The sequence below is a fragment of the Mesorhizobium sp. M7D.F.Ca.US.005.01.1.1 genome, assembly GCF_003952545.1.
GTDB classification, from domain to species: Bacteria; Pseudomonadota; Alphaproteobacteria; order Rhizobiales; family Rhizobiaceae; genus Mesorhizobium; species Mesorhizobium loti.
The window spans coordinates 1-55,095 of sequence record NZ_CP034453.1; the positions used below are offsets into that span (position 1 = coordinate 1).

At 62.6% G+C, this 55,095-nt stretch carries 61 protein-coding genes (1 of these 61 only partly in view); 32 read left to right on the forward strand and 29 right to left on the reverse strand.

Translation table 11 applies throughout. The features are described from left to right. Window positions 1–1,563 precede the first annotated feature (1,563 nt). From EJ076_RS00005 to EJ076_RS00070, 15 genes are all read left to right on the forward strand, one after another. Window positions 1,564–1,752 carry a hypothetical protein gene (locus EJ076_RS00005; RefSeq protein WP_126066703.1) on the forward strand — a complete coding sequence of 63 codons (189 nt, stop codon included), beginning with the start codon at window positions 1,564–1,566 and terminating at the stop codon, window positions 1,750–1,752. Next, a complete protein-coding gene (locus tag EJ076_RS00010) occupies window positions 1,749–2,063 on the forward strand; it encodes a hypothetical protein (RefSeq protein WP_126066704.1) in 315 nt (104 codons plus the stop codon). The genes EJ076_RS00005 and EJ076_RS00010 overlap by 4 nt, the downstream gene beginning before the upstream one ends. Before the next feature lie 100 nt (window positions 2,064–2,163). Next, window positions 2,164–2,637 (forward strand): hypothetical protein, encoded by a 474-nt coding sequence (locus EJ076_RS00015; protein ID WP_126066705.1) that lies wholly within the window; start codon window positions 2,164–2,166, stop codon window positions 2,635–2,637. Continuing rightward, complete coding sequence (locus EJ076_RS35035; protein ID WP_164548516.1) at window positions 2,637–2,810, forward strand: hypothetical protein; 174 nt, start codon at window positions 2,637–2,639, stop codon at window positions 2,808–2,810. Before EJ076_RS00015 ends, EJ076_RS35035 begins: the two co-directional genes overlap by 1 nt. A gap of 148 nt (window positions 2,811–2,958) precedes the next feature. Continuing rightward, window positions 2,959–3,687: an ERF family protein gene (locus EJ076_RS00020; protein ID WP_126066706.1), complete on the forward strand. Its 729-nt coding sequence runs from the start codon at window positions 2,959–2,961 to the stop codon at window positions 3,685–3,687. A 2-nt stretch (window positions 3,688–3,689) separates the two neighbouring features. Beyond that, window positions 3,690–3,878, forward strand: coding sequence for a hypothetical protein (locus EJ076_RS00025; RefSeq protein ID WP_126066707.1), 189 nt, complete (start codon window positions 3,690–3,692; stop codon window positions 3,876–3,878). 38 nt (window positions 3,879–3,916) lie between these two features. Continuing rightward, entirely contained in the window at window positions 3,917–4,348 is a 432-nt protein-coding gene (locus tag EJ076_RS00030) for a hypothetical protein (protein ID WP_245462941.1), read from the forward strand. Between the two features lie 166 nt (window positions 4,349–4,514). Continuing rightward, window positions 4,515–4,901 (forward strand): DUF968 domain-containing protein, encoded by a 387-nt coding sequence (locus EJ076_RS00035; protein ID WP_126066709.1) that lies wholly within the window; start codon window positions 4,515–4,517, stop codon window positions 4,899–4,901. Beyond that, a complete protein-coding gene (locus EJ076_RS00040) occupies window positions 4,898–5,374 on the forward strand; it encodes a hypothetical protein (RefSeq protein WP_126066710.1) in 477 nt (158 codons plus the stop codon). The genes EJ076_RS00035 and EJ076_RS00040 overlap by 4 nt, the downstream gene beginning before the upstream one ends. A 52-nt stretch (window positions 5,375–5,426) precedes the next feature. Next, window positions 5,427–5,639 (forward strand): hypothetical protein, encoded by a 213-nt coding sequence (locus tag EJ076_RS00045; RefSeq protein ID WP_126066711.1) that lies wholly within the window; start codon window positions 5,427–5,429, stop codon window positions 5,637–5,639. Between the two features lie 163 nt (window positions 5,640–5,802). Beyond that, entirely contained in the window at window positions 5,803–6,501 is a 699-nt protein-coding gene (locus EJ076_RS00050) for a hypothetical protein (RefSeq protein WP_126066712.1), read from the forward strand. Beyond that, a complete protein-coding gene (locus EJ076_RS00055; protein ID WP_126066713.1) occupies window positions 6,489–6,833 on the forward strand; it encodes a hypothetical protein in 345 nt (114 codons plus the stop codon). Before EJ076_RS00050 ends, EJ076_RS00055 begins: the two co-directional genes overlap by 13 nt. Then, window positions 6,830–7,207 (forward strand): DUF4326 domain-containing protein, encoded by a 378-nt coding sequence (locus EJ076_RS00060; protein ID WP_206438763.1) that lies wholly within the window; start codon window positions 6,830–6,832, stop codon window positions 7,205–7,207. The genes EJ076_RS00055 and EJ076_RS00060 overlap by 4 nt, the downstream gene beginning before the upstream one ends. Before the next feature lie 173 nt (window positions 7,208–7,380). Continuing rightward, complete coding sequence (locus EJ076_RS00065) at window positions 7,381–8,370, forward strand: site-specific integrase (RefSeq protein WP_126066714.1); 990 nt, start codon at window positions 7,381–7,383, stop codon at window positions 8,368–8,370. 8 nt (window positions 8,371–8,378) lie between these two features. Beyond that, complete coding sequence (locus tag EJ076_RS00070) at window positions 8,379–9,011, forward strand: hypothetical protein (protein ID WP_126066715.1); 633 nt, start codon at window positions 8,379–8,381, stop codon at window positions 9,009–9,011. A 243-nt stretch (window positions 9,012–9,254) separates the two neighbouring features. Here EJ076_RS00070 and EJ076_RS00075 read toward each other — a convergent pair whose 3' ends face one another. Further along, window positions 9,255–12,374 (reverse strand): autotransporter outer membrane beta-barrel domain-containing protein, encoded by a 3,120-nt coding sequence (locus EJ076_RS00075; RefSeq protein WP_164548517.1) that lies wholly within the window; start codon window positions 12,372–12,374, stop codon window positions 9,255–9,257. A gap of 697 nt (window positions 12,375–13,071) precedes the next feature. On the opposite strand from EJ076_RS00075, the gene EJ076_RS00080 reads away from it, so the two are divergent. Next, window positions 13,072–14,091 carry a helix-turn-helix domain-containing protein gene (locus tag EJ076_RS00080; RefSeq protein WP_126066717.1) on the forward strand — a complete coding sequence of 340 codons (1,020 nt, stop codon included), beginning with the start codon at window positions 13,072–13,074 and terminating at the stop codon, window positions 14,089–14,091. A gap of 135 nt (window positions 14,092–14,226) precedes the next feature. On the opposite strand, the gene EJ076_RS00085 is transcribed toward EJ076_RS00080, so the two are convergent. The 3 genes from EJ076_RS00085 to glmM form a co-directional block, all read right to left on the reverse strand. Next, window positions 14,227–15,084 (reverse strand): outer membrane beta-barrel protein, encoded by an 858-nt coding sequence (locus tag EJ076_RS00085; protein WP_245462942.1) that lies wholly within the window; start codon window positions 15,082–15,084, stop codon window positions 14,227–14,229. 222 nt (window positions 15,085–15,306) lie between these two features. Beyond that, on the reverse strand, window positions 15,307–16,167 hold the full coding sequence (locus EJ076_RS00090) for an outer membrane protein (RefSeq protein ID WP_126066719.1): 861 nt from the start codon (window positions 16,165–16,167) through the stop codon (window positions 15,307–15,309). 254 nt (window positions 16,168–16,421) lie between these two features. Next, complete coding sequence (gene glmM / locus EJ076_RS00095) at window positions 16,422–17,774, reverse strand: phosphoglucosamine mutase (protein WP_109664793.1); 1,353 nt, start codon at window positions 17,772–17,774, stop codon at window positions 16,422–16,424. Window positions 17,775–18,142: 368 nt separating this feature from the next. Between glmM and EJ076_RS00100 the strand changes: the two genes are divergently transcribed. Beyond that, a complete protein-coding gene (locus EJ076_RS00100) occupies window positions 18,143–19,003 on the forward strand; it encodes a hypothetical protein (RefSeq protein WP_126066720.1) in 861 nt (286 codons plus the stop codon). 561 nt (window positions 19,004–19,564) lie between these two features. Here the strand turns inward: EJ076_RS00100 and ftsH are convergent. The 9 genes from ftsH to ybgC all read right to left on the reverse strand — a co-directional run bounded on the left by ftsH (window position 19,565) and on the right by ybgC (window position 29,718). Further along, window positions 19,565–21,493, reverse strand: a complete 1,929-nt coding sequence (ftsH, locus tag EJ076_RS00105) for an ATP-dependent zinc metalloprotease FtsH (protein ID WP_109664787.1) — start codon at window positions 21,491–21,493, stop codon at window positions 19,565–19,567. Window positions 21,494–21,618: 125 nt separating this feature from the next. Next, window positions 21,619–23,010 (reverse strand): tRNA lysidine(34) synthetase TilS, encoded by a 1,392-nt coding sequence (gene tilS, locus EJ076_RS00110; protein WP_126066721.1) that lies wholly within the window; start codon window positions 23,008–23,010, stop codon window positions 21,619–21,621. Between the two features lie 57 nt (window positions 23,011–23,067). Beyond that, window positions 23,068–24,177, reverse strand: a complete 1,110-nt coding sequence (gene ybgF, locus EJ076_RS00115; protein ID WP_126066722.1) for a tol-pal system protein YbgF — start codon at window positions 24,175–24,177, stop codon at window positions 23,068–23,070. Between the two features lie 226 nt (window positions 24,178–24,403). Next, window positions 24,404–24,910, reverse strand: a complete 507-nt coding sequence (gene pal, locus EJ076_RS00120; RefSeq protein ID WP_109664780.1) for a peptidoglycan-associated lipoprotein Pal — start codon at window positions 24,908–24,910, stop codon at window positions 24,404–24,406. Between the two features lie 249 nt (window positions 24,911–25,159). Then, entirely contained in the window at window positions 25,160–26,470 is a 1,311-nt protein-coding gene (tolB, locus tag EJ076_RS00125) for a Tol-Pal system beta propeller repeat protein TolB (RefSeq protein ID WP_109664778.1), read from the reverse strand. Between the two features lie 40 nt (window positions 26,471–26,510). Beyond that, window positions 26,511–27,668, reverse strand: coding sequence for an energy transducer TonB (locus EJ076_RS00130; protein WP_126066723.1), 1,158 nt, complete (start codon window positions 27,666–27,668; stop codon window positions 26,511–26,513). 8 nt (window positions 27,669–27,676) lie between these two features. After that, on the reverse strand, window positions 27,677–28,129 hold the full coding sequence (gene tolR / locus EJ076_RS00135) for a protein TolR (protein WP_126066724.1): 453 nt from the start codon (window positions 28,127–28,129) through the stop codon (window positions 27,677–27,679). 10 nt (window positions 28,130–28,139) lie between these two features. After that, window positions 28,140–28,850, reverse strand: a complete 711-nt coding sequence (tolQ, locus tag EJ076_RS00140) for a protein TolQ (RefSeq protein WP_023811854.1) — start codon at window positions 28,848–28,850, stop codon at window positions 28,140–28,142. 397 nt (window positions 28,851–29,247) lie between these two features. Further along, complete coding sequence (ybgC, locus tag EJ076_RS00145) at window positions 29,248–29,718, reverse strand: tol-pal system-associated acyl-CoA thioesterase (RefSeq protein ID WP_126066725.1); 471 nt, start codon at window positions 29,716–29,718, stop codon at window positions 29,248–29,250. A 56-nt stretch (window positions 29,719–29,774) separates the two neighbouring features. Between ybgC and EJ076_RS00150 the strand changes: the two genes are divergently transcribed. After that, entirely contained in the window at window positions 29,775–31,025 is a 1,251-nt protein-coding gene (locus tag EJ076_RS00150) for a cellulase family glycosylhydrolase (RefSeq protein WP_126066726.1), read from the forward strand. Window positions 31,026–31,037: 12 nt separating this feature from the next. Here the strand turns inward: EJ076_RS00150 and EJ076_RS00155 are convergent, their stop codons facing one another. The 8 genes from EJ076_RS00155 to EJ076_RS00190 form a co-directional block, all read right to left on the reverse strand. Further along, window positions 31,038–31,934: a metallophosphoesterase gene (locus tag EJ076_RS00155; protein WP_126066727.1), complete on the reverse strand. Its 897-nt coding sequence runs from the start codon at window positions 31,932–31,934 to the stop codon at window positions 31,038–31,040. 153 nt (window positions 31,935–32,087) lie between these two features. Then, entirely contained in the window at window positions 32,088–33,125 is a 1,038-nt protein-coding gene (gene ruvB, locus EJ076_RS00160) for a Holliday junction branch migration DNA helicase RuvB (RefSeq protein ID WP_023811851.1), read from the reverse strand. 43 nt (window positions 33,126–33,168) lie between these two features. Then, window positions 33,169–33,789: a Holliday junction branch migration protein RuvA gene (ruvA, locus tag EJ076_RS00165; protein ID WP_027037190.1), complete on the reverse strand. Its 621-nt coding sequence runs from the start codon at window positions 33,787–33,789 to the stop codon at window positions 33,169–33,171. A 15-nt stretch (window positions 33,790–33,804) separates the two neighbouring features. Continuing rightward, the gene (locus tag EJ076_RS00170; RefSeq protein WP_109664762.1) at window positions 33,805–34,218 is read right to left on the reverse strand and encodes a type II toxin-antitoxin system VapC family toxin; all 414 of its coding nucleotides are present in this window, start codon (window positions 34,216–34,218) and stop codon (window positions 33,805–33,807) included. Window positions 34,219–34,220: 2 nt separating this feature from the next. Next, window positions 34,221–34,544, reverse strand: a complete 324-nt coding sequence (locus tag EJ076_RS00175) for an AbrB/MazE/SpoVT family DNA-binding domain-containing protein (RefSeq protein WP_245462943.1) — start codon at window positions 34,542–34,544, stop codon at window positions 34,221–34,223. Beyond that, the gene (gene ruvC / locus EJ076_RS00180) at window positions 34,534–35,043 is read right to left on the reverse strand and encodes a crossover junction endodeoxyribonuclease RuvC (RefSeq protein ID WP_109664759.1); all 510 of its coding nucleotides are present in this window, start codon (window positions 35,041–35,043) and stop codon (window positions 34,534–34,536) included. Before ruvC ends, EJ076_RS00175 begins: the two co-directional genes overlap by 11 nt. A gap of 219 nt (window positions 35,044–35,262) precedes the next feature. Continuing rightward, window positions 35,263–35,796, reverse strand: a complete 534-nt coding sequence (locus EJ076_RS00185; protein WP_109664757.1) for a DUF1465 family protein — start codon at window positions 35,794–35,796, stop codon at window positions 35,263–35,265. A gap of 397 nt (window positions 35,797–36,193) precedes the next feature. Continuing rightward, the gene (locus EJ076_RS00190) at window positions 36,194–36,574 is read right to left on the reverse strand and encodes a hypothetical protein (protein ID WP_126066728.1); all 381 of its coding nucleotides are present in this window, start codon (window positions 36,572–36,574) and stop codon (window positions 36,194–36,196) included. Between the two features lie 327 nt (window positions 36,575–36,901). On the opposite strand from EJ076_RS00190, the gene EJ076_RS00195 reads away from it, so the two are divergent. Further along, the gene (locus EJ076_RS00195; RefSeq protein WP_126066729.1) at window positions 36,902–37,453 is read left to right on the forward strand and encodes a DUF2269 family protein; all 552 of its coding nucleotides are present in this window, start codon (window positions 36,902–36,904) and stop codon (window positions 37,451–37,453) included. Between the two features lie 36 nt (window positions 37,454–37,489). Here the strand turns inward: EJ076_RS00195 and EJ076_RS00200 are convergent, their stop codons facing one another. The 3 genes from EJ076_RS00200 to EJ076_RS00210 form a co-directional block, all read right to left on the reverse strand. Next, window positions 37,490–38,260 carry a sulfite exporter TauE/SafE family protein gene (locus EJ076_RS00200; RefSeq protein ID WP_126066730.1) on the reverse strand — a complete coding sequence of 257 codons (771 nt, stop codon included), beginning with the start codon at window positions 38,258–38,260 and terminating at the stop codon, window positions 37,490–37,492. Window positions 38,261–38,377: 117 nt separating this feature from the next. Beyond that, window positions 38,378–39,106 carry a class I SAM-dependent methyltransferase gene (locus EJ076_RS00205; protein ID WP_126066731.1) on the reverse strand — a complete coding sequence of 243 codons (729 nt, stop codon included), beginning with the start codon at window positions 39,104–39,106 and terminating at the stop codon, window positions 38,378–38,380. Between the two features lie 102 nt (window positions 39,107–39,208). Further along, window positions 39,209–39,688 (reverse strand): Lrp/AsnC family transcriptional regulator, encoded by a 480-nt coding sequence (locus tag EJ076_RS00210; RefSeq protein ID WP_126066732.1) that lies wholly within the window; start codon window positions 39,686–39,688, stop codon window positions 39,209–39,211. Window positions 39,689–39,820: 132 nt separating this feature from the next. Here EJ076_RS00210 and EJ076_RS00215 point away from each other — a divergent pair, with 132 nt between their 5' ends. The 9 genes from EJ076_RS00215 (at window position 39,821) to EJ076_RS00255 (ending at window position 47,800) form a co-directional block, all read left to right on the forward strand. Then, complete coding sequence (locus EJ076_RS00215; RefSeq protein WP_126066733.1) at window positions 39,821–40,726, forward strand: DMT family transporter; 906 nt, start codon at window positions 39,821–39,823, stop codon at window positions 40,724–40,726. A 135-nt stretch (window positions 40,727–40,861) separates the two neighbouring features. Further along, on the forward strand, window positions 40,862–41,509 hold the full coding sequence (locus EJ076_RS00220) for a thiamine phosphate synthase (protein WP_126066734.1): 648 nt from the start codon (window positions 40,862–40,864) through the stop codon (window positions 41,507–41,509). A gap of 1 nt (window position 41,510) precedes the next feature. Then, window positions 41,511–42,551: a tetratricopeptide repeat protein gene (locus tag EJ076_RS00225; RefSeq protein WP_126066735.1), complete on the forward strand. Its 1,041-nt coding sequence runs from the start codon at window positions 41,511–41,513 to the stop codon at window positions 42,549–42,551. Window positions 42,552–42,692: 141 nt separating this feature from the next. Further along, window positions 42,693–43,259: an elongation factor P gene (gene efp, locus EJ076_RS00230; RefSeq protein WP_013529127.1), complete on the forward strand. Its 567-nt coding sequence runs from the start codon at window positions 42,693–42,695 to the stop codon at window positions 43,257–43,259. Window positions 43,260–43,344: 85 nt separating this feature from the next. After that, window positions 43,345–44,145 (forward strand): inositol monophosphatase family protein, encoded by an 801-nt coding sequence (locus EJ076_RS00235; protein ID WP_109664729.1) that lies wholly within the window; start codon window positions 43,345–43,347, stop codon window positions 44,143–44,145. A 116-nt stretch (window positions 44,146–44,261) separates the two neighbouring features. Further along, window positions 44,262–44,948, forward strand: a complete 687-nt coding sequence (locus EJ076_RS00240) for a hemolysin III family protein (protein ID WP_164548518.1) — start codon at window positions 44,262–44,264, stop codon at window positions 44,946–44,948. A gap of 108 nt (window positions 44,949–45,056) precedes the next feature. Continuing rightward, window positions 45,057–46,082 carry a MotA/TolQ/ExbB proton channel family protein gene (locus EJ076_RS00245; protein WP_126066737.1) on the forward strand — a complete coding sequence of 342 codons (1,026 nt, stop codon included), beginning with the start codon at window positions 45,057–45,059 and terminating at the stop codon, window positions 46,080–46,082. A 1-nt stretch (window position 46,083) separates the two neighbouring features. Continuing rightward, on the forward strand, window positions 46,084–47,115 hold the full coding sequence (locus EJ076_RS00250) for a peptidoglycan -binding protein (RefSeq protein WP_109664719.1): 1,032 nt from the start codon (window positions 46,084–46,086) through the stop codon (window positions 47,113–47,115). 250 nt (window positions 47,116–47,365) lie between these two features. Next, entirely contained in the window at window positions 47,366–47,800 is a 435-nt protein-coding gene (locus EJ076_RS00255) for a hypothetical protein (protein ID WP_126066738.1), read from the forward strand. A gap of 76 nt (window positions 47,801–47,876) precedes the next feature. On the opposite strand, the gene EJ076_RS00260 is transcribed toward EJ076_RS00255, so the two are convergent. Beyond that, on the reverse strand, window positions 47,877–48,230 hold the full coding sequence (locus tag EJ076_RS00260) for a DUF1304 domain-containing protein (protein WP_109664711.1): 354 nt from the start codon (window positions 48,228–48,230) through the stop codon (window positions 47,877–47,879). Between the two features lie 141 nt (window positions 48,231–48,371). On the opposite strand from EJ076_RS00260, the gene EJ076_RS00265 reads away from it, so the two are divergent. Continuing rightward, window positions 48,372–49,859, forward strand: a complete 1,488-nt coding sequence (locus EJ076_RS00265) for a carboxypeptidase M32 (protein ID WP_126066739.1) — start codon at window positions 48,372–48,374, stop codon at window positions 49,857–49,859. A gap of 31 nt (window positions 49,860–49,890) precedes the next feature. Here the strand turns inward: EJ076_RS00265 and EJ076_RS00270 are convergent, their stop codons facing one another. Continuing rightward, complete coding sequence (locus tag EJ076_RS00270) at window positions 49,891–51,690, reverse strand: ABC transporter transmembrane domain-containing protein (protein WP_126066740.1); 1,800 nt, start codon at window positions 51,688–51,690, stop codon at window positions 49,891–49,893. A gap of 207 nt (window positions 51,691–51,897) precedes the next feature. On the opposite strand from EJ076_RS00270, the gene rpmE reads away from it, so the two are divergent. After that, window positions 51,898–52,119, forward strand: a complete 222-nt coding sequence (gene rpmE, locus EJ076_RS00275; protein ID WP_006327661.1) for a 50S ribosomal protein L31 — start codon at window positions 51,898–51,900, stop codon at window positions 52,117–52,119. Window positions 52,120–52,326: 207 nt separating this feature from the next. Here rpmE and EJ076_RS00280 read toward each other — a convergent pair whose 3' ends face one another. Continuing rightward, window positions 52,327–52,968, reverse strand: coding sequence for a TetR/AcrR family transcriptional regulator (locus tag EJ076_RS00280; RefSeq protein WP_126066741.1), 642 nt, complete (start codon window positions 52,966–52,968; stop codon window positions 52,327–52,329). A gap of 106 nt (window positions 52,969–53,074) precedes the next feature. Here EJ076_RS00280 and EJ076_RS00285 point away from each other — a divergent pair, with 106 nt between their 5' ends. Then, on the forward strand, window positions 53,075–53,908 hold the full coding sequence (locus EJ076_RS00285) for an NAD(P)H-binding protein (protein ID WP_126066742.1): 834 nt from the start codon (window positions 53,075–53,077) through the stop codon (window positions 53,906–53,908). Window position 53,909: 1 nt separating this feature from the next. Then, on the forward strand, window positions 53,910–54,386 hold the full coding sequence (locus EJ076_RS00290) for a DUF1772 domain-containing protein (protein WP_126066743.1): 477 nt from the start codon (window positions 53,910–53,912) through the stop codon (window positions 54,384–54,386). A 29-nt stretch (window positions 54,387–54,415) separates the two neighbouring features. Here EJ076_RS00290 and EJ076_RS00295 read toward each other — a convergent pair whose 3' ends face one another. Together EJ076_RS00295 and EJ076_RS00300 are read right to left on the reverse strand one after the other, a co-directional pair. Beyond that, entirely contained in the window at window positions 54,416–54,742 is a 327-nt protein-coding gene (locus EJ076_RS00295; protein WP_109664683.1) for a SelT/SelW/SelH family protein, read from the reverse strand. Continuing rightward, window positions 54,739–55,095 carry the 3' portion of a YebC/PmpR family DNA-binding transcriptional regulator gene (locus tag EJ076_RS00300; protein WP_023758620.1) on the reverse strand. Its footprint extends 393 nt past the window's final position, so the window shows 357 of its 750 coding nt (coding positions 394–750); its start codon lies beyond the right edge, outside the window — the gene reads right to left on this strand; the stop codon is at window positions 54,739–54,741. Before EJ076_RS00300 ends, EJ076_RS00295 begins: the two co-directional genes overlap by 4 nt.

Consider the following 55,095-nt stretch of genomic DNA (forward strand, 5'->3'; position numbering starts at 1 on the left):
ACACGAGGGCGAGATAGCAGGCAGGCGCCTCCCGTGCTGCCGCTCGCTTTGCAGGATGGCCTGATTTACGGAAGAGACGCGCCAGAAAGTCGGCTCCTACGACAACTGGCGGAACGCAAGATGGCTGGCAGAGGCTGCAGGAAATCGCCAAAGCGCATTGCAGAGAATGAAATGATGGAACCACCAATCGGATTCACCTGCGAGACGGTGCGGCACGACGGGCCTGATTGACCAGTGCTACCTCGCTGTGGCGCTCCGCCAATCTGCCACGCGCGCTGCTGTGTCGTAGCTGACAGCTTCAACCATGTCGAGCCTACTCCGACACGTTGCATTGATGGTCTCCAACCCGTGCGAGACTGTGCGGCAATTATGCGACGCCTCTAAACCTCTCGACGCAACCAAGAACAACACTGTCAGACGCCGAGGAGTCAACCAGATGTGACATACGACCAGTGGGGAAGACCGGACAGGTGCGGTTACGCGGAGTAGAGGTCTACAAAGGAGCAAGAAAATTCGAAGGACCGCGGACTGTCCTGTGTGCGGTTGGGCGACTGCTGCCGGTGCTAACCGCCTCTGTCTAGGGTCACTGCCGGATGCAGAGAGCCGCCTATTTCAGGCATCCTGCCTGTCGCAACGCAATAGCGCCATCCGCGAAATATTGCGGTTCGTTTCGAAATGCCGGATGTGGCGTTCCAACTCGCCAATGAGGGTGAGCGCGCGGACATGGGTGGACCGAGATCGAATGTCAATTGTGTAGAAGATCTACGGATCCCTCCTCCCCCTCCCACCGCCCGGGCCGGTCCCCCGGAATGAAGAGACACACAAGCAGCAGAGTCCGCAGCCTCATAACGGGCGCAGACAATCGCTAGCTAACCGCTATAGCGCTGCTCGGGGCAAGGTGCCTGCAACTGGAGCATATACCAAAATCGCCCGACGTCATATGCGACTTGTGACCAGCCGTTAACCTGCAGAGGCGAATGGAACTTGCCCGATGGAGGTTCAAGAAACACACGACAGACCGGAACGGAGATTGAAGGATGAATCTGCCAGCCGCAACACCAAGAATTGATGAATACGAGGATAGCGATACCAGTAGCCAGGGGTTGTCGCCTCATCTCGCTGACGTCTTTCTTGTGTCTACGGCATGCGCACGACTGACTACGAACGAATGTTTACCTCGTGAGTCTCGGAAGGCGGCGAAAGACCATCGCCGACATAGTGGAAAGCGCACACGGCCAACATGGAAACCCTCGGCGACATCCCACAACCGGCAAGTGGATGCGTGATACCGAAGAGGATGGACTTGGACGCATACCGATTTTCCGGGAAGCGAATCCTCGTCTTCTGGCTGGCTTCCCGCCGCCTGACATCCTCTCCTTCGCCAACGACATCCGCAGAGCGCGGAAAGGAACGCGAGTGACAACGAAGATTTGAAAGGCCAGATTGGTCTAGCTGCTGGTCGCGAGCGCTACGGAGACGAAACGCATCTCTGGAGGTTCAATGCCCGTCTTGCGGACACGTCGCCAGCGTTAAGGACTGGCAGGACGCTGGAGCGCCAGAAAGGTGCCGTCGCCTTCTCATGGTGCGGTCGCTACGGAAGGGCGATATTGGCCAGTATGGGGCGACAAGCAGCCCTGCGACTATGCCGGTGGTGGCCTGTTCAAACTCAACCCGATCCATGTCGATGACGGCCAGCCGGAGCCGCACACAGTGTTCGATTTTGCCGACGATCCGCTTCAGGTGCAATCGTGAACGCCTTCCACCGTACCTATCACTTAATGGCAGAGACACTTGCGCCGGACTGGCGCGTCATCACCAAGATTTTCGGTGGTCTGCTTGGCCCGGACTTCATCGTCTCGACTGGCGGCAAATCCTACCGCGTCGGATCTCTCACAGTTGGCCAACTCAAGCGCGGTATCCCCGCTGAAGACCTCGACATGCTTGAGGTCGATCCTGACACCTATGAGCAATCTGATGGCTACGATTACCACGAAATACTCAGTCGGCGATACAGTTTACCGGGCTGGCACCGTTTCGACACGCAAGAAACATCCGTGTCCTGATTGCCTTGGGACGCGGAAGTGGAAGGCCACGTCTCCTGCCGGCACAGAGTACGAATTCGGCTGTCCGCGCTGCTCTGCGTCCTACAATTCCCGAGACGAATTGACGCTCGACTATACGGCCCATGTTCCAGCCGTCGAGCGCCTGACCATCGGCAGCATCCAAGTCAACACCGCGCCGGATTCCTACGACACCGGCAACCGGTACATGTGCTGGGAAACTGGCGTCGGAAGCGGAAGCGTATACCGCGAGAGCGACCTTTTCGACAATGAGGCATCTGCCAAGCTATCCGCCGAGTTCAAGGCAAACGAAGTCAACACTACGTCCGAACGGATCACCACGCTCTACAACAAGAGCCTCGCCATAAGCGACTACGAACTTGATAGCGCCGCTCTGAAAGAGGCCAAAGAATCCGAGAGCCGAGCCCAGCGCATGCTTTGGAGCCTTGGCGACTTGTTCGGTGCGATCGATGAGGCAGGCGACAAGGAAGCTATCCTCGAAGCCGTCAAGGACTACCGAGAATACAATTGGGAGAACGACAAGAAGCGCACGGCCAAAGAGACTGAGGCCGCGTGATGGACCTCCTCGAAGCCGCCCGACTGCTCCGCTTTTCGACCGATTGGGAGAGGCGCTTTCACGAATACGACCTGCTCCTGACTGCCGGCGTCCATCCCGACGAAGCCGAGCGGATCGTCAGGCGCGTAGCAGCAGACAGACAAGCACTCCAGCCGAAGGAATTGGCAGCATGAGCGATTACGCGAAAGCTTGCCGGTCGTGTGCTCTTGGGCTCTTGAACACAGCGCGCGACGTGAAGCGCGATGGGAATCTCCGTGAAGTCAACCGCCTCGTTAGGACCGCTCGCTGGTACTGGCAGCGCTACATTTGGGAGTTACAGCAATGATCGAAACTAGCGAACAGATTGTAGCCCTGACCGCTGCGATTATCAAGGTTCAGGGCGGCATCAGCGGCGTGCACAAGAACGCCAAGAACCCGCATTTCAAGAGCAGTTACGCCACGCTGGAGAATGTCATCGACACCGCGCGCCCGGCTCTTCAAGAGGCTGGCATTGCCTTTGTGCAGGCGCCTGGAATGGTGATCGACGGTTCGGTGGAAGTGACCACGATGCTTGTCCATTCGTCTGGCGAGTGGATGAAGGCCACGCTGCATGTTCCTCTCGGCAAGCGCGATCCGCAAGGCGTCGGCTCTGCGATCACCTATGGCTGCCGATATTCCCTCATGGCCATGCTTGGCCTGCCGCCGACCGACGATGACGGCGAAGCAGCGATGGAGCGGCCTGGCAGCAGCACGCCCAACACTGTCACAGGCCCGGCGACGCGCACGTCAAGCGCAGCTTTGAAGCGCGACGATATCTGGCCGCAGATGGAGCACGACATCAGCGAATGCCGCTCTGTCGCCTCGCTCATGACACTGCGTGGTGTGTGGGCAAAAACCTCCGGTCGCGACAAGTGGCCCCCGGCATGGTGCGACGCCGCCGCCGAGACCTTCGACAAGGCGGAAGCTGTCTTGCGGAAACTGGCCGCGAGCGAGCCGGATGACGATGACACATTCCCCGGCGATCGGCCAACTCGTCGCGACCTTTCCCAGCATCCTCTCAATGCAGGCTGACCATGGCTTACGAGCAAAAAGACAACAGCGGGACGCTCTTCAAGAATGACAAGCGGGAGAAGGATTCTCACCCGCACGCGAAGGGGACCGCGCTCATTGATGGCGTCGAGTATTGGGTATCCGCGTGGACCAAGGAAGGTGCCAAGGGAAGGTTTCAGAGCCTTGCCTTTCAGAAAAAGGAACAGCGGTGATGTCAGATAGGTTTGTAGACACTGAGCAGGCCCGCCAGATGCTGATCCTGTTCATTCAGGCTCAGAAACTGCCGTTCACGGCTACGCTCGCCCCAGGCAAGCACCGCACGACGGCACAGAACCGTCTCCAGCGCAAATGGATGACGGAGATTGCCGAGCAGATGCCAGACGAGAAAGCCGAATACTGGCGCGGCTATTGCAAACTGCGGTTTGGCGTTCCGATGCTCCGTGCCGAGAACGAGGAATTCCGCGCGAAGTATGACGCCGTGGTCAAGCCGCTCTCCTACGAGCAGAAGATTGCCATCATGTCGGAACCGTTGGACCTCCCTGTCACGAGGATCATGACGACCAAGCAGAAGACCGCCTACCTCGATGAGATATTCCGGCACTTCTCAGAGCAGGGCGTGATCCTGACCATCCCAGACGATCCTTCGCTGATCGGCCAGCCCGAGCGGAGGAAAGTAGCATGACCCGCCTCATCCCCGTCCAAGCCTATTGGCGCCGTCAACCCAACAAAGTCGATACTCCACCTCACCTTGAATTGGTCCAGGCTTTCGAGAGGGATCAATACATGGCTTGGGTGGAAGAGCAGGTTGCGTCTGAGTTTGACCGAGAGTTTCGGGAAGGGGTGAGGTGATGGCCGGGCGCTTCGCATATCACCCCGAGGCCTTCAGCAAGGATAAATCCGGCAAGGCAACCAAGTCGTTCAAGGACGAAGCGCACCTTGCCTTCATCCGCAAACTGCCTTCGGCCATCTCAGGGGCTTTCGGCTGTGACCCTGCACATATCTCGGCAGGAAGCCCGATCCACAACAAGAAGCGCACAGGCGGCGGGCAGAAGGCTTCGGACTGCTGGACGGTACCTCTGACGCGCGCTGAACACGACGCGCAGCACGATCACGGTGACGAACTCGGCTGGTGGCGCTCCCACGGCATCGACCCGTTCGAACTCGCCATCAAGCTATACGAAAACACCGGGGATGCAGCGAAGTGCATCGAGATTTTGAGGAAGGCACGGGCATGAACAGGGAGACGCTGACCCAAACCGTTATCGAGCGGCTGGCGAAGGAAGCCGGTGGCATGGAGTACGGCCCGCGCACCTGGAACATCACGTTCAAGCGTGACGCGCTCCACCGCTTCGCGGATCTCATTGCCAGCTTCTGCGAGGAATTCAGCACCCCTATAGCAGCGGGGGGCGGAGAGGCGAGGCTTGCCGCATTAGCCAAGGAATACCGCCCTTCGATGGATGCGGAAGTCCTTCATTCGTGGGCGGCAGAAATAGCCGACACAATCCGCGCGGATACCCCTGATGCCACTAAGCCCTTCATGTTCGGCGTTCGTGATCGAAAGACTGGCGAGGCCGTGTTTGATGAGCATTGCGTGGCCGCCGAGTCTGAACAGCTTATTGACGATTGGGACGCAAACTTATTCGAGGTAGTCCCCCTCTTCGCCTCCCCACCTTCCGATACCGAGGAGAAGGCACCCCGGACGCTGTGACGAAAGCAGCATCTGTAATGCTGGCCGCTTCTCCCCAGCAAGGAGAAAAGCTATGAAGCTGACAGAGCGTTCCGTGAAGGATATCACTAGGCGCGTGGCGGCCGACTGCGCCCGCATTGCACGAACATGCGGACCCGAAATCCGCCAGCCTGACGGCACTACCGTTCTTGGCGAAGCCGACGCGGAATTCATCGCGTCGGCTATCGAGAAAGAGTACCACATTCGCGGCCGTCTTGCTCTCTCTTCCGGGAGCGAGAAGCCATGATTGGGCCAACCAAGAAGGTCACCTACGAAATCTGCCAATACACTGGCGACAAATCGTGGACAATCCGGCGCACGGTCTCTCAGGACTATTGTCACGCCCTCACCAAGCACGACGCAGAGCAGCTTAAGGCTATGTTCGAGCGCGACCAAGAGGATGTGCGCCCATGAGCATCGACACTGCATGTAGCGTTGAAGGGTGTGCAAAACAGTCGCGCAAGGAGGGTATGTGCGAAAAGCACCATTGGCGCATGAGGCTCTCGATTCCCCGCCCCGCGGTTAAGCCTCCCTGCTCCGTTGCTGGATGCGACAAGTTGGAGAAAGCCAAGGGCCTCTGCTCAGTCCACTACGATAAGCTGAGAAGGCACGGCAATCCCTTACTAGGAGGTCGGGTCGGGATAGCGCCAGGAACAGCTGAACTGTATTTTCGCGAAGTCGTATTGGCCTACGAAGGTGACGAATGCCTGATCTGGCCATATCTTCGAGTGAAGAATGGGTATGGGTACTTTCGCTATGGCGGTCGCCAACAGATCGTCTCCCGCCTAGTCTGCCAAGAACAGAATGGGCCTCCTCCAACGCCTAAACATGAGGCCGCTCACTCCTGCGGTAACGGGCATTTGGCGTGTGTGACCAAACGACATCTGTCATGGAAGACGCGAACTGAAAATCAGGCCGACAGGCTGATCCACGGCACAAGCAACCGTGGCGAACGAAGCGGCTCCGCCAAACTAAGCGAAGGTCAAGTGCGCGAAATTCGCGCGATGCGTGGGCAGATGCTGCAGCGCGATATCGGGAAGCTCTTTGGCGTCGGCAGCCGCACGATCTGCAATATTCAAGCCGGAAGGATATGGAAATGGCTCAAATGAGTTCCGCCCCTTCCATACAATCCCTGATCGAACGGCTGCGCATTAAAGCCGGCATGATCGAGATGGGTGAGAAAATCGCATGGGGCAGCGATAGCGCCTTGATGTACGAAGCCGCCGACGCCCTCGCCTCCACCCAGGCTGCGCTGGAGCCGTTCGCAGAAGAGGTAGCGCGCGTCGAAAAGTCATATGCCGAATTCAACAGCGGGAATCGCTCGCCGCTTCTGCTGGACGACGACAGCCATTACCTCGGGAACCGCATCAGATGGCGCCATCTCCGCGCCGCCGCTGAAGCCCTCGCCGCGCTATCTCAAGATGGGGAGGAAGGAGCTTGAGCCAGCCTGTCAGAATTCAATTGTCTCGCAAGGCCGGCTGGCGGATGCCGTCCAATACCGTAAGCGTCGCGAGGCCTGGTAAGTTCGGCAACCCGTTCACGATCGCCACCGCGATTGAAAGCGGATATGCAAACGCCACGACCGCTCAGGCATTTGTCGTTGAGTGCTTCCGGGACTGGCTTGGCCCCACGCAATCCGGCCGCGACTGGTGGCAGGGCAAGGAAAGCGACCGGCGCAAGGCGCAGATATTCGAATGCCTCCCGGCGTTGCGCGGCAAGAGCCTTGCGTGTTGGTGCCGGCCCGGCGATTCCTGCCACGCTGACGTTCTGCTCGAACTGGCCAACGCCCCTCCCCCTATCGATGGGGGAGACTAGATGACGAGGGCCGCCATTCAATTCACAACACCGGAAGAGCTTGCCGAGCAGGCTGGCTGGTCACCGCGTCGAGTGCGCGAAATCGCAAGAGGGCTTGGCGCTTGCCGAATTATGGGCAATCGTATGGTTCTCACCGATGAAGACGTTGCCGCAATTTTGGAAGCGAGCCGACCATGCCCCTCAAAATCTACCGTAGAGGCGAAATCTGGCATTACCGTGGCACCGTTGCCGGTCGGCGGGTACGAGGCTCTACGCAAACTTCGATCAAAGCAAGAGCTCTCGAAATCGCAGCCGAGCGAGAAACGCGGGAGTGGAAAAGTTCTCACCATGGCCCCGAATCGGTCCTGACGTTCGCGGACGCAGCCATGCTTTACAGGCAAGCCGACCGGTCAACTCGCTTTCTGGAGCCGATCGAGGATTACTGGAAAGACACGCCGGTCAAGCAGATCAATGCCGGCGCCGTCCGCCAGTCGGCTATCGTGCTTCACCCGAAAACGTCAGGAGCAACCCGCAACCGCCAGGTCATCGTGCCCACGCAGGCTATCATCAATCACGCTGCTGGCATGGACCTTTGCCACCATCTCAAGATCGAGCGCTTCAATGTGGCGACCAAGAGCAAGGAGCCGGTAACTTGGGACTGGGTGCAGAAGTTCATGGCCGTCTCGTCGCCGCACTTGGGCGCGTTGGCCTGCTTCATGTTCCTGACCGGTGCGCGGATATCGGAAGCGCTCGACCTTCGCTGGGGCGACGTGAGCCTCGCTGAGAGGCGCGCGCTCATCCGGCAGACGAAGATCGGGGCAGAACGTCGCCCGCACCTCCCGCAAGCCCTTGTGGCAGCGATAGCCAATATCCCGAGCAACCGGGAGACGAGCGCCAAGGTGTTCCAGTACTCATCTCGCGACACGGCCAAGCCTCTGTGGCGGGCCGCGATCAGGCGGGCGAAGATCAAGCCGCTGACCTACCATGCCTGCCGCCACGGCTTTGCTACGGCCATGCTGCATGCTGGCGTCGACCCGATCACCGTTGCGAAGCTGGGCGGCTGGAAAGACGCGAAGCATGTCTTCACGACCTATGGCCACGCGATGACCGACGAAACGCTTGCCGATCGCATAACGGGTCAGTTCAGCGGCCAAATCATTGTAAAGAAAGCCGAATTGGGCTAGTATCGAGCATGAAGAAATCAACCTCTGCTTACCGCGTTGGACCGCTCTACCTCGTAGAACGAGGCGGATATTATCATGTCAACGGGACGCACGATGGAAAGCGCATTCGGGCAGCTACGAAAAGCAGTGACCTGCGAAGCGCGAAAAGATTTCTGGACGACATGTGCCACGGTCTTACGAGCGGCTGGCGGCAAAACGCCTTGGACGGCACGACGGACTGGTACACGGTTGCGACCGTCATTTGCCAGCGTCATCGCACGCATTCCAAGGCGCGCGGCATCCCCTTCGGGATCACCAAGGCCGATGTTTACAAGGTAATGCAGGCGGCGAATTTCAGATGCGCTGTGTCTGGCGTGGCTTTTTCCAAGAGACTGCCAGGCGAGACCGGCCCCGATCCGTGGTCTCCGAGCATCGACCGGATCGACAATCACCACGGATATGTCCGGGGCAACATCCGTGTCGTGTCCACCATTGCCAACATGGCGATGAACCGTTGGGGCTATGACACCCTGCTTCGCCTGTCCCACGCTGTCGTTCTGAATGCCTCAAGGCCGACTCCTGAAAAACTGACACACCAGTTAATCAGCGACAACGATCACGACACTCAAGTAATTGAAAACAAAGAGGAATTGGCCTCGTGACCCAACTCTCGTTGGGGAGGGGTGGCCCACTCCGGGAAATACAGAAACGGCCGGAAAAGCGCAATAGGGAAATGGATTTGTCAGCGACATCGCGGCCGGAACGAGTGGGCACACCGCCAGGATATGTCCGCAAGGGAGAGGCGAAAAGAAGGGGATTTCCCCGAAAAACGCGACAGCCCGAATGCAAAGTGCCCGCCACCTTTCGGCAACGAGCACTTTGTTGGAAGAGCGTTTGCGGCGAAGCTAGAACCTTACGATGATCCCCGCAGTGCCCTTCAGCGCATGGCTGCCTTCGAAGCTGGACGAGGCCAGCGCCTCGCCAAACAGGGTATATTTGCCGCCGGCCCATTTGTAGGTGCCACCCAGGCCGAGTTCGCCGCCGAAGCGCTGCGGCTCGAACGAAAGGTCGACCCCTGAGACGGCGACCGAAGTGCCGTTGAGGAACTCGTAGGTCAGGTTGGCGATGCCATAGACATGGCTTCCGGTCGCCTGGACGTCGTAGTTCAACGCAGCACCCAGCCGGCCCTTGAGGCTGTCACCCTTGCGCAGCGACACATTTGCGCCGAACGGATCGGTGAAGGCGTCGAAATCGACCGAGGCATAGGCAAGCTGCGCCTGCGGGGTCAGCGACCAGGCGCCGTCGAGCCCAATCTTGCGTCCTGCCTCCAGGCTGAGCGCATAGCCATTGCCATGAATGCCATCGCCGATCTTGCCGATGACGGCGGCGTTCATGTCGCTGCGCAATGTCGCGAGTTGGGCCTGGCCGTCGACATAAAAGCCATTCTCGCCATACCAGGTCAGCGTGGCGCCGACGCCATAGCTGACGGTGGTGTTGCCGCCGTCGCCGAGGCTTGAGAAGATGTCGGCGTCGGCGCGTGAATATTGCGCCGTCAGCCCGGCGACCAGCCTGCCGGCTGCCGTTTCCGAAAGCTGACCGTCGATGCCCGCCTGCACCAGCGTGGTATCGACGTCATAGGAGGCATCAGCGCTGGACGCATTGGCCTCGACATGGCCGTGCGCGCCTTCGATACGGGTCCAGATGGCTTGCTGGCCCGTCTCGGCTCCGCCATCGAGCACGGTACGGCGGCGGTCACCGACGCGCTGCTCAAGCGTCGGCAGCGCAATCATCCCGAGCAGGACCTGCGGGTAATTCTGGTAGACCGGCGTCGTTGGCGCCAGGCTGGCGGCGCGCAGATACCAGTCGCCGTCAGTCGTATTGGCGAGGCCGTTCTGGAACAGCTTGTAGCTGTAGGCGCCACCGATCGCCGGGCCGTTGAGCACGAAGGCGTTGGCCGCCGAGGTGCCATCGACCTGGACGATCTTGATGCCGTCGGCTGTTGTTTGCGCACCCAGGCCGCCGACGTTGAAGACGTGCACCTGAGTTGCGCTGGTACCCAGAATGCTGTTGCCGGTGATGATCAGGAGGTCAGTCTGCGAGCTGTCGCCGGCAAGGACGGTCTCAATTTCAAGCGCGCCGCCATTGCTGGTATAGGTGCCGTCCACCGTCAGCGTGCCGAAACCGTCGATGCCGGGTGCGATGACTCCGCCGAGGTGGTTGGTGGTGGCGCCGACGGTGCCATTGCCCTGCAGTCGGCCACCCAATACATCCATGGTGCCGCCTAGCGTGCCGTTCACGGAGAGTATGCCGCCTTCGACGCGCGAAGACCCGGCAAACAGCGAGCTGTCACCGGTGAGCATCTGCTGACCGCCAGCAAGAACGAAGCCGCCATTGCCGGCGAAGTCGCCGGAGAAGGTGTCGTTGGCTTCCGTAAGTGTCAGCGTCTGGTTGCCGAACTCGACGGTACCCGCACCCGCAAGCCGCTTGATCGATGCCCCGTCGGCTACGCCAGAAATATCCAGCGTGCCATCGACAACCGCACGGCTCGATGCAGCGATGCTGCCCGTGCCGCTCAGCGCCAGCTTGCCTGCCGACACGGTCGTTTCGCCCGAATAGCTGTTGTCGCCGGTCAGTTCCAGCGTGCCGCCGCCGGTCTTGGTCAGGCCACCGGCACCGCTGAGGATGCCTGACGCCGTCAGCGTGGTTGCTGCCGCTGTGTCGATTTTGCCGGTTGTATTCAGCGCCATGCCACGGTTCGTGGTGAAACTGGCCGTCGTCTGCAGCGTGCCGCCGTTGAACACAAGCCCGCTTGCGGCGTCACCGAGGCTGCCATCCCCGGCAATCGACAACGTACCGCCACTCAGCGTCCAGGGCGTCAACGCCGATGTGACGCCGGTCAGCACCCAGGTGCCACTGCCGGTCTTTTCGAAGCTGCCGAAGCCACGATATTGCGCGCTGTTACCGATGGAGGCGGCGTTGAAGCTGCCGTTGCCGGCACCGCCGAGGGTAAATCTATCGGCGGCGCTGAAGGCCTGAACATTGCCTGTTATAAGCGAGGTCGACCACAGTTCGAGCGAGTTGACCCCGCCGGTGAAGGTGATGGCATTAGCCTTGCCACCGCCGGTAGTCGCGCCGCCGGAGATCGTGCCGGCATTCAGCACCGAGAGATTAGCGCCCTTGATGCCGGCTCCGCCGGAGGATGCGGCGACACCAAATCCGCCAATGCCGGCTCCATTGAGGCCGGCGGCCCCGCCGGTAATCGATGCCCCGGCATTGTTGACGACCGTGCCGCCATTGATCAGCCGAATGCCTTCGCCGCCGCTGCCGCCCGCACCCGTCGGAAACCCCGCGCGCCCATCGCCCCCCTTGCCACCGAGCAACGTGCCACTGTTGGTGATCGTGCCGCCGCCGGTGACCAGGAGGGCTGCCGCGCCACCGCCGCCGCCGCCCTGGCCGGCCAGCAGGCCACCGGCGCCGCCGGTAACTGTGCCCAAGGCGTCGATCGTGACATCGGCGGAAGTGAACACGCCGACGCCACCGCCACCGCCGCCGCTGGATGAGCCGGCTGATCCGCCCGCGCCGCCTTTTACCGCGCCGCCCGCCTGCACGGTCAGATCCATCGTCGTGGACAGGCCGACGCCAGCGCCGCCACCGGCGATCCCGGAGCCAAGGTTGCCGGCGCCATTGCCCCCGGAAACCGTCCCACTGACCGTTGCCAGACCAATGGCACCGGCCCCACCGTTGGTCGGACGAGTGGCGCTGACGCCGCCGAGCAATTTCGCATTGCCACCGGCCTGGCCGTTGCCCGTCGTCAGGTCGGTCGCGCCGCCGCCGCCGCCTGTGATGGACGCACCAGCCGGGCCTTTCGTACCCTCGGCCTCGGCCGCCGTGCCGTCGACACCGCCCGCACCACCTTTGACGCCTAAGGCGGTGGAAATGCCCTGCCCGCCGTCTGCCGCATAGGCGCCTTGCGGCATTGCGACACCGCATGCCAGCAGCGCCGCGACCGAGACAGCACCAAGCAATGGCGAAGAAAAACCTCGGCGACTTAGAAAATTAGAGCCATCTAATACAGAGGATATACCCGAATCAGATTTACGATTGTTCATGAGAAAACCCCAGATTCGCCATTAAAGCTGTACATAAACCACTATGGACACATATGTACGGAATTATATATTCCGCCAGCGGTTAAAAATAGCTGACATTGTAAGGCACAGGGCTGAACGACGGCCCCACGATGACGGTGGCGCGAGCCAGGGTGGAATACGAAGCACTGGAGCCTAGCCGACGCATCCGCAAGGCCGTGCCAGGCCGGTGTTCGACGAGAGAGTTTTTTGAACGGATAGGCATGGCTACTCCCTGCCGGAAGCCGCCTTGAAGGCTCCGGATTCGATATTCAAATACGAGCCTTCCTGTCAGGGATTGCGGGGCGCATACGGCAGGCTGCCGCACAGCCTGCCCCCTCCGTCATGCCCGCCGCGCCCGGAGGGTAGCGTGGAACCGGACGAGTGACCGTAGCGCCATGTCTCATTTATCCACGCACTATGTCTCATCTCACCAGGCAAACCCCGGCTTGAGCACCAAGCCATTGAGGCGGCAGGAGAATCACGATAGCGCTACACACCGTGAACCTGCCGGCCACGGCAGTGATCCAGCCTGTCACAGCAAGTGTATTCAGCGCCTCGGCGCACATGGACGAGGCCTATCGTGCAGGAGGGATTGCTCCTCTCTACGGATCTTGTTCAATCGGACCTACGCACCGAATATTGGCGCGAGATCACGCGGCCGTTCTTCGAGACCACGCAGCATCCGGAAGGCAGCAATGCCACACTCGAAGGCTCCTTGAAGTCGCGGGCGATAGGCTCGCTGCTGATTGGGCCGACCAGCTTCAACCAGCAGCAATATCGCCGCGACCGACGCATCGTCCTGCAAGGCGGGCTCGACCAATATCTGGTCCAGCTGTTCATCGCCGGTACGCTTGAAGGCGACTGCGACGGCCAGTCGATTTCGGTCGGTCCCGGCGACATTTGCGTCTTCGATCTCACGCGGAATTTCAAAAGCCGGGCGCATGAGGGCGCGACCATATCCATCGTGCTCCCGCGCGAGCGGGTGGACAAGGCAGCGGGTGGACGTAGCCTTCACGGCGTGGTGCTCAGGAAAGGCGCTCCCCTTACGCGGCTTCTGGCGGATTTCATCGTCAGCCTCTCGGATGTGTCGGCGGAAATGGAACGCGCCGACGCGCTGGCCATGGAGGACGCGGCAATCGATCTGCTGGCTTGCGGGCTTGCACGCCAGCTGCCCGACGGCGCCACGAGTGATCCCGCCCTCGCCCAAGTGCTGCGCCGGCGCGTGCTGGATTTCATCGATGCCAACCTGACCGAGCCTGAGCTTGGCCCAACGCTGCTCATGCGCCGCTTCAGGGTTTCACGCGCCCATCTCTATCGGGTGTTTGCCGCCGATGGTGGCGTCGCCAGGGTCGTGAAGGAAAAGCGGCTGGATGCGGCGTGCCGCGAACTCATGCACATCGGCGGTCTGTCCCGCTCGATCATCGAGATCGCCCACGGGCTGGGCTTTTCGAGCAGCAGCCAGTTTCTGCGCGCCTTCCGTGCCCGTTTCGACATGACGCCGAGTGACGTTCGGCAGCAAAGGGAGGAACTCGCCGGTCAACGTCTCGCGCATGTGCAGGCACACTTTGCCGAATACGCACAGCAGCTTGGCTTGATGAACAGGCTGGGATGACGCACACGCGATTGCCGATCCAGCGCATTTATCGGTTCATCGCCAGACCTCCGAGACGCAGGAGGAATGCTGACCATCAGAAGAGCAAACGGCGAGCCAGAGGCTCGCCGCTACAAATGCCGTCTTCTAACACCGCTACCAGAGGTCGTATCGCAGCCCGAGCTTGACCGACTGATAGTTCACCCCCTTGTGGATGCCGAATGCACCGCCGTCATAGGCGACATATTTCATGCCGGGTACAGCAAAGTATTCGTAGCCGAGGTCGACCGACACATTTTTTGTCACCTGATAGGAAAGCCCCGCGGCTAGGGAATAGGCAAAATCGTAGCTTGACTTCGATGTTACGGCTCCCTCGTAACCGGCCGGATCGTCGCAATTGAACTGTTGGACAGTCTGTAGGCCGCCGGCCGTGCTCGTGGTGGTTGTCGGAACGCAATCGCGCGCGCCAATCGCCCTGCTGAGTTTGCTGTACGCCAACCCGACACCGCCCCCGAGATACGGCGTGATCCCCACATAGGTACCTAGGTCGACATAGCCATTGGCCATCAGGCTATAGGCCTTGTTGTTTGCAAAGTTCGTTCCCCTGCAAGGCGGTGGCGGAGCGGCAGCGGCATTGGTCTGGCTGACAATGGTGCTGGTTGCGATGCTTGTTACCGTTGTCGTGATGGAGCCATCGCAAGTCGTCACCAGTTCATCGCCGAACTTGTTCGATGGCAGGATGCCGAAGTTTAATTCAGCCCGCAGATAGTCGTTGAAATGATAGCCCATGCCTACACTGCCATCGAACAGGGTGCTGCTCGATGAGAAGCCCGAAGCGTCTTGATGATTGTCGAAAGGATGGCTGAAGGCATAGCCGATATCGCCGCGCAGATACCAGCCGGAGCCGACCTCGACCGGGACATAGTCGGGCGCCTGGTCGACATAGATCGGCGGATCGTAGTCGGCTGCGTGCACGGGCGTCAGCGGTGCCAGGGCGAGTGCGACAAGCGCCATACGCAATGTGAGTTTCATGGTCCCCGACTCCCGAATTTGGCGCCGCAAGCAATTGCAACGGCGGCCATCGTTTCAAGGAGCATTGTTAACCATAGTGGTTAAGTGCCGGTTAAGGCTAACGGAGCGTTAGCAGATTGATTTTCAAGAATTCATCCGAAACGCACAAACGAAAACCGCCCGGTCGATGCCGGGCGGTTCGCGAATTTTCAGGCGGTGCAAGTGTTACTTGGTGTAGATCGGCTCGGGTTCGGGCTGGTAGGCCACGACCGGCGCGGCGCAACCGTTGTTGCCGCCGAACTGATAGCGCAAGCCACCACGCACTTCGTGCGTGTTGATGCCACGGTCGAAGCCGGGGCCGGAGCTGCCCACATTCCAATCGAACATGCGGCCGCCCTGGATATGGGAGAAGCGGTAGCCTGCATCGAGGATGATCTTGTCGGTTAGGCAGTAGGAAGCGCCAGCCATCAGAGCGTAGGCGAAACGCCAGCTGGATCTGCCGGGATTGGTCTCGGTAGCGCCCGGCGTCGGGTCATAGACTGTATCCCATTTGACATGCGCGCCGCCGATGCCAGCGCCGACGTAAGGCGCAATGCCATGATAGGTACCAAGATCGGCATATGCATTAGCCAGGAGCAGGAGGGCGCTCATTTTCGACGACTCAGCCGACGTGACAATGACCGGCGAACCGCCAGCCGTGCCAGTTGTCTGACCGTTGAAGTTCGACTTGAACCAGTAGTCGGCGGTCAGGTCGGTGCGGAAATGGTCGTTGATCTTGTAGCCGACGCCGGCGCCGAGCGAGAAACCGCCCTTGAGCTTGCCGAAATCGAAACTCTGGCTGCCGGGTGTGACTGTACAGTTACAGGGATCGACGGTGTAGGTCATGTAGTCGATGCCGCGCACAGTCGACTTGTGATAGTCGATGTCGCCGCGGATGTACCAGCCGCCAACTTCGGCCGGCTGCTCGTAGACGGCCGGAGGCGGAGCCTCTTCGACCACCGGCTCCGGCAGGTCGGCTGCGAACAACGGTCCTGCCAAGCCCGCGAACAGTAAGGCGAGCAGGACCTTTCTTGCTGTATTGAACATGCTTGTCACCCCTGAGAAGTTCGGAACGGCCATCGCGTCCGAATGCAATTGGCTTTCAGTCGTGGATAATGAAGTGCAAAGGTTAAAAGGCGTTTAACCCTGTTGCTTAACCACGAATCTCGAAACTTCGAGGGATCGGCGCATGGTTTTCGAAATCCCGGAGCACCCGCCGGCGAACGAAAAAAGCCCGCCAGGAGGGCGGGCTTTGAACTGGTGAAGCTGTATGCGGCGACGCCCTGCCGGGCGCGCTGGGATCAGGCGGCGCTGCGCGTTTCCGAGATGATGTCAACGATGCCATTGACGACGGACTCGACCAGTTGCGGGTCGTCGCCCTCGGCCATCACACGGATCAGCGGCTCTGTACCGGAGGGCCGGATAACCAGCCGCCCGGCCTTGCCGAGGCGGTGACGGGCGTCTTCGATGGCTGCCTTGACCGGCGCTTCCTCGAGCGGCTTGCCGCCGGAAATATGGACGTTCTTCAGAAGCTGCGGCACCGGTTCGAACTTCTTCGACAATTCGCTGACCGGCCGCCCCTGCCGCTTGATGCAGGCCAGCACCTGCAGCGCCGAGACGAGGCCGTCGCCGGTGGTCGAAAAGTCAGACAGCACGATATGGCCCGATTGTTCGCCGCCGACATTCAGCCCATGCGCGCGCATATGCTCGACGACATAACGGTCGCCGACCTTGGTGCGGTGCAGTTGCAGCTTCATGTCGCCGAGGAAGCGCTCGAGGCCGAGATTGGACATGACCGTCGAAACGACGCCGCCGCCGGCAAGCCGCCCGCTCTGGTGCCAAGATTCGGCGATCAGCGCCATGATCTGGTCGCCATCGACGATCGCCCCGTTTTCATCGACGATGACGACGCGGTCGGCATCGCCATCGAGTGCGATGCCGATGTCGGCGCGCACTTCGTGCACCTTCTTCTGCAGGCCGGCGGGATGGGTCGAGCCGCATTCCTTGTTGATGTTGAAGCCGTTGGGTTCGACATTGATGGCGACGACTTCGGCGCCCAGTTCCCACAGCGCCTCGGGCGCCACCTTGTAGGCCGCGCCGTTGGCGCAATCGACGACGATCCTCAAGCCGGAGAGTGACATCGAGCGCGGCAAAGTGCGCTTGGCGAATTCGATATAGCGGTCATGCACGCCGTCGACGCGCTTGGCGCGGCCAAGCCCATCGGAATCGGCGAGCGTCAGTTCGATATCCTTGTCGAGCATGCTCTCGATGCGCTCCTCGATCTCGTCGGAGAGCTTGTAGCCGTCGGGTCCGAACAGCTTGATGCCGTTGTCGTAGTAGGGGTTGTGCGAGGCCGAGATCATGACCCCGATATCGGCGCGCAGCGAACGCACCAGCATGGCAACCGCCGGCGTCGGGATCGGGCCGAGCAGGAACACGTCCATGCCGGCGGCACAGAGACCGGCGACCATGGCATTCTCGATCATATAGCCGGAAAGCCTGGTGTCCTTGCCAAGCACGACGCGGTGGCGATGGCTGCCGCGCTGGAAGGAGAGGCCGGCGGCCATGCCGACCCGCATCGCGATTTCCGCGGTCATCGGAAACTTGTTGGCGCGCCCGCGAATGCCGTCCGTGCCGAAATAATTCCCTGCCATGCTAGCCAGTTTCCTCGACGTTTCTTCCCCGGCACGTCATGCCACAATTGGCCAGGGCGCTATGATCACATTGTGTGATTATATGTTACCAATCCTTAGAAAATCATTGTTGTGCACTGCACACAACATGGCTGCAACCTAACATGCTGAGACTGCCATGCTGCAATATACCAGTCATGCGAGCCTCTCAGCGCAGATGCACCTGGAAAATCTTGCTCTGAAGCTGGCAACGGGCAACGATTTCATCACCTTATCGGGAGAAGCCAGCTTTCGGCGATATATACGCCACTTAGCATCTGGCGCAACCGATCGTTGAGCGTTATTGATTCGCCGGGACGTATCATGGGCTGCTGCAACGGAGAAACGCTATGCTCATCCACCGACTTGCCACTTTGACCGGCCTCGCCGTCGCGACCTTGTTCCTGGCCGCGCCAGCCAACGCACTGACGATGGCCGAGTGCAGCACGAAGTACAACGCCGCCAAGGATGCGGGGACACTCGCCGGGGCGACCTGGAACCAGTTCCGCAAAGCCCAGTGCGGCACCGACGCGGCGGCCACAACCGACACCAAGCCAGCCGATACCAAGAAAGCAGCCGACACCAAGAAGGCTGCCGAGACGAAACCGGCCAAGGCGGCCAAGGCAGCCGCTGCGGCGGACGACAGCACGGCCAAGGGCCTGACGGCGAAGGAATGCAGCACCAAGTACCAGGCGGCGAAGGCTGCCGGCACGCTGAACGGCATGAAGTGGAACGACTTCCGCAAGTCCGAATGCGCCGCCGGTGCATCCGCCGCTGCCGCCGCCAAGCCGGCAACCACCAAGGCTGCCGCGGCTCCCGCCGACAATGGCGGCAAGGGTCTGAGCATGGCCGAATGCAGCACCAAGTATCAGGCTGCCAAGACGGCCAACACGCTGAAAGGCATGAAGTGGAACGACTTCCGCAAGACCGAATGCGGCGCCGGCGCATCGGATGACGACACCGTGCCAGCCGCCGACGAGGCGAGCTACACCAAGGAGCCGGCGAAGCCGACGACGGCTGCGCCCAAGGGCGTCACTTTCCCGTCTGCGATCTCGGCGAAATATGCCAGCGAGACCCCCGGAAAAGGCCGCATGCATACTTGCCTTGACCAGTACTATGCCCTCAAGGACGCCAATGCGCTTGGCGGCCTGAAGTGGATCCAGAAGGGCGGCGGCTTCTACAGCCTGTGCAACGCCAAGCTGAAGAGCTGAACGACAACAATATCTGAACAAGAAAGAAGCCCGCGAGCCGCAAGGTTCGCGGGCTTCTTTCTTGGGCGACGTTCAGGACAGGCCGTTTGCAGGGAGGCGCCATCGGCAAAGCTGCCAATCTCCCTCCCCGTGGGGGAGATGCCGCAGGGCAGAGGGGGCCGCGAAAGATCGCTGCCTTTCTGGCTTGGGTTCCTCGCGCCTCATGAAAGGGGGAGAGTGCCTCAGCGAAGCCAAGACGGAGAGAAAAGCAAAGATAACAGTCCGAACGAAAGTCCGCCCAGCAGAAGGGCCGGCCTGAGATGTCGGCGGGACAGCGCCCCCCTCTGTCCTGCCGGACATCTCCCCACACGGGGGGAGATTGGCTGCCACGCCGGCTTTCGCCAACTTGCCAGCGTTGCAGGATGGGCGCCTGCATTGCAGTTGGGCAATTGAGGAGCAGCGCGCTGGGTCCGCGACAACTGGGCGGCCTTAAGCTAGGCAGACCGCCAGCAAGGCCTCTATAAACAAAAACGCCGCGGATCATGCCGCGGCGTTTCTAAAAATCAACCTGCTTGGTCGAACTCAGCTCGACGGCTGCGGTTCCATGCCGCCTTCGGGCTCCGGGCCCTTCTTGCGGCGGCCACCGGACTTCGGCACAGCCGAGCCGCGGCTCGGCGGCGTGTCGTCGCCAAGGTCGCGCGCGGGCTTGTGGCCGGCGATCAGCTGCTTGATCTCCTCGCCGGACAGCGTCTCGTATTCGAGCAAGCCCTGCGCCAGCGCAATCCATTCCTTCTTCTTCTTGGTCAGGATGGACTTGGCCGAGACATAGGCCTCGTCGATCAGGCGGCGCACTTCGGCATCTATGATCTGAGCCGTCTCTTCCGAAACGTTTTGCGTACGCGCCACCGAATGGCCGAGGAACACTTCTTCCTGGTTGTCGCCATAGGCGACATGACCGAGCTTGTCTGAGAAGCCCCAGCGCGTGACCATGGCGCGCGCCAGCTTGGTCGCCTGCTCGATGTCCGAGGACGCGCCCGAGGTGATGTTTTCCTTGCCGAACTTGAACTCCTCGGCGACGCGACCGCCCATCATGATGGCGAGCCGCGAGATCATGTATTTGTAGCTCATCGAATAGCGGTCGCCTTCCGGCAACTGCATGACCATGCCGAGCGCGCGGCCGCGCGGGATGATGGTGGCCTTGTGCAGCGGATCGGCCGACGGCACGTTGAGCGCGAGGATGGCGTGGCCGGCCTCGTGGTAGGCGGTGAGCTCCTTCTCGGCCTGCGTCATGGCCGACGAACGACGCTCGGCGCCCATCATGATCTTGTCCTTGGCGTCCTCGAATTCGGCCATGGTGACGAGACGCTTGTTGCGGCGCGCCGCCATCAGCGCGGATTCGTTGACGAGGTTCATCAGGTCGGCGCCGGAGAAGCCCGGCGTACCGCGCGCGATCACCTTGAGGTCGACATTGGGCGCCAGCGGCACGTTGCGCACATGCACCTTGAGGATCTTTTCGCGGCCGACGATGTCGGGGTTCGGCACCACAACCTGGCGGTCGAAGCGGCCTGGCCTGAGCAGTGCAGGATCGAGCACGTCGGGCCGGTTCGTGGCAGCGATCAGGATGATGCTTTCGTTGGATTCGAAGCCATCCATCTCGACCAGCAACTGATTCAACGTCTGCTCGCGTTCGTCATTGCCGCCGCCGAGGCCGGCGCCGCGATGACGGCCGACAGCGTCGATTTCATCGATGAAGATGATGCAGGGCGCGTTCTTCTTGGCCTGGTCGAACATGTCACGAACACGGCTTGCACCGACGCCGACGAACATCTCGACGAAGTCCGAACCGGAAATGGTGAAGAACGGCACATTGGCTTCGCCGGCAACCGAACGCGCGAGCAGCGTCTTGCCGGTTCCCGGAGGACCGACAAGCAGCACGCCGCGCGGGATCTTGCCGCCGAGCCGCTGGAACTTCTGCGGATCGCGCAGGAACTCGACGATCTCTTCCAGATCTTCCTTGGCTTCGTCGACGCCGGCAACGTCCTGGAAAGTGACGCGGCCATGCGCTTCGGTGAGCAGCTTGGCCTTGGACTTGCCGAAGCCCATGGCGCGGCCGGACCCCGACTGCATCTGGCGCATGAAGAATATCCAGACGCCGAGGATGAGGATCATCGGCAGCCAAGAGATCAGGTAGCCGAACAGCGAATTGGAACCGTCTGTTTCAGGCCGCGCGTTGATGGTAACGTTCTTGTCCTGCAGCCGCGAGACCAGCGACGGATCGCCGGGCGAATAGGTCTGGAAGCCGCTGGCATTGTCGGTGTAGGTGCCGCTGATGCGAGCGCCTGCGATGGTCACCGTCTTGACCCGGCCCGCCGCGACATCCTGCAGGAACTGCGAATAAGGCACATCGCTGGAAGCCCCTCGCGTCTGCGGCGTCTGGAACAGATTGAACAGTGCAATGAGCAGGACCGCTATGATCGCCCAGAGCGCGAGGTTGCGATAGTTCGGATTCATCAATTGTCCCGTTGGCGTCCGCGGGGCGGACACGCGTCATGAGAGGAAACTTGCGCCTAACATAGGGAGAGCGCCTCCCCTTGCCAAGCATAACAGCATGTCTGGGTTAAGCTTTCGCGCAACCATCAACCGGCACTGTGGCCGCTGAAAGGCAAGGGCGGCACCGGGGCCGCACCAATCAACCCGGCGACGACCCGCGCCGGCGCCAGATCGAAGGACGGCAGGAAGCGGGAAAAGGGCGCAACGACCGGCCGCACTTCAACCATCGCGGACATCGTTCCACGTCCAGGCAAACCAAGGCATTCCCCGGCCTGCCACAATGCCGGCTCGGCGGCGAGCGCAGCGCGGATCAGGCTCGGCGGGGTTTTTCCTTCGCCAATCGCCAGCCGCTTCGCCGCTGTCCCGAACGGGGCGATCAACAATGCGCCGCTGCTGTCGTTCAATGTGATGCGCCGGCGGCCATCCCAGACGGTGCTGTCGGTGGCGGCAGCGGCGGCGGGCAAGCCGCGCGTCTCGCGGCGCAGGATGATGCCGGCGCGCCGAAAATCGACAACCGTCCGCGACAATGTGGCGCAAAGAAATCCGGCCTTCAGCCGGCCGAAAAGCGCCTCGCTGCGGGCTTGATCCGGCAGGAAGGCAATCCCGCCGATCGTGGCCAGCAGGAGGCGCAACGCATAGATGGCCGCCTGCTCGTCACCGGCGGAAAGCAGGCACGGGTCGAGGCAGATGAGGCCCGCGGTCGGTTGGGCCGCGAAACGGCGGATCAAGTCTGCGGCGGTGAGGCCGAGTTGACCGCGCGCACGGCTCTCATGCGCGGCCAGCGCCAGTGCATCGTCGATGCGCCGCGCACCGTCGCCGTCGGCAAGGGCTGCCCGCATGCGCGGCCGCTCGAAAGCCTCGTCGGCATTGGTTGGGTCGTCGGCCCAGCCGACATTTTGGCGGCGCAGGACATCGCGCAATGCCGCGCGCCGCATGCCAAGGAGCGGCCGCACGATCCAACTGCGCCAGTCATACAAGGTGGCCGGCGCCATGCCGGCAAGACCGCGGCCTGACAGTTCGACAAGACCTCGGCCCTCGTTCCGCGCCAACCCTTCTTCGCGCCCTTGACGCATCAGCACCGTTTCCGCCTGGTCGTCGGCGGTATGGCCGGTGAGGATCAGGCCGATGCCTTGCGCTTGTGCCGCTTCAGCCAGCAACCGGTAGCGCTCTTCCCGTGCCGCGGCGGGCAGACCCGTCGACGGCTTGGGACCCGACCATGTCACAATGCGGTGTGGAATTCCGTGTGTGGCGCACAGCTTGGCCACCGCTTGCGCCTCCGCTGCCGAACCGGACCGCAAGCCGTGATCGATCGTCACCGCCAGCAGCTTGGTTGCCGGCGCCGTGCGGTCGAGATGGTGTTTGAGAAGGAGGAGCAGGGCGGTCGAGTCGCTGCCGCCGGACACGGCCGCAACAGCGCCGCTGGCAAAATCGATATGCGAAAAAAGACTTGTCGAAAGATCCGGCTCGATGTCGAGCATAATGCCTGTCGCCCAAAAGTGGTCCCGGTTTTAGGACAACGACATGTATGACAAGGATTAGCAGGCAGCCAGAGCCTTCTCCTGCTTGACGCGTTCCTTGAGCGCACTGGAGATATCAGGGTAACGCTTGCCGACCTCGCTGAAGGTGGCGCAAGCAACGTCATGCTGCTTGAGGCCGACCAGCGACACGCCGAGCTTCAGCAACATGTCGGGAGCCTTCTTGGCCTTGGGATAATCCTTGCTGGCGGCAAGGAAAGTCTCGGCAGCGTCGCGGTACTTCTGCTGGCCAAGCAGCGACTCGCCCAGCCAGTAATGCGCGTCCGCCGCCTTCGCATCCTTGGGGAAGCGGGCAATGTGGTCGCGAAAGCCCTGCTCGGCGGTGCCATAGTCGCCCGAGAGGATGAACTGGTAGGAGTTGCGGTAGAGCTCCTCCGGGTCGTTGGTGGCGGGCAACGCCGCGACCACCGTATCGGATTTGCCGGCCTTGGCCGGGGCGCCGGTGGCTGGGGCGCTATCCTGCGCCGGCGCGGTCGCCTGCGTGTTGCCGCCGGCATCGATGACATTGCCGTTCTTGTCGACGGTGATGGTGCCGAAGGTTTTTTCCGGCGCTCCCGCACCGGGAATGACCTTGCCGGGGTCGCCATCGGGCGATTCGACGATGACGTCCTGGACCGTCTTGCCGCCTGCTGACTGATCGTTGCCGGGCGCGGCGCCGGCATCGGCCGGCGCCTTTGTTGCCGGGGCCGCTGCCACGTCGGTGTCGGTGCCGGTGGTGGCATCCGATTTCTTCTGTGCCGGCGGCTGTGCGCCTTGCGTGCCGCCGCCTTCAAGTTGCTGGAAGCGGAATTCGTTGTCTTCCTGCTGCTTGCGGATCTGCTCCTGCATCTGCAGGACCTGGAAATTGAGTTCCTCGATCTTGCCGTTCATCTGGCGCAGCTGCTCTTCCAGGCTGGTGACAGCGGCAGGATCGGACTGCACCATCTGGACCTGATCCGGCTTCTTCTTCTGGCCGAAAAGGCTGGGCAATTCGATGCTGGGCAGATGAAAGGAAAAGCCGCTGTCGGTTGGTTGCCCTGTACCGCTAGCCCCCAAGCCGCTAGCCAAGGCGGTGACGCCTGATAGGAGCAGCAGCGCAAGCGTGCCGCTCAGAACCGATCTCAAATGCATGTGCCTCTCGCCGTGATTTCGTTAGCTTGTTCGCGCCTTCCAATCAGAATGGGACCAGCCAAGCGCCCTCGGCTCATAGCAGGAGCCGAGACTTCGGCCAAATTTTGTTTCGGGCATCCGGATATGAAAAAGGCGGCCCCAGGGCCGCCTTTCACATAGATATGTTGCATTTTTGCCGCTAGACCGCCGCGCGTTCTTTTGACGCGCTGGTCGGCTGCACGATGCCTCAGGAACCGGCGCCGCTGAGCGTGGTGACCGCACGGCGATTCTGCGACCAGCAGGAGATGTCGTCGCACACCGCGACCGGACGTTCCTTGCCGTAGGAAATGGTCTTGAGACGGCTGGCCGAGACACCCTTGGCGACGAGGAAGTCGCGGGTGGCGGCAGCGCGGCGGGCGCCGAGCGCCAGATTGTATTCACGTGTGCCGCGTTCGTCGGCATGGCCTTCGACGACGATGGCATACTGCTTGTACTGGTTCAGCCACTGCGCCTGGCGAGCCAGGGTCGTCTGCGCGTCGGCACGGATCGAGGTCGAGTCCGTATCGAAGAAGATTCGGTCGCCGATGTTGACGGTGAAGTCCTGCGCCGATCCGGGTGTTGCGGCACCCGCGCCATTGAGGCCGAGATCAGCCGCGTTGTTCGGCGTCTTCTTCGAGGCGCAACCCGCGATGGCGAGCATCGCCACCAGCGCGATCATGACCGGGTTTCTGGTAAGTGCTGCGATACGGCCCATGCCGCCTCTCCTTCGTATTTCGAGTGATCGTATTCGAGTGATTTCGTTGATCACCCAGTAACCACGTTTGGGTTAACCGGCATTCAAGAAACACGGTTAAAATTTGGTTTAGGCTGCCCGTCCGCAGCCGTTCGGCTATGGGCCACAGTTGGCGCGGACCCTAGGCGGAAATGCGGCCAAAACGCGACCAATGCATGGAAAAGGGGCCGAAACGGCCCCTTTTCAGTATGTGTTGCAATCCAGCCGAACCTATTCCAGCAGCGGCGACCAGGCCGGGTCCGAAGCGAAGTTCGCCGTCGGGATCGATTGCTCGTTACGCCCGGTAAGATCGACCGAAACCAGTTTGGGCCCACCGGCGGAATCGCGGAAGAACATCAGCACGCGGCCGTTCGGCGCCCAGGTCGGCCCCTCCTGCTGGAAGCCGGAGGACAGGATGCGCTCGCCCGAACCATCGGTCTTCATGACGCCGATCTGGAATTCGCCGCCAGTCTGCTTGGTGAAGGCGATGAGGTCGCCGCGCGGCGACCATACCGGCGTCGAATAGACGCCGTCGCCGAAGGAGATGCGCGTCTGGCCCGAGCCGTCGGCGCCCATGACGTAGATCTGCGCGCGGCCGCCACGGTCGGAGGTGAACACCACCTTGCTGCCGTCGGGCGAATAGGACGGCGAGGTGTCGATGGCGGTCGAGTTGGTCAGGCGCGTCGTTGAACGACTGCGCAGGTCCATGGCGAAGATGTTGGAATTGCCGTCGTCGCGCAGCAGGCTCATGATCACCTTCTGGCCGTCGGGCGAAAAGCGCGGCGCAAAAGTCATGCCGGGAAAATTGCCGACCAGTTCGCGCTGGCCGGTCTCGATCTGCAGCAGGTAGACCCGCGGCTGGCCACTCTCATAGGACATGTAGGTGATTTCCTGCCGGTTCGGCGAGAAACGCGGCGTCAGCACGATCGACCTGCCGTCCGAGAGATAGCGGACGTTGGCGCCGTCCTGGTCCATGATCGCGAGGCGCTTCTTGCGCGCGTTCTTGGCGCCGGATTCGTCGATGAAGACGACGCGGGTGTCGAAATAGCCTTTTTCGCCGGTCAGCCGCTCATAGATGGCGTCGGCGATGATGTGGGCGACACGCCGCTGATTGGCGTCGTTGGCGAAGAACTGTTCGCCGGACATCTGCTGGCCCGCAAAAGTATCCCACAACCGGTACTGGGCGCGGATACGGCCGTCGGCTTCCTTGCTGACGCTGCCGGTGACCAGCGCCTGCGCGTTGATCACCTTCCAGTCGTCGAAGCGCGGGGCGGCATCGGGGTTGGTGATCTTTTCAATGAAGGCGCTCTTGTCGATCGGCGCGAACAGGCCCGAACGCTTCAGGTCGGCGGTGACGATCTGCGAAATCTGCGCCCCAAGCGCGTCGCCGCCCTGGAAATCCGTGATGGCGATCGGCAGCGGCTCGACATTGCCCTTGTTGACGTTGAGCTCGACGAGCGCCAGCGCCGGCAACGTGCCAGCCGCGGTCATGCCCGTCGCCATTGCTGCGACCATCAGGAGCGGCTTGAGGATTGATTTCATGTCTTCTCGCTTCTCGCACTGATTTTCGGATGTCAGGGCCCTAGAGGCCCAGCATCTCCCTTGGATCGAAGGTGACGCGGACGTCGGCCCAGATGTCCTGTTTGCCGGCAGGAACCTGCAGGCCGGTGACATCGCATTTCTGCACCGCGCGAACGGCACTTTCGTCGAACTGGCGGTTTCCGCTCGACTTTTCGACCGCCGGGCGCCCGTCCAGCTTACCGGACGCATCCAGGTTGAACCGCACCACGACGACGAAATTCTCGGAACCTTCAAGGCCGACAGGAAGCGTCCAGCAGCCGCCAAGCTGGCTTTCCAGGGCGCCCATTTCGGATCTGGAAAGCTTCTGGCCCTGATCCTTGTCGCCGCCAAGCGACGCCTGCTGGGTCGAGCGCTTGGCGCCGCCGCCGGATGGCTTCTGCTTGTCGAGGAGAGCGGAGATCTCGGCGGCGTTGAATTGCTTGTCGTCGGACTTCGGCTTCGACGACGCTTCCTTGACCGGCTTGTCGGCATCCTTGCGGTCCGGCGCCTTGGCGCTTTCGGCCTGCGCCGGCTGCGGCTTCGGCCGCGCTTCCGGCGCGGGCGCCGAGTCGGGCAGCTGCGTCGCCTCAGCGGGCGGCTCCTGCGCTATCGCCTCGGCAACGGCGTCAGGCTTGACCTCGGGCGTCGGATTGATGGCGGCGGTCTTGTCCTGCGGCGGGGGAGTCGGCGCCGGCTTGGCCGGTGTCGGCTTGGGGTCTGCCTGCTTGACCGGCTCGGGCTTGACCTCTTCCTTGGGCGTCGGCGCCGGCGCCACTTCGGTTGCCGGAATAGGCTTCGGCTTCTCCTGCGGCTTCGGCACGTCCTCGGGCTTCGGCTTCTCGATCGGGGTCGGCGCGGGCGGCGGAGCCGAGGTCATGTCGACGGGCTTCGGCTTGGCTTCCGGCGTTATCGGCTTGTCGGTATCGGCGCTGTTCTCGCCGACCTTCTGCGCATCCGGAACAATGTCCGGGCGCTGCGTCGGCACAGGTGCCGGCTTTTCATGCATCACGGCCTTCTTGTCGCCCTGCAACGTCTGCGCAATGGCTTCCATCGGCACGATGTCGACCGCGACCGACTCGACGTCGGAGGACGGAAGCGCGGCCGGCGCCGTCAGCGTGAACAGGCCGAAGGTCAGCGCCGCCGCATGCAAGATCACCGATGTGGTGAGGCCGGTCTTCATCTTCTTGTCTACTGATCCTGTTCCTGCAGTGACATCAGGCCGAGATTCTTGTAGCCAGCGGCTTGGATGAGGGCCATCACCTTCATCGCGGTGCCGTAGTTGGTTAACTTGTCACCGCGGATGAAGATGCGCTCGTCATAGCCGGTCTTGGAAATCGCCTGCAGCTTGGCCACCAACTCCTCCTGCGGGATTTCGGTTTCCTGCAGGAAAATCTTGCCCGTAGCGTCGATCGTAACCATGATCGGCTGAGTATCAGCATTCATCGCCTTGGCCTTCGTCTCCGGCAGGTCGACCGGCACGCCGACCGTCAGCATCGGCGCCGCGACCATGAAGATGATCAGCAGCACCAGCATCACGTCGACCATCGGCGTGACGTTGATCTCGGACATCAGCGCATGGTGACGGCCGCGCCGCCTGTGGCCGCGCCCGCCGCGTCCTCCCATGCCCATGGACATACCCATCTGCTACTCCTCAGGCCTTGGGGGCCACTTTTTCATCGATTTGGCGCGAGAGTATGGCGGAGAACTCGTCGGAGAACCCTTCCATGCGCACCGCTATCTTGCTCGCGTCGGACGACAGCTTGTTGTAGGCGATGACGGCGGGAATGGCGGCGAGCAGGCCGATGGCCGTCGCCAGCAGCGCTTCGGCGATACCCGGCGCAACCACCGCGAGACTGGTGTTCTTGGAGCCGGCGATTGCCTGGAACGACGTCATGATGCCGATGACGGTGCCGAACAGGCCGATGAAGGGTGCGGCCGAGCCGGTGGTGGCGAGGAAGCCGAGGCGCCCTTCCAGCTTCTCCATCTCGCGGGTCAGCGCCAGGTCCATCGCCTTGTCGATGCGGGTTTGCAGGCCGAGCGGCGTTTTGGCGCCCTTCTCGAAGCTCTTCTTCCACTCGCGCATCGCAGCCACGAAAATGGCGCCCATGCCGGTGGTCTTGCGGTCGGCGAGCGTGCGGTAAAGCTCCTCCAGCGACTGCCCCGACCAGAACACCTGCTCGAACCGGTTGAGCGCCAGCCGCATGCGGGCGTAGGAAACCAGCTTGTCGACGATAATCGCCCAGGTCCAGACCGAGGCGCAGAGCAAGCCGATCATGACCAGCTTGACCACCCAGCTGGCCGAAACAAACAGCGACCAAACCGACAATTGCGCGCCCGGATCGGCGAGTGCGATATTTTCCATCGTTACGTCCTTAAGATTTTCCGGGCGAAGCTGGCGGCTGGCCCCTGGCATCCCTTGTGGTCGGTTCGCACGAAGCTACCGGAACAACCCCAAACTGTGCCGTTCTCGGCCTTTTCGGGGCAAATATTGGTGAAAGGAAGGCGCAGGATCGCGCCAATCTTCACCACTCTCTTCATGAACCGTTATGGTTAAGGATGGGTTAGTATATAAGGCGCGGCGCATTGCCGCGCCCAGTGGCAAGGCCATCAATTCAATGGCTGCGCCTAGGGTGTGCCGAGATTCAGGTCAGGCCAAGCCGAAAACGGTAGATTCCGAGAACCGGAGCGGAGCGTACTTTTCGTACGCGAGCACCGGAAGCGCAGGAAGCTGCTGTTTGCAGGCCGGCATCACCTGAATATCAGCGCACCCTCGGCATGAACGCCGCCACCCACTCCCTGGGAAAGCGCCTTGGGCGGCCATTCTCGCCGATGATCGCGGCCTCGACCTTGGCCTCGACCAGCACCTCGTCGCCGCGCTTGAGCTGCTGCGCCATGAAGATGCGCGCGCCGGAAATGTCCTCGGTGCGGGTGTCGACCGTCAGGATGTCGTCGATGCGGGCCGGGCCGCGAAAGTCGATCTCCATGCGACGCACCACCCAGACTATTCTTTCGCCATGCTTGCCGTCTGCAAGCTCGGTGTGGTGCACGCCGGTCAGCCGGAGATAGTCGGAGCGGCCGCGTTCGAAGAATTCGAGATAGCGCGCATGATAGACGACACCGGAGAAATCGGTGTCGGCGTAATAGACCCGCGCCATCAGCCGGTGGCCGAACGCCGTCAGCGCGCCGGAAAGCCCGGCCAGCAGCGTCGCCGATTCACCATGATCGCCCATTGCGCTTCCTTTTTCAGCCCCGCCGAGGCACCTGTTCTCGCGTGACATAGCATCGGATGGCACTGTTGACGGCGATGATCAAGACCTTGATGGCAGCGCTGCTCGGGCTCATGGCTCTGGCCGGGCCCAGCCAGGCGGCGAGCTTTTCAATGAAGCGCGGCCTCAACCTCGACCAATGGGTCACATGGCCCGACGAAGACCAGTGGGGCGACGCCAAAGCCATCCTGCCCTATCCGGAATGGCGGAAATTCCTCAGGGATGACGATCTCAAGGCTTTGAAGGACGCGGGCTTCGATTTCCTGCGCATGCCGGTCGACCCCTCGCCCTTCCTGTCCAGCCAGACCGTGGCGTTGCGCGACGATCTCTATGCCAGCGTGCTGGACTCCGTGCGCATGATCAACCGCGCCGGGCTGAAGGTGGTCGTCGACATGCACCTGATCCCGGCCGGCGGCAGCCGCAAGATCGGCATGGCGCAAGTGATGGAAGACCCGCGGACCTTCGACGCCTATGTCGACATGGTGCGCAGGATGGCCCGCACGCTGGCGAATGAAGATCCCGCCCAAGTCGCTTTCGAGCCGATGAACGAACCGATCGTCGATTGCGACAGCGACGGCACCAGCCTGTGGCCGGACCGCCAGCGCAAACTGTTCGCCGCGGCGCGATCCTCGGCTGGGAAATTGACGCTGGTGCTGACCGGCGCCTGCTACTCCGCCGCGAGCTCGCTGGAAAAGATCGATCCGAAGACGATCCCGGACGACAACGTTATCTGGACCTTCCACTCCTACGATCCGTTCCTGCTCACCCATCAGGGCGCGACCTGGGCCGGTGATTTCATCCCCTATGTGACCGGCCTTCCCTATCCGCTGACCGCGGTGCCCAAGGCACAGCTCGAGGTGACGCTCGACACCATCCGCGCCAGGATCAAGGCCGAGGCGCCATGGACAAGGCAGAGCGGCCTGCTTGCCTATCTCGACGAACAGGTCGCCAGCATGGACAGTCCCGACAGACTGCTCGGCTTGATGGATGCGCCGTTCGAAAAGGTCGAGGCCTGGGCGAAGGCCAACGGCGTCAAGCCGGAAAACATCACGCTGGGCGAGTTCGGCATGATCCGCCAGGAATACGGCAACGCCTATGTGATGCCCGCCGAGTATCGGGCCGCCTATGTCAGGGACATGGTCGCGCGCGCCGAAGCACATGGCTTCTCATGGTCGGTGTGGAGCTATGGCGGCGCCTTCGGCATCGTCAATGCCTTCAACGGCGACAAGGCCGAGCCGGACGTCATGGACGCGATCAAATCGCTTCACTGAGGCGATCTGGATCTAGCCAAGGTCGACCGACAGGATTTCGGGGCGCATTCCAAAACGCACCGGCAGAATGCTGAAGCCGAGCCCGCCGGAGACGATCAGGTTGCGGTCGTTCTCGACGACATGGCCATAGGCGTAGCGGTTGCCGAAACGCGACGGCACCACAGGCGAATAGCCGAACAGCCGAATTTGTCCGCCATGGGTGTGGCCGGAGAGCGTCAGCGAGACCCGCCACGGCACCTTGGGAAAAATATCGGGCTCATGCGCAAGCAGGATGATGGGCGAGATGTCGCCGACCTTGGCCAGCGTGCCGTCGAGATCGTCCAGCCCGGTGAAGCCGGCGCGGTCCCTGGTCGGCAGCAGCGCCAGTTGATCGGCGAGCCCGGCAACCCAGACGCCATGCCCGTCCTTTTCCAGGCGCACGACATCGTTCTCCAGGACCGGAATGCCGACTTTCTCCAGGGCCTTGCGCGCTATGGTCGGGCCGGCCCTGGCGCGCTGCGCGAAGCCATCTGCCCACCAGTCGTGGTTGCCGAGGATCGACAGCACGCCGAGCGGTGCCTTGAGGTCCGACAGGGCGGACGCCCATTGCGACGGCGTCACCGGGCCGGTCACCAAGGGCATGCCGGCGATATAGTCGCCGAGCAGGACGATCAGGTCCGGCTGCAGGGCATTCGCGTCTTCGACAAGCGAAGCGATCCGCTCCGGCGTCATCCATGGCCGGCAGGCATGGATATCGGCGAGGGCCACGACGCGCAGCTTCAAGCCATCAGGCCAATGCGGCGGCGTCAGCGCGTAGCGTTTCACATGCGTCAGCAGCATCAGCTCGATGCCGACCGCATAGGCGCTGAACGCGGCGACCGACAGGAACGAGCCGCCCATGAAGCGCAGGAACCCGCGTCGGGTGATCATTGCATGGCTCCGGCACTCGATCGGAGCGAGACTGCTCCGGGGATGGCACCGTCACCAAGCCGACGAATGCGCCGGCAAACCGGCGAAGCTGAGGATATTTTGCGCAGGCCGTTCACTGATCGTTGATCAGCCCCGTGCCTGACCGCTCGGTCGCTACTCTTCCTGGAACAGGTTGATCTGCTGCTGCGCCAGATCCTTCGGCGCGTCGAGGCCGAGATGGCGCCAAGCATTGGCCGTCAGCATGCGGCCGCGCGGCGTGCGCTGGATGAAGCCCTGCTGGATCAGATAGGGCTCGATGATGTCCTCGATGGCGTCGCGCGGCTCAGACAGGCCGGCAGCGATCGTCTCAATGCCCACCGGGCCGCCGCCGAAATTGCGGGCGATCATGCTGAGATAGCGGCGGTCGAGCGCGTCGAGGCCGAGCGCGTCGACCTCCAGCCGGGTCAAGGCCTCGTCGGCGATCTTGCGGTCGACATGGCCGTCGCCGGCCACCGAGGCGAAATCGCGCACGCGGCGCAGCAGCCGGCCGGCGATGCGTGGCGTGCCGCGCGCGCGCCGCGCGATCTCCAGTGCACCGTCGTCGCCGAGCGGCATTTGCAGGATGCGCGCGCCGCGCCGCACGATCTGCTCCAGCTCCTCGACCGTGTAGAAATTGAGCCGCACCGGAATGCCGAAACGGTCGCGCAAGGGATTGGTCAGCAGGCCAAGCCGCGTTGTGGCCGCGACCAGCGTAAAACGGGCAAGGTCGATCTTGACCGAGCGCGCCGCCGGTCCCTCGCCGATGATCAGGTCGAGCTGGAAATCCTCCATCGCCGGATAGAGGATTTCCTCGACCGCCGGGCTCAGCCGGTGGATCTCGTCGATGAACAGCACGTCGCCTTCCTCGAGATTGGTGAGAAGTGCGGCAAGATCGCCGGCCTTGGCGATGACCGGGCCGGAGGTCGAGCGGAAATTGACGCCGAGTTCGCGCGCCATGATCTGCGCCAGCGTCGTCTTGCCGAGGCCCGGCGGCCCGACGAACAGCACGTGGTCGAGCGCCTCGTTGCGGCCCTTGGCGGCCTCGATGAACACTTTGAGATTGGCCCGCACCGCCGCCTGGCCGACGAAATCGTCGAGCGTCTGCGGCCGCAAGGTCTGCTCGGCATCCTCGCCGCGTTTTTCCGGCGCAATCAGGCGGGGCGACAGGCTCATGCCGCCTTCCTTGCACAGGGTTGAATGCTGAACAAGCGACGGTTCACCGCGCCAGTTCCTTCAGTCCAAAGCGGATCAGCTTCGGCGCATCGGCATCCTCGCCCGCCGTCTTCAGCGCCGCCGCCACCGCATTGGCGGCCGTGTCGCGCGAATAGCCGAGGTTGACCAGCGCTGAGACGGCATCGGTGATCGGCGCGGATGCGACGCCGTCGCCAAGCTCCTGCTTCAGGCCGATGGTGCCCGAGGCGGTTCCGGCATAGGCCGGCGCCTTGTTCTTCAACTCGGTGACTATGCGCTCGGCCACCTTCTTGCCGACGCCGGGCGCGCGCGAAACCATGGCGATGTCGCGCAGCGCAATGGCATTGGCGAGATCTGCCGGCGCCAGCGTCGACAGGATGGCCAGCGCCACCTTCGCGCCAACGCCCGGCACATTGTTCATCAGCAGCCGGAACCACTCGCGCTCGAGCTGCGACTGGAAGCCGTAGAGCCGCAACATATCCTCGCGCACATAGGTTTCGATGAACAGCACCACCGCTTCGCCGGGCGAAGGCAGCGCCGCCAGCGTGCGCGCCGAGCAATAGGCGACGTAGCCGACGCCATGGATGTCGACGAGGCAATGATCCTCGTCGACCTCATCGAGCGTGCCCTTGAGCTTGCCGATCATTGGACGCAGCTCCCGTTAGGGATGAGTATCGGGCGTGATGAGCTCGACATCTGGAAAGTACTTTCTGAAACCTGCGGGATCGCGAGTAAGAATGGGATAACCTCGGATGGCAGCATGAGCCCCAATCAGGAAGTCGGGCATCACCTTCTCTCGGGGTCCGCCCAACCGCCGATAGACCGAGAACGCTCTCGACGCCGCAAAGGCCGCTTCGAACGGAAGACTTTCGCGTCGGAACTCATCTTCAGGCAAGGCATCATCGACATCGTCTATCGCCTCATAGCGCATCGAAAACTCGGCGTAGATGATCTGATTGATGACCAGGCTGCCTTGCTCAAGGGCAGACACCATTTTGGACCACGACCACTTTGACCAGACGGGATCGCGAACGGCGACATCGATAAGTACATTGGTGTCGACAAGCGTCGCCAAGATCAGCGATCCCGGGTCAAAGCCATGACGGCATCGGCATTCATTGTCTGATCGCCGCTGCCCTCAAGCCGATCGAGCGCAGCAAGAAAACGGTCCAGTCTTTCGCGGTCGGCCAACCGCCCCTTGTCATGCTTCGGCGTGATCGTGATCTTGCCGCCCTCAATGCCGAAGATGACTTCGCTGTTGGCGCCAATCCCAAATGTCTCCCGCAGATCCCGTGGGATTGTCACTTGGCCTTTGCTCGTCACACGCATGAAACGTACCTTTCTTACAAGTAAGGAATATTCCAACTGCGTGAACAAGTCAAGAACAACACTAGCCGGCAAGCGCCATCCGATAGACCACGCTCTGCCGGTGATGCGCGTGGCAGATGGCGATGGCCAGCGCGTCGGCGGCATGTTCGGTGTCGAAAATGGCCTTCGGCAACAGCACCTTCACCATCATATGGATCTGCTTCTTATCGCCATGGCCAACGCCGATCACCGCCTTCTTGACCGCATTGGGCGCATATTCGGCGACCACGAGGCCCGCACGCGCCGGCACCAGCATGGCGATGCCGCGTGCCTGGCCGAGCTTCAACGTCGCCACGGCGTCCTTGTTGACGAAGGTCTGTTCGACGGCCGCCTCGTGCGGCATGGCGCTGTGCAGGATCTCGGCCAGCCCGTCATGCAATTGGCACAGCCGCGTCGCCAGCGCCGCCTTGTCGTCGGACTTCACGGTGCCGGAAGCAATGAAGCGCAGCGAATTGCCGAGGCTTTCGACGATGCCCCAGCCGGTGCGCCGAAGTCCCGGATCGATACCGATGATGCGAATCGCTTCCGCCATTTGCCGACTTTACCTCCGGCGGACAGCGATGCCAGCGAAATGTGAACAAACCGGAAACGAAACAGCGACTGGCTCGAGAGACTGTTTCGAAATTCGCTCTGGTGAGTCATATGGTGGTGGTTTCGAGAACCGTAGCGCAGCGGACATTTGGTCCGTGAGCAACGGAAGCGCAGAAAACGCCATCAGATGGCCGACAGAGTAGAATTTCCAAACAGGCTCTTAGCCCCGGGCGAACGCCGTGTTCAGCAGGCTGATCTGGTCGGAAACCGGATTGAGGCGGCGAGCCATCGGTTGCATGTCGACCACGGCGCCGGAGCCATAGATCTCCTCGTCCATGCGGCGAACCAGTGCCTGCAGGCGCAGCGAGCGGGTGACGAGGTCGAGGAAATCCTCGGGCAGTTCGGCCCAGCCGGCGGCTTCGTCATGGGCAGAAGCGGTGTCGAGACGCACCTTGGACTTCTCCGACGCGACTTGGTCGCGGGTCATCTCGCCGGAGTTGGCGGCGCGCTGCAAAAGCAGCCAGGAGGCAACCTGCATCAGCCTGGTGGTCAGTCGCATCGATTCGGCGGCATAGAGCGTGGCCGCCAGCCTGGACAGTTTCTTCGCCTCGGCCCGGCCCTTGCCGTCGAGATACTCCGCCGCCTGTTCGACCAGGCCCATACCTTCCTGGTAAAGCGGCTTGAAGGATTGCGAGAAAACCCGGCGTTCCGCCAGCTTGACGGTTTTCGCACTGCCCTTCGAAGGCTCGTTCATTGATACGCCCCTGCACTTGCAACCGGCTGATTCGGCTCCCTGCCGTACACCCGGAACCCTATCTGACTGAAGCTTGAAAATGCGCTTCGTCACCGGTGAAGGCAAGCACATGTTTAACAGAAGGTTAACGGCGAGCCGATGTCGGGCGTCCCCTCTGAAATTCGAACGAAAAGAGAAAATGCGGACAAAAAAAGAGCCGCGGATAAGGCGGCTCTCAGGAGTTTAACAGGGAGGCGTCAAACAAAGTGGCTCCAACCACTCGGTAAGAATCCAGATCACTGGATGAACATAGTAAACACCTGTAAAGCTTAATGAAGCCTTAACCGCGCGGATGTTTTTTGACCGAACGCCGCCATCCTGTGCCGTAACAGTACAGCCTCACTGCCTCTGGTTCAGCTCAGGCCGTCTTCCAGACCGCAGGCAAAGCGATGAAGGCAAATAGCAGCATGCCCGCATAGAACCCGATCGAGGAAATCCCGAGCAGCGGTTCTATCCCCGGATTGCCGGCGAGCAGAATGTAAAGGCCGATCATGAGCCCAATACCGCTGATGGCAGTCAGCCAGAAATGAACTTTGGCTAGGGCCTTTTGCCCGACAGCCGGAAACAGATGGTAGAAAAAGGCGAAGACCGCCGACATCAGCCATCCGGCCACCATCGTGTGGGCGTGGGTTGGCATCTGGCCATGGTCATCGCTGATCGCCATGTGGATGCCGAGCGCCATGCCGCACAACGCATAGATGATGGCCAGCGTGAAGAAATTCCGTGCTACCCCTTGCATAATAGTCCCCCGAATTGCCTTTTCCCGTTTTTCGGGAATGGGTTGATCGTCAGGCGACTGTTGTCGCCACCGGGCTCCCGGTGGTAGCGCACTAGCATCGGCGATGTTTCCGGACGATGTCGCGCCAACCCCCTCCCGACGATTCGTATATTAGCAGGAAATCAGATAGCGCGTTCACTATCTCAGCCGCTTCTTCATTGCGCTGAAACAGAGCCGGACTTTTCGCGACATCGTTCCGAAACAGGCGCCGCGCTAAACGCCCGCTCCTCTGACGGCGGCGCCATCCGCGCTGCCGCAAACCTGACCGGAACACTGCAGGAGCAACCCATGGACTGGTACTCGATCGTCAAATTCCTTCACGTCACCACGGCCATTCTGTGGGTCGGCGGCGGCTTCGTGCTGTTCCTTCTCGGCATGCTTGCCGAACGGGCGGGCAACATCGAGGAAAAACTGCAGGCGATGCGCGCCAGCGGCCAGTTGGGCGGCAGGTTTTTTGCGCCGATGTCGATGCTGACGCTGATCTTCGGCCTCATCATGTGCTGGTTCTGGGTTGGCTTCTCCGATCTGTGGATCCTGATCGGCCTGGCTGGCTACGCCACGACCTTTTCGATCGGCATGCTCATCTTCAAGCCGACCGGCGAGCGCATGGGCGCGATGATTGCCAAGGAAGGCGTCACACCAGCTGTTCTAGCCATCGGTCAGCGCATGATGAGCGCGGCACGCTTCGACTATGCGGTGATGCTGGTGATCATTGCCGACATGGTGCTCAAGCCGACCGTGCATGACATCGGCATCCTCGCCGGCATGGTGCTGGTTGTCTTGGTAGGCGCCACACTGGCCTTTGGCGGCAACCGTCGTCTGATGCCGAGCGCTGCCTGACCCCTGGCGGTGAGGGAAGGCTGCGCGGCGGCCTTTCTACATCAGGCCGGCGATGCCATCCCACAGCAGCTTCAGCGCCACGACCGCGACGGTTGCGTAGGTGAAGGGATAGAAGGTTTCCGGCCGCATCCGGCGCACCAGCCACGCCCCGGCGATGGTCGACAGCGGCGCCAGCGGCATCAGCACGGCCGACGCCGTCAGATTGGCGGTGTCGAACTGGCCGAGCGCGAAATAGGGCACCAGCTTCAGCGCATTGGTGGCGGCAAAGAAGATCGCGGCGGTGCCCGACAGAACCTTCGGATCGAGCCGGATCGGCAAGGCATAGACCTGGAAGGGCGGCCCGCCGACATGGGCGACGAAGCTGGTGAAGCCGGCGACCGTGCCCCAGACGGCGGCGGCCACGCGGTTGGGCGCGGCCGCGTGATCGGCGCCGTGGCGGAACTGCAGATAGAGCCAGCGCAGGACGAAAATGATGGCGACGGCGCCGACGATGAGCCGCACCGCCTCTTCGGTTACCAGTGCCGCCGTCAGCCAGCCGAGACCGATGCCGATGACGGCGCCCGGCATCATGTCGACCAGCATCTTGCGGTCGTAAACACCCCACCATGTCCACACCGAGACGATGTCCATCAGGCACAGGATCGGCAACAGGATGGCCGCCGCCTGCACCGGCGGCATGGTCAGCGCCATCAGCGGCACGCCGACGAAGCCGACAGCGCCGCCGAACCCGCCCTTGGACAGGCCGACCAGAATGACCGCCGGAATGGCAGCCGCGTAGAACCACGGATCGAGAAGCAGGCCTGACATGGGAGGGGACTGGTCCGGAGGGAAAGCGTGTCGACGCTTGAATAACCCAGAAAGCCGGGCGGAGCGACAGCAAATGTGAGCGTGGCGGCCGCGCATCCGGCCGACGCCGACCAGTGCCTATCGGCGGGCCGAGACCAGCAGGAACATCGGCCGCTCGAGCTCTTCCGCCAGTTCCGGCTTGGCCGCGATCTGCTCGGCAGTCGGGCAGAATTCCTCGACATGGTCGATGGTGAAGCCGGCTTGGATCAGAGCGTTGAGCGTGGTGCCGATCGTGCGGTGATGTTTCACCACGCCCTTGGCCAGCCAGTCGGTGCTGCGCGGCCCCTCAACCAGATACTGGTCGACGGGCCATGTCTTTCTTCCCGCGACGTCGATCGACCAGCCGGGTTTGGTCGGCGCCATGAAGATCGGATGCTCGGTCGAGAAAACGAGATGCCCGCCGGGCGACAGGGCCTGATGCACGGTCTCGAACAGACGCAGCACATCCTCGACATAGTGCAAGGCGAGCGAGCTGTAGACGAGATCGAAACTGGCTTGCGGCAGGCTGAGCCGATCGAGATCGGCCGTCTCATAGCGTATGCCAGCATCCGGGCCGGCGGCCCTTGCCCGGGCAAGCATTTTCTCCGACAGATCCAGGCCAAGCACCCGCGCCGCCCCATGCTCGTAGGCCCAGCGGCAGAACCAGCCGAAACCGCAGCCGAGATCGACGACCCTCAAGCCGCTGACATCGGGCAGCATCGCGTGCAGCGCCGGCCACTCGGCGGCACCATCCAGGCCTTCCACGGAGCGGCCGAGCTGACTGTAGCCTGCGAAGAAATCCTCGCGGTCGTATATGTTCTGCGCCATTATCGTCTCAGCCTCGTTTGGACCGACACCCTAACCAACCGGCCGCCGGCTTTCCACCCGCTGCGACCAGCCCTCTGAAAACCAGGGCGTGGCCGGTTCGGCTCAGATTGCCTGCAAGGCTTTTGCCCTGTCGCGCGGCGAGCCTGCATCGAGCGGCGGCGGCCGCCGCCGGATCGGCTGTGCCTTGATGATGGCGGTGCTTGTCTCGGCCTTGTCGGCGATACGGTCGAGAATCCCGTCGAGGTCGCCGATCGAACGCACGAACAGGCGGGCGACGAAGCAGTCATCGCCCGTCACCTTGTCGCATTCTCCGAATTCGGGGATGTCCTCGATCAGCTTCTGGACGATGTGCAGCTTGCCGGGCAGAGGCCGGATGCGCACGATGGCCTGCAAGGTATAACCAAGCGCCAGCGGGTCGATGTCGACAGTGAACGCCCGGATGACGCCGCGCTCCTCGAGCCGTCGCAGCCGCTCCGAAACGCTTGGCGACGACAGCCCGACTTGGGCGGCCAGCTCCTTCAGCGAGGTCCGTGCATCCTTGACCAGAATTTCGAGGAGATTTCGGTCGAGATCGTCCAGCACTTTACATTTCCTGCTGATTTGGAGCCGTAGCCTAATATAATTAGGCCATTTACCCATACCTCCTTTCTCATCCGATGGAAAGCCACGTAGCCGCATGAGATTATAGCGGTCGAACGGATACGGAGGTTTGTTGTGAACGAAACAGTACGTGGCACGGTCGAAATGTCCGCCGCAATGTTGATCCTGGGAACGATCGGATGGTTCGTCGTCCTGTCCGGCCAGCCGATCATGGATGTGGTGTTCTGGCGTTGCGCTTTCGGCGCGCTGACGCTGCTCATCATCTGCGCCGCCCTCGGGTTGCTGCGTAACAGACTGTCGCTGCGCATCATCGGCATCGCCGCGCTCGGCGGCGTCGCCATCGTCGTCAACTGGCTTTTGCTGTTTAGCGCATTCTCGCGCGCGTCAATCTCGATCGCCACCGCTGTCTACAACACGCAACCCTTCATGCTGGTGGGCTTCGGCGCGCTCTTCTTCGCCGAGCGGCTGACCCTGACAAAGCTGACCTGGCTGGCCATCGCCTTCGCCGGCATGGTGCTGATCGTGCAGTCGGGCCCCGATGCCGGTGATGTCGGCACGGATTATTTTACCGGCATCGTCATGGCGTTGGGCGCGGCTTTCTTCTGGGCCGTCGCCGCCATCGTCACCAAGAAGCTCAAGGGCACGCCGCCCCACCTCATCGCGCTGATCCAGGTCTGCGTCGGCGTCGTCATGCTGGCGCCCTTCGCCAATCTTTCACAGCTTCCGGCCGATGCCTGGAGTTGGGCCATGCTGGCGACGCTCGGCATCGTCCACACCGGCTTGATGTATATATTGATGTACGGCGCCATCCAGAAGTTGCCGACGCATCTGCAGGGGTCGTTGTCCTTCATCTACCCGGTGGTTGCGATTCTGGTCGATGTCTTAGCCTTCGGTCATCGGCTGCATCTGAGCCAGATCGTCGGCGCCACCGCCATCCTGATCGCCGCAGCCGGCATGAATCTCGGCTGGACGCTGTGGAAGGGCAAACCACCCATCGCGAGCCCGCATCCGATCAAGTGAAGCGCCCCCGCCGGCTGCCCGGCGGGTCAAACATCGCGATCCCGGCTGCCCGCCTGTTCAAGGCGGGCACTTTGCTCTATGCCGCAATCCAACCATCTTCGCCCGGCATAGGCGAAACGCGGGACCCGAAGAACCATGAATGACGCAACGCCCCCCAACCGCTGTCGCATCGTACTGATCGCGCCGCCAGGCGTGCCGGCGGCCCGTATCACTGCAGCATTCGAAGGCGGCGATGTCGCTTCGCTGATCCTGCCCGAGAACGGCATGGATGAGGCCTCCTTCCAGGCTTTCGCCGAACAGATCGTGCCGGCAGCGCAGGCCGCGGGCGTGGCTGTCATCATCGCCGGCGACACCCGCATAGCCGGCCGCGTCCAGGCCGACGGCATCCATGTCGAAGTCTCCAAGGCTGAACTCGCCGAGACGATCGAGCATTTCCAGGCAAAGATGATGGTCGGCACCGGCGGCGCCAAGACGCGTGATGACGCGCTCGAGCTTGGCGAGACACGGCCCGACTACATCTTCTTTGGCCGCTTCGGCTACGACAACAAGCCCGAACCGCATCCGCGCAACCTGTCGCTCGGCAGATGGTGGGCCGACATGATCCAGATCCCGTGCATCGTCATGGCCGGATCCGACATCGCCTCGGTGGAAGCAGTGGGCGCCACAGGTGCTGAATTCGTGGCGCTGTCGAGCGCCGTGTTTGCCGACGGCACCAATCCCAAGACAGCGGTCACCACCGCCAACGCGCTGCTCGACGAGACCGCGCCGCGCTTCGAGGACTGACGTGCTCTCGGCGAGGCTTCCCCTCCAGGTTCTGCTTGCGGTGTTCATGGTTCAGGCGGCGGCCGCGGAGACCATCCCGCTGCCGCAGCCCAAGCCGGAACTCGGCGTCCACACCGACAAGCCGATCGACAAGCCACTGCCGCAACCCGCCACCACGGCCGAGCCCGCGCCGCTGCCGTCGGCCGACACCGTCAACCCCGACCGCTTCGGCGCCAAGCCGGCGGACGCCGCCTATGGCGCCTTCCAGCGCGGTCTCTACAAGACGGCCTACAATCTCGCGCTGGTCCGGGCGCAAAACGGCGACCCGGCGGCGCAGACGCTGGTGGCCGAGATCCTGTCGCGGGGGCTCGGTGTGCCGCTCAATTCGGCGGAAGCGGCGAAATGGTACGCGCTGGCCGCCGAACAGGGCGTGCCGGAATCGCAGTTCCAATATGCGCTGATGCTGCTCGACGGCCGCTACGTCAAGAAGGACGAAAAGGGGGCCTATGCCTTGATGCAGGCCGCCGCCGAAGCCGGCAACCGGCTGGCGCAGTTCAATTTCGCGCAGATGCTGGTCCAGCAGGACCCCGGTGACGCCGGCATAGCCAAGGCGGTCTCCTATTATGAGCGCGCCGCCGCGACCGGGCTCGCCGACGCGCAATATGCGATGTCGCAGATCTACGCCAATGGCGTCGGCGGCAAGCCGCGTGACGATGTGCAGGCAAGGCGCCTGCTGGCGCAGGCAGCAAGGCAGAATTACGACACCGCACAGATCGATCTCGCCGCCTGGATGATCGAAGGCCGTGGCGGTGCGCGCGACCTGAAATCCGCCTTCGGCTGGATGAAGCAGGCGGCGGAGGGCGGCAATGTCGCCGCCCAGAACCGCCTCGCAAAACTCTATATGCAGGGCATCGGCACCGATCCGGATCTGGTCCTCGCCGGCGCCTGGTACATCGTCGCCCGCCGCGCCGGCCTCATCGATCCACAGATGGACGACTTCCTGCAGGGGCTGAGCGACGACGAAACCAAGCAGGCCCTGCAGAAGGCAAACCGCCTGCCGTAACGGCCTCTCCGGTTCAGCGCCGACTTGGCGCTCCCTTGCCTCTTCTGACGATTTGTGGTCTTGGGAGCCCGAAATCGCTTTACCAGCGAACACCCCGTACCAACGGCCAGACCGTTGGTATCCATTCCGGATCACCTCATCATGGCCAAGATCAATGGCAACGAAATCCGTCCCGGCTATGTCATCGAGCATGATGGCGGCCTTTGGGTGGCGGTCAGGACCAACACCGTCAAGCCCGGCAAGGGCGGCGCCTACAATCAGGTCGAACTGAAGAACCTCATCAACGGCACCAAGCTCAACGAGCGCTTCCGCTCGGCCGAGACGGTCGAACAGATCCGGCTCGACCTGAAGGACTTTTCCTTCCTCTATGCGCAGGAAGACGCGCTGGTGTTCATGGACACCCAGAGCTACGAGCAGCTCGAATTGAACAAGGACTTCGTCGGCGATCGTGCTGCGTTCCTGCAGGACGGCATGATGGTGACGGTCCAGCTCTACGAAGAGAGGCCGATCGGCATTTCACTGCCCGACTATGTGACGCTGACCATCACCGAGGCGGACCCGGTGGTGAAGGGCCAGACGGCGGCTTCGTCCTACAAGCCGGCGATCCTGGAAAACGGCATCCGCGTGCTGGTGCCGCCATTCATCGGCGCCGGCGAGCGCATCATCGTCGACACCAACGAAATCACTTACGTGCGCCGCGCGGACTGATGCATGTCGCCCAAAAGTGGCCCCGGTTTTGGGTCACCGACATGCATCAAGCCAGAGCTTAAGTGCAGCACCAGGAAGAACCACTATGGCACGCTCAGCCCTTCTCAACGTCATGGTCCAGGCCGCAATGAAAGCCGGCCGCTCGCTGTCGCGCGACTTCGGCGAGGTGCAGAACCTGCAGGTCTCGATGAAGGGCCCTGGCGACTATGTCAGCCAGGCCGACCGCAAGGCCGAAGACATCGTCTTTGCCGAGCTGTCCAAGGCACGGCCGGGCTACGCCTTCCTGATGGAAGAGCGCGGCGCGGTCGAAGGTGACGACGGCCAGCATCGCTGGATCGTCGACCCGCTCGATGGCACCACCAATTTCCTGCACGGCATTCCGCTGTTTGCAGTCTCGATCGCGCTGGAGCGCCAGGGCCAGATCGTCGCCGGCGTCATCTACAACCCGGCCATGGACGAGCTCTACACCTGCGAACGCGGCGGCGGCGCCTTCATGAACGACCGCCGCTTGCGCGTCGCCGGCCGCATCAAGCTGGTCGACACGGTGATCGGCTGCGGCATGCCGCATCTCGGACGCGGCCACCACGGCAATTTCCTCGTCGAGCTGCGCAATGTCATGGCCGAGGTTTCCGGCGTCCGCCGCCTCGGCTCCGCCTCGCTCGATCTCGCCTATGTCGCCGCCGGCCGCATGGATGGCTTCTGGGAAACCGGCCTGTCGGCCTGGGACATCGCCGCCGGGCTGCTTTTGATCCGCGAAGCGGGCGGCTTCGTCTCCGACATGGATGGCGGCCAGGACATGCTCGACAACGGCTCGGTTGTCGCCGGCAACGAGGTCATTCAACGCGCGCTGCTGAAGGCCGTAAAGAAGCCGCTCCCCTCTCGTTGACAGGCAAGCCACGCTGACCGCCGCGCTGATGCGCCGCAGTCGCAAAACCGCAACGGAAGCTTGAAATACTGCCCGGCGAGCGCCCAAATTGAGTGCGCGGCGCAGGAAACCCGGCAGTGAACGACATCAAGCCCACCCCCGACATCCCGTTCATCGGACGCTGGCACTATTCGCGCGCCGAGATGATCGCCGATGGCATCGTCCACGCGGTCGGCATCGTGCTGGCGATCTCGGCCGGTTCCGCACTGCTGGCGCTGGCGGCCTTTCGTGTCGGACCGGGCGAATACATCGCCGCCGCCTTCTACGTGGTTTCGCTGCTCACCGTGCTGTCGGTGTCGATGACCTACAATCTGTGGCCGGTATCGTCGCCGGCGAAGTGGATCTTGCGGCGTTTCGACCACGCCGCGATCTACCTGCTGATCGCCGCGACCTACACGCCTTTCCTGGCCCAGCTCGAAGGCTCGCCGCTGGCGCGCTGGATGATCGCCCTCGTCTGGACCGCGGCAGCACTTGGCATCGCCATCAAGGTGTTTTTCCCTGGCCGTTTCGACCGGCTGGCCATCGTGTTCTATCTCGCCATCGGCTGGAGCGGCATCATCCTGGTCAAGCCGCTTGTCCAGACGCTGCCGACGACATCGATCGCGCTCATCGTCGCCGGCGGCATCGTCTATTCCGGCGGTGTCATCTTCTTCGCCTGGAAGGGGCTGCGCTTCCACAATGCGCTGTGGCACGGCTTTGTCGTCACCGGCGCAGGCCTGCATCTGGCCGCCATGGTCGACTGTCTGGTCATCAATCGCCTCTGACACAGACTATCGACGCGGCAATATTGCCAAGCGCCATTCAATTTGGTCACAATTCCGTTTAGAGTCGCGGTCTACGTGATCGGCGGCGGCATCGGAAACGGGGCACGGATGGCTTTTCTCAGATCCTTCGGCATGGGCAGACGTTCTGATGTCCTGATCTACGATCCGCACAAACTGTCGAGCCCGCAGGTCTTTCTGCTGACCATGGTGATCTTCCTGGTCATCGTCGCCTTCATCGCCGCCATCCTGACCCGCCAGATCTCGACTGCCTTTGGCAGCAATCCCGGCCTCAACGGCCTGATCGTCGGCGTCCTGGTGGTCGGCATCTTGCTGGCCTTCGCCCAGGTCGGGCGGCTGTTTCGCGAAGTGCGCTGGGTCAACTCCTTCCGTGCCGGGTCGGAGACCACCGAACCGGTGCTGCTGGCGCCGATGAAGGCGATGATCGGCCGCTCCTCGGCGACGGCCTTCTCGACCAGTTCGATGCGCACCATGCTCGATTCCATTGCCACCCGCCTCGACGAAAGCCGCGACACCTCGCGTTATCTCGTCGGCCTGCTGGTGTTTCTCGGCCTGCTCGGCACCTTCTGGGGCCTGTTGAACACCATCGGCTCGATCCGCGAGACCATCGAATCGCTCGATCCCGGCACGGGTGACGCCGCCGCGGTGCTCGATTCGCTGAAGCAGGGGCTTTCGGCGCCGCTCGCCGGCATGGGCACGGCCTTCTCGTCCTCGCTGTTCGGCCTGTCCGGCTCGCTGGTGCTCGGCTTTCTCGACCTGCAGGCCGGCCGCGCCCAGACGCGCTTCTACACCGAGCTTGAGAACTGGCTGTCCTCGGTCACCGATCTCTCGTCCGACATCGTCGTTGCCGATCCGGCCAAGACCGAGCCTTCCGACGAGATTCGCCTACTGTCGGAACGGCTGCGCAGCATGCAGGAGAATGGCGGCGGCTCCAATCCGCGCGTCGCCACAGCCATGGCCAATCTCGCCGACGGCATTTCCGGCCTGGTCAAGAACATGCGCTCGGAACAGCAGATCATGCGCGACTGGGTCGAGGCCCAGTCCGACGAGCAGAAGGCGATGCGCAACACGCTGGAGAAGATCGCCGACGCCCTGAAGAAGCCCGGGGTCCACTAGCATGGCACTCGCCAGGGGCCGGCGCACCGATCGCCGCATCGACTACTGGCCGGGTTTCGTTGACGCGCTGTCGACGCTGCTTTTGGCGATCATGTTCCTGCTCACGGTCTTCGTGCTGGCGCAGTTCCTGCTGGGACGCGAAATCTCCGGCAAGGATACGGCGCTCTCGCGCCTCAACTCGCAGATCAACGAGCTGACCCAGCTTCTGGCGCTGGAGCGCTCGACGGCGCAGGACAAGGATGATTCGCTGGCCAATCTGCAGGCATCGCTGTCGGCGGCGGAAGCGGAGAAGAGCCGGCTGGAACAATTGCTGGCGCAAGGTGCTGGCGCCGGCGACGCCGCCAACCAGCGCGCCGCGGCGCTCGGCGGCGAACTCGACAGCCAGCGCCAGATCAGTCAGCAGGCGCTGAGCCAGGTCGAGATCCTCAACCAGCAGATCGCGGCACTGCGCAAGCAGATCGGCGCGCTTGAGGATGCGCTCAACGTCTCCGAAACCCGTGACCGCGATTCCAACACCAAGATCGCCGATCTCGGCCGCCGCCTGAACGTCGCACTTGCGCAGCGCGTCCAGGAATTGAACCGCTACCGCTCCGACTTCTTCGGCCGCTTGCGCGAAATCCTCGCCGACCGCGAAAACATCCGCATCGTCGGCGACCGCTTCGTCTTCCAGTCGGAAGTGCTGTTCCCGACCGGCTCCGAGGTGATCAACGATGCCGGCAAGGTCGAGATGAAGAAACTCGCCGACGCCATCATCGAGCTGCAGAAGGAAATCCCGCCCGAGATCAACTGGGTGCTGCGCGTCGACGGCCATACCGACAACAAGCCGCTCTCCGGCACCGGCCGCTACCGCGACAACTGGGAGCTGTCGACGGCGCGCTCGACCTCGGTGGTGAAATTCCTGATCGAGAACGGCGTACCGGCCAACCGCCTGGTCGCCGCCGGTTTCGGCGAGTTCCAGCCGCTCGATCCCGCCGACACCGAAGAGGCACGCAACAAGAACCGCCGTATTGAACTGAAGCTCACCGAACGTTGATCCATCATCGCGCGAACTCACGCGAATTTGTTCGTCGGCTCAACTCTAGGGCGCAGATCAAGGCCGGCAAGGCCTGAAAACATTATCTTTTTTTAATTACACATTGTCGCAGGGCGGTCCTAGCTTCCCGCCTGGGCCGAGAACCGCCGGCGATGAATCCCCCCTCGTCGCGACACGACGGAACCCGACGGCCCACGGCCGGAAGGCAGGCGGAACGACCGCTGCCTTCCTCTACAAGAGGAGACGCGTGATGCGCTCTTTCACTCCCAAGACCTCGCTCAGAACTGCAACGCTCACGGCGTTCCTCATCGCCGTTCCGCTTGCCGGCGCCTATGCCGCGGGCCATCACAAGGGCGCTCTCGACGCGAGCGATCCGACCGATTTTACCGGCCCGCGCGTCGAAGGTCTCATCCAACAGGTTGAAGGCGTCCGTCAGGGCATCCTGGACGCGAGGCAGGCCAACAACATTACGCCGGCCGTGGCGGAGCGCCTGGAAATGCGTACCGTCCGCATCAGCCAGGCGGCCGAGAAGATAGCGGCGTCCGATCACGGCAGGATACCGGCCGCGCAATACCATGACCTGCTGCGCCGTCTCGACAATGTCGACCAGCGGCTGAGGCTCGATACCGGCAGCGGTTTCCTCATGGGCGATGGCGCCGACGGCGGAAGCTACCCGAACGGCTGAGGCCATAGCGGCTGAAACGGTCCAAGAGGAAGGGACCACCTGACGCCTTCGGGAGCCAATCCCGCGGGCGTCCTTTTTACCAGCCCAGCCAGACCGCGATCAGGGCAATCACCGCCGGCACGGTCTGGATGAACAGGATCTTGCGGCCAACCGTGGCCGCGCCATAGAGGCCGGCAACAGCCACACACAGCAGGAAAAACGCCTTGACCTGAAAACCGGCCGCACCGAGGTAAAGTCCCCAGATGAGGCCGGCGGCAAGGAAACCGTTGTAGAGCCCCTGATTGGCGGCCAGCACCTTCGAGGCGCTGGCGAATTCGGGGGTCAGATTAAAAGCCTTGTGCCCACGCGGCGTGTCCCACAGCACCATCTCCAGATAGACGATGTAGACATGGATCAAGGCCACCAGCCCGACCAGGATGTTGCCGACCATGTTGTTCCCCCTTCATTGGCCGCCGGCAGCATTTCATACGCGGCGTCGTCCGCGCAAGGTGCATTTGCCGGACGTGCCTGAGGGTTGCAAACGCCTTTGCGTTGGTATCTTTTCGCGCCGTCCCCAATCACGGAAGCCGCCATGTCCTTTCAGAAACTCGATGACCTCGGCCACAAGCTCGAAGCGCTTGAGCATGCGCTGGCTATCCTCGGCGCCGACGAGGCCACCCACATGGCCGTCGGCGGTGGCGAGAAGCGTGCCGAGGCGATGTCGGCACTGGCCGGCATGTATCACACCAGGGCAACAGCGCCGGAGATAGCGGACTGGATAGCCGCGGCCGAACAGGAAGCGTTGGGTGAAGAGCAGCGCGCCGCCGTCTCGGAACTGCGGCGGCAATACACCAACCTGACCTGCCTGCCGGTCGAATTCGTCGAACGCCAGACAACCGCGCGCATGCGTTGCGAGCAGCTGTGGCGCGACCTGCGCGCCAAGAACGACTGGGCTGGCTTCCAGCCGGCGCTGGAGGGCGTGGTGGCGCTGGTGCGCGAGGAGGCGGCGCTGCGTGCCGACGTGCTCGGCCTTGCCCCCTATGACGCGCTGATGGAGCAATACGATCCCGGCAACCGCACCGCCGACATCACGCCAGTGTTCACCGACCTGAAGGCCTTCCTGAAAAGCTTTGTGCCGGAGGCGCTGGCGATCCAGGAAGCACGGCTGCGCAAGCGCCCGCTGAAGCCGCTCTCAGGCACCTATGCGATCGACCGGCAGCGCGAGCTTGGCCTTGCCATGATGGCGGCGGTCGGCTTCGACCTGACGCACGGATCGCTGTCGGTGTCGCACCATCCTTTCTGCGGCGGCGTGCCGAGCGACGTGCGCATCACCACCCGATACAAGACGTCTGATTTCCTGTCGGCGCTGATGGGCGTGCTGCACGAGACCGGCCATGCGCTCTACGAACAGAACCTGCCCAAAGCATGGTCGCACTGGCCGCTCGGCAAGGCGCGCGGCATGGCCGTGCATGAAAGCCAGAGCCTGTTCGTCGAAAAGCAACTCGGCCGCAATCCGGCCTTCTGGCGCTGGGCGCTGCCGGTGGTCGAAAAGCATCTCGGCGAAGCCTGGTCGCTCGACGACATCCTGCCGCATGTGCATCGCGTCGAGCGCGGCCTGATCCGCGTCGATGCCGACGAGGTGACCTATCCCCTGCATGTCATCCTGCGCTACGAACTGGAGCAGGAGCTCGTCGCGGGCAGGCTTGAAGTGGCCGACCTGCCCGAAGCCTGGGACGCCAAGATGCGCGACTATCTCGGCCTCTCCACCATCGACAACCCTGCCGACGGGCCGATGCAGGACGTGCATTGGCCAGGCGCCGCCTTCGGCTATTTCCCGTCCTACACGCTGGGCGCGATGATGGCGGCGCAGCAATGGGCGGCGCTGACGAGGGAACATCCTGCCGCCGATGAGGATCTCGCCAAGGGCAATTTCGAGGCGATCAACGACTGGCGCCGCCAAAAGATCTGGTCGCAGGCGTCACGCTGGTCGACGCCGGACCTGCTCGAACGCGCCACCGGCGAAAAGCTCAATGCCGCGTATTTCGTGAACCATCTGAAGCAGCGATACGGAGGCTCATAGCGGCGGTCGGTGCAGCGGCAGATGTTTCTGACTACTCTGCCGCGCCCCTGAAGGCGCTGGCGCCGGTTTCGAACTGCAGCTTGGCCAGCCGCGCATAAATGCCGCCCTTGGCGACTAGGCTCTGATGCGTGCCTTCCTCGACGATCGAGCCGCCATCCATGACCAGGATCCTGTCGGCCTTCAGCACCGTTGCCAGGCGGTGGGCGATGACGATGGTGGTGCGGCCCTGCATCAGGCGTTCCAGCGCCATCTGCACCAGCGTCTCGCTTTCGGCGTCGAGCGCCGAGGTGGCCTCGTCGAGCAGCAGGATCGGCGCGTCGCGCAGGATGGCGCGGGCGATCGCCACCCGCTGGCGCTGCCCGCCTGACAGCGTCACGCCGCGCTCGCCGACCTGGCTGTCGTAGCCCTTTTCGAGCTTGAGGATGAATTCGTCGGCAAGTGCATCCTTCGCCGCCGTCTCGATCTCGGCCTTGCTGGCTCCTGGCCGGCCGAAACCGATATTGTCACGCGCGCTTGCCGCAAAGACGGTGACGTCCTGCGGCACGATGGCGATGCGCTGGCGGACGGAAACGGGGTCGGCCTCGCGCACGTCGACGCCATCGATCAGGATCTTGCCTGTTTCGGGATCGTAGAAACGCAGGATCAGCGAAAAGACCGTGCTCTTGCCGGCCCCTGACGGGCCGACGATCGCCACCGTCTCGCCGGGCATGACCTGAAAGCTCAAGCCGTGCACGGCAGCGCGGTCGGGCCTTGCCGGGTAGGAGAAGGAGACATTGTCGAAGACGATCGCACCCTTGGCGACCGCAGGCAGCGGCTTCGGATCGGCCGGAGCCTGGATCGCCGGCTTCTCTGCCAGGATCTCGGTCAGCCGTTCGGCAGCGCCCGCCGCCTGTGCAAGCTCGCCCCAGACTTCCGACAGGGCGCCCAGCGCGCCGGCGGCAAACACCGAATAGAGCAGGAACTGACCGAGCGTGCCCGGCGATATCGAGCCTTCGAGCACGTCGCGCGAGCCGAACCACAGCACCGCCACAACGGACGAGAAGATGGTGAAAATGGCGAAGAAGGTGAGGAAGGAGCGCGCGAAGATCGAGCCGCGTGCCGCCTCGAAAGCGGCTTCCACCGCGGCCGAGAAATGCCCGGTTACCAGCTTCTCATTGGTGAAGGCCTGCAGCGTGCGCACAGCGCCGATCTGCTCGCTGGCATAGGCGGTGGCATCGGCAAGCGTATCCTGCGCCTGCCGCGACTTGCGCCGCACCGAGCGGCCGAAGGCGACCAGCGGCAGCACGATGACGGGAATGGCCGCAATGACCAGGCCGGACAGTTTCGGGCTGGTGACGACCATCATCGCCAGCGCGCCGAGGCCGAGGATGACATTGCGCAGCGCCACCGAGGCCGTCGCTCCGACCGCCGACTTGACCTGCGTCGTGTCGGCGGCGAGCCGCGACACGATCTCTCCCGACTGGGCGGTGTCGAAGAAGGAAGGCGACAGCGTCGTGACATGGGCAAAGACATCTCGGCGGATGTCGGCGACGACGCGCTCGCCGAGCGTGATGACGAAATAGTAGCGGCTGGCCGATGCACCCGCCAGCACGGCGGCCATCGCCACCAATGCGGCGAAATATTCGGCGATGAAGATGGTGTTGGCCGGCGAGAAACCATGATCGATCATACGCCGTACGGCCAGCGGCAGCGCCAGCGTCGTTGCCGCGGCGATGACCAGCGAGATCACGGCGCCGACGACCAGCGTGCGATAACGCGTGATGTACGGGAACAGGCGCCTGAGCGGCTTGAGCGAACGCCGACGCTCGTCTGCGCTGATGAATTGCGCCATCCCAGTGTTTCCTCTGGCCGCCCTTGGGCTATGCGCCGCAATATGCGCTTGCCGCGGCCTTGTGATTCAATTCCGGCTGATGTATAGGCTCGCCGACCGTTTTAGAAGCCGTGGCTCCTCAATAGCTGCGGCTTCGAGTTTTAAAAAGGGGCGCATCGACGCAGGCTTATGCCCGTCGGCAGCGCCGGCAAGCCAGGAACCGAACCCATGAAGACCGACATTCATCCCGATTACCACACCATCAAGGTCGTCATGACCGACGGCACCGAATACATGACCCGTTCGACCTGGGGCAAGGAAGGCGATACGATGAACCTCGATATCGACCCGACCACCCACCCGGCCTGGACCGGCGGCCAGCAGACCCTGCTCGACCGCGGCGGCCGCCTGTCGAAGTTCAAGAAGCGTTTCGAAGGTTTCGGCCTCTAAACCAAACAGCGTTCTGCGATTAAAAACCCGCCCCCCGAGGCGGGTTTTTTGTTGCGACGAGGTGGATCGCCACAAGCTGGCGCTCGCCCCCTACCTCCCCCTTCTTGTGGGGAGGTCGGACCGAAGGTCCGGGTGGGGGTCTGGCGCCGCCCCCACCCCGCTGCTTCGCAGCGACCCTCCCCACGAGGGGGAGGGTGGGGGAGCATTCTATCCGTCCAGCAATTCCCTGAGCGCCATGCGCTTGTAGGCGGCGACCAGCCTGTCGCCCTCCTGCCGCTCAACGGAAATCGCCAGCCGCATGGCGGCTTCGCCCATTTGCCAGACGAGGAACGCCGTGGTTTCCAGCGCCACTGGATCGGCTGCCGGCCGCAGCCGTTTCAGCACCGCGGTGAGGAATTCGGCGTTGGCCCGGCTGTCGGCGAGTTCGAGCTGGCGCAGCGCCTTGTCGGCCTGCGTGCCCGACCAGATATCCCGCATCACCGGCTCCGCCAGGAACAACCGGTAATAGATATCGACCAGCTCTGAAAACGCCTGGCTCAAGCCTTCGGCGTCGCCGACGCCGGCAAGTGCCGCCGAGATGCAGGCCTGGCTCTCGGCGGTGTAGCGCTCGGCCAGTGCCCAGACGATCGCCCGCTTGTCTGGAAAGAACTGGTAGAGCGAACCGATCGACACCCCTGCCCGTTCCGCCACCTCACCCATGCGCATGGCATCGCTGCCTTGCTCGGCGATTAGCGCCGAGGCAGCGGCCAGCATGCGCTCGACCCGCTCGCGGCTACGCTGCTGGCTGGGCGCCCGGCGCGGCGAAGCAATCTGCTCCTGAGGGGAAACCGGCGTGGCCGTGTCTTCCATGCCTGACTCCAATACCGGCAAAATCGCTTGACTCGCAAAATACGAGGGTTTATCACGTTTTGCAAATATGAGGATTACTCATGTTTGTAAAACGGAGGAAACCACCATGAATGACGCAATAACCAGACCCATCCTGATCCTTGGCGGCACCGGCAAGACCGGCCGCCGTCTCGCCGAGCGGCTGACGGCGCACGGCCTGCCGGTACGGATCGGCTCGCGCTCCGGCAACCCGCGCTTCGACTGGGAAATCCCCGCGACCTGGGGGCCGGCCTTGCAAGGCGTGAGTGCCGTCTACATCAGCTACTACCCCGACATCGCCGTGCCGGGCGCCGCCGAAACCGTCGGCGCCTTCGCCAGGCTTGCGGTGGCCAATGGCGTCACCCGCCTGGTGTTGCTCTCCGGCCGCGGCGAGGCGGAAGCCCAGCGCGCCGAGGAGATGCTGAAAGCCTCGGGCGCTGACTGGACGATCCTGCGCTGCGCCTGGTTCTCACAGAATTTCAGCGAAGGTTTTCTCGTCGAGCCCTTGCTGGAAGGCGAAGTAGCCTTGCCGGTCAGCAATGTCGGCGAGCCGTTCGTCGATGTCGACGACATCGCCGAAGCCGCCTTCGTCGCGCTGACGGAGCCAAGCCATGTCGGCCAGCTTTATGAGCTGACCGGACCACGGCTGCTGGGCTTCGCCGATGCGGTCGCCGAGATCGGCAAGGCCGCCGGCCGCGACATCCGATTTGTCAGGATCTCGCATGACGAATTCACCGCCGCGATGGCCGCACATGAACTGCCGCCCGAAATTGCCTGGCTGCTCAACGAGCTGTTCACGCAAGTGCTCGACGGCCGCAACGAGACGCTGACCGATGGCGTCCAGCGTGTGCTCGGCCGCGCGCCGAAAGACTTTTCCGCCTACGCAAATGAAACCGCCGCAACCGGCATCTGGAGCAACTGAGATGACCAAGCTTCTTCCCACCCTCACCATCATTGCCGCAATCGGCTCGGGCGTCGTCGGCGGCGTGTTTTTCGCCTTTTCCAATTTCGTCATGGCGGCGCTTGCCCGACTGCCCGTCCCAAGCGGCATCGCCGCGATGAATTCTATCAACATCACGGTGATCACCCCGACCTTCATGACGGCGCTTTTCGGTACCGGCCTGCTCTGTCTGGTGCTTATCGCCGCCGCTATCATGGGCTGGAGCCAGTCCGGCTCGTACTGGTTGCTTGCCGGCGCGGTGATCTATGTGGTCGGCAACCCGATCGTGACCATGGTCTTCAATGTGCCGCTCAACGATGCGCTCGCCGCCGTCGACCCCGCCAGCAGCAATGGCGCCGCCGTGTGGGCGAACCATTTGAGCCAATGGGTGATGTGGAACCACGTCCGCACCATCACCGCCATCGTGGCGATGGCCTGCTTTATCTTCGCATTGCTCTAAGCGGTTTTACGAAACGCAAAGGACCCCGCTCAGGCGGGGTCCTTTTGCGTCTGGTCTTTCGACGTGTGACCCTTGCGGTCGGCATGGCCGAGATCGCGATCCGGGTCGATGACGTCGCGGACCAACTGCTTGAGCTTCGCCGCGTCCGGAAAGCCGCCGTCGCGCTTGCGGTCCCAGACCAGCGTGTCATTGCAGGAAATGGTGAAGATGCCGCCGGTGCCGGGCACCAGGGTGACCTCGCCCAGATCGGTGCCGAAGGTCGACAGAAGCTCCTGCGCCATCCAGCCGGCGCGCAACAGCCACTGGCACTGCGTGCAATAGGTGATGCGGATGGTGGGCAGAGGTTGCTCGCTCATGCCGCGCTGAGCTTGGCCATGGTCTCGTCATCGACTTCGAAGTTGGCGTACACGCTCTGCACGTCATCGTCATCCTCGAGCGTGGCGACCAGCTTCATCAGCGACTGTGCCCGTTCCTCGTCGACCGGAACATTGTTTTGCGGCCGCCAGATCGGCTTCACCGATTCAGCCTCGCCGAGCGCGCCTTCCAGCGCCTTCGACACTTCGCCGAGATTTTCGAAGGCGCAGTAGATCGTGTGGCCTTCCTCGTCCGACTCGACATCATCGGCGCCGGCTTCGATCGCCGCATCCATGATCTTGTCGGCGCTGCCCGCCGATGCCGGATAGTAGATCTCGCCGGCACGGTCCCACAT

Bases quoted from the DNA above. Each gene is read 5' to 3' on its own strand.
- EJ076_RS35035 (WP_164548516.1), top strand. From the start codon at position 2,637: ATGGACCTCCTCGAAGCCGCCCGACTGCTCCGCTTTTCGACCGATTGG.
- EJ076_RS00020 (WP_126066706.1), top strand. From the start codon at position 2,959: ATGATCGAAACTAGCGAACAGATTGTAGCCCTGACCGCTGCGATTATC.
- EJ076_RS00025 (WP_126066707.1), top strand. From the start codon at position 3,690: ATGGCTTACGAGCAAAAAGACAACAGCGGGACGCTCTTCAAGAATGAC.
- EJ076_RS00030 (WP_245462941.1), top strand. From the start codon at position 3,917: ATGCTGATCCTGTTCATTCAGGCTCAGAAACTGCCGTTCACGGCTACG.
- EJ076_RS00035 (WP_126066709.1), top strand. From the start codon at position 4,515: ATGGCCGGGCGCTTCGCATATCACCCCGAGGCCTTCAGCAAGGATAAA.
- EJ076_RS00040 (WP_126066710.1), top strand. From the start codon at position 4,898: ATGAACAGGGAGACGCTGACCCAAACCGTTATCGAGCGGCTGGCGAAG.
- EJ076_RS00045 (WP_126066711.1), top strand. From the start codon at position 5,427: ATGAAGCTGACAGAGCGTTCCGTGAAGGATATCACTAGGCGCGTGGCG.
- EJ076_RS00050 (WP_126066712.1), top strand. From the start codon at position 5,803: ATGAGCATCGACACTGCATGTAGCGTTGAAGGGTGTGCAAAACAGTCG.
- EJ076_RS00055 (WP_126066713.1), top strand. From the start codon at position 6,489: ATGGCTCAAATGAGTTCCGCCCCTTCCATACAATCCCTGATCGAACGG.
- EJ076_RS00065 (WP_126066714.1), top strand. From the start codon at position 7,381: ATGCCCCTCAAAATCTACCGTAGAGGCGAAATCTGGCATTACCGTGGC.
- EJ076_RS00070 (WP_126066715.1), top strand. From the start codon at position 8,379: ATGAAGAAATCAACCTCTGCTTACCGCGTTGGACCGCTCTACCTCGTA.
- EJ076_RS00085 (WP_245462942.1), bottom strand. From the start codon at position 15,084: ATGGCGCTTGTCGCACTCGCCCTGGCACCGCTGACGCCCGTGCACGCA.
- EJ076_RS00090 (WP_126066719.1), bottom strand. From the start codon at position 16,167: ATGTTCAATACAGCAAGAAAGGTCCTGCTCGCCTTACTGTTCGCGGGC.
- glmM (WP_109664793.1), bottom strand. From the start codon at position 17,774: ATGGCAGGGAATTATTTCGGCACGGACGGCATTCGCGGGCGCGCCAAC.
- EJ076_RS00100 (WP_126066720.1), top strand. From the start codon at position 18,143: ATGCTCATCCACCGACTTGCCACTTTGACCGGCCTCGCCGTCGCGACC.
- ftsH (WP_109664787.1), bottom strand. From the start codon at position 21,493: ATGAATCCGAACTATCGCAACCTCGCGCTCTGGGCGATCATAGCGGTC.
- tilS (WP_126066721.1), bottom strand. From the start codon at position 23,010: ATGCTCGACATCGAGCCGGATCTTTCGACAAGTCTTTTTTCGCATATC.
- ybgF (WP_126066722.1), bottom strand. From the start codon at position 24,177: ATGCATTTGAGATCGGTTCTGAGCGGCACGCTTGCGCTGCTGCTCCTA.
- pal (WP_109664780.1), bottom strand. From the start codon at position 24,910: ATGGGCCGTATCGCAGCACTTACCAGAAACCCGGTCATGATCGCGCTG.
- tolB (WP_109664778.1), bottom strand. From the start codon at position 26,470: ATGAAATCAATCCTCAAGCCGCTCCTGATGGTCGCAGCAATGGCGACG.
- EJ076_RS00130 (WP_126066723.1), bottom strand. From the start codon at position 27,668: ATGAAGACCGGCCTCACCACATCGGTGATCTTGCATGCGGCGGCGCTG.
- tolR (WP_126066724.1), bottom strand. From the start codon at position 28,129: ATGGGTATGTCCATGGGCATGGGAGGACGCGGCGGGCGCGGCCACAGG.
- tolQ (WP_023811854.1), bottom strand. From the start codon at position 28,850: ATGGAAAATATCGCACTCGCCGATCCGGGCGCGCAATTGTCGGTTTGG.
- ybgC (WP_126066725.1), bottom strand. From the start codon at position 29,718: ATGGGCGATCATGGTGAATCGGCGACGCTGCTGGCCGGGCTTTCCGGC.
- EJ076_RS00150 (WP_126066726.1), top strand. From the start codon at position 29,775: ATGGCACTGTTGACGGCGATGATCAAGACCTTGATGGCAGCGCTGCTC.
- EJ076_RS00155 (WP_126066727.1), bottom strand. From the start codon at position 31,934: ATGATCACCCGACGCGGGTTCCTGCGCTTCATGGGCGGCTCGTTCCTG.
- ruvB (WP_023811851.1), bottom strand. From the start codon at position 33,125: ATGAGCCTGTCGCCCCGCCTGATTGCGCCGGAAAAACGCGGCGAGGAT.
- ruvA (WP_027037190.1), bottom strand. From the start codon at position 33,789: ATGATCGGCAAGCTCAAGGGCACGCTCGATGAGGTCGACGAGGATCAT.
- ruvC (WP_109664759.1), bottom strand. From the start codon at position 35,043: ATGGCGGAAGCGATTCGCATCATCGGTATCGATCCGGGACTTCGGCGC.
- EJ076_RS00185 (WP_109664757.1), bottom strand. From the start codon at position 35,796: ATGAACGAGCCTTCGAAGGGCAGTGCGAAAACCGTCAAGCTGGCGGAA.
- EJ076_RS00190 (WP_126066728.1), bottom strand. From the start codon at position 36,574: ATGCAAGGGGTAGCACGGAATTTCTTCACGCTGGCCATCATCTATGCG.
- EJ076_RS00195 (WP_126066729.1), top strand. From the start codon at position 36,902: ATGGACTGGTACTCGATCGTCAAATTCCTTCACGTCACCACGGCCATT.
- EJ076_RS00200 (WP_126066730.1), bottom strand. From the start codon at position 38,260: ATGTCAGGCCTGCTTCTCGATCCGTGGTTCTACGCGGCTGCCATTCCG.
- EJ076_RS00205 (WP_126066731.1), bottom strand. From the start codon at position 39,106: ATGGCGCAGAACATATACGACCGCGAGGATTTCTTCGCAGGCTACAGT.
- EJ076_RS00220 (WP_126066734.1), top strand. From the start codon at position 40,862: ATGAATGACGCAACGCCCCCCAACCGCTGTCGCATCGTACTGATCGCG.
- efp (WP_013529127.1), top strand. From the start codon at position 42,693: ATGGCCAAGATCAATGGCAACGAAATCCGTCCCGGCTATGTCATCGAG.
- EJ076_RS00235 (WP_109664729.1), top strand. From the start codon at position 43,345: ATGGCACGCTCAGCCCTTCTCAACGTCATGGTCCAGGCCGCAATGAAA.
- EJ076_RS00245 (WP_126066737.1), top strand. From the start codon at position 45,057: ATGGCTTTTCTCAGATCCTTCGGCATGGGCAGACGTTCTGATGTCCTG.
- EJ076_RS00250 (WP_109664719.1), top strand. From the start codon at position 46,084: ATGGCACTCGCCAGGGGCCGGCGCACCGATCGCCGCATCGACTACTGG.
- EJ076_RS00255 (WP_126066738.1), top strand. From the start codon at position 47,366: ATGCGCTCTTTCACTCCCAAGACCTCGCTCAGAACTGCAACGCTCACG.
- EJ076_RS00260 (WP_109664711.1), bottom strand. From the start codon at position 48,230: ATGGTCGGCAACATCCTGGTCGGGCTGGTGGCCTTGATCCATGTCTAC.
- EJ076_RS00265 (WP_126066739.1), top strand. From the start codon at position 48,372: ATGTCCTTTCAGAAACTCGATGACCTCGGCCACAAGCTCGAAGCGCTT.
- EJ076_RS00270 (WP_126066740.1), bottom strand. From the start codon at position 51,690: ATGGCGCAATTCATCAGCGCAGACGAGCGTCGGCGTTCGCTCAAGCCG.
- rpmE (WP_006327661.1), top strand. From the start codon at position 51,898: ATGAAGACCGACATTCATCCCGATTACCACACCATCAAGGTCGTCATG.
- EJ076_RS00280 (WP_126066741.1), bottom strand. From the start codon at position 52,968: ATGGAAGACACGGCCACGCCGGTTTCCCCTCAGGAGCAGATTGCTTCG.
- EJ076_RS00285 (WP_126066742.1), top strand. From the start codon at position 53,075: ATGAATGACGCAATAACCAGACCCATCCTGATCCTTGGCGGCACCGGC.
- EJ076_RS00290 (WP_126066743.1), top strand. From the start codon at position 53,910: ATGACCAAGCTTCTTCCCACCCTCACCATCATTGCCGCAATCGGCTCG.
- EJ076_RS00295 (WP_109664683.1), bottom strand. From the start codon at position 54,742: ATGAGCGAGCAACCTCTGCCCACCATCCGCATCACCTATTGCACGCAG.